A 57,671-nucleotide genomic window follows, 5' to 3' on the forward strand; every position below is an offset into this window, starting at 1 on the left:
GTTCATTGTAAGGAAATATTATGAAAGCGTTAATCACCTTAGCATGCTATATGCTAGTTGCGTTTACCGCTACAGCAGGGCCCCGTGAAACAATCCATAGAGATGCAACTCTGTATTCCGATTCGTTCGCTTCCAAACAAGAAGCAATCGATGCCGGTTTTAACATGTATGAGGCACTAGAAACGGCAAGCGATAGCGATTTACGATGGAAACTAAATACGACCGGAGATACTGTAATCGGTGGCACTATGGTAGTTGAAAGTGCACAAGTCAAAATTGAGGAGTTCCCTGCAAGCAGAGACACCATGCAATATCGTGCGATTGTAGAAGTTGATTACAACTACAAAGCAATTTCAGATAATTAATTTTTTATCTCAACTCTGTTTAATACAGAGAATATAGTTAACATCTATATCGAAGAGTAAGTTATGGTTAAGCATGAGTTGTTTGATTGCTATGCTGAAATAAAAGGTGATTGTAGTTAATCACCTTTTCAGTATTTATTGTGGGTAATTTTATCGATATACATTAACGATAAACAAAATTCTCTTGTTTGTCGTTTTTTATTGCAGATTTAAACTGGTCAGAAATTCTATCCAGCTCTAATAAAGCATAACTGTGTTCACTGTAGTTAAATACATTTAGTGATAAAGCAAGTTTATATACACATAGTGCTCTTTTAATATCACCATTAGCCATGTAGCTTTTACCTAAATAAAAGTAAGCTTCGGTGAATTTTTGAGCCATTACTGTATTGTTCACGGTGCTGTTGACGATATAGTTTGAGATATCCTCTTCATTTACCTGATTTAATATAACGCCTACCAGCATCCATTCCCATTGGTCAGTTTTATTTTCATAAGTCGATTTTAGTCGGGTAAGAGCGGCGTTTTTATCTGACTCAGATTCAATAATATAGAGCCACAATGCGCTGAAAGGATCACTAGGATTACTTTCGTAGTAAGTTCTCATGTCTTCTAACGCGAGATCTGGTCTTTTACCGTAGTACTGAGCAACAGCTCGGTTAAATACGGCGCTTAAATTTGAAGGGTCAAGTTCGATGGTTGAATCGAAAGCTTGATAGGCCGTATCAAACTTACCGATTTGCGTGTAGTACATACCAAGTAAGTTATAAACATCAGCTTGTCTTGGATTAATTTCTAATGACTTAAAATAATCCATTCTGGCAAGGTCTCGTAGGCCCATACTGTCGTAAGAACGACCACGATCTAGGTATATCTGGGCTTTATCGGCAGCCTTAACTTTGTCTCCAGACAGGAGTTGGGTCAGCTCTGCGATATTGTTTTCTGCCAATGCATTCGGCTGTAAAGGGACTGCCATTGCAGGATAGCTCTCTTGCTGGGCAGTACTTGTTGTATTAACAGGTGTATCGACTGAACTGACCGGATTACACCCAGCAATAGCAACAATACTTACACACAAAAAGCCGAACTGTTTAAACATAAATCTACTCCTTCTTACTTCCGCATACCCGTTGGAAGCAACTTCGGCACCTTTATAGCACAAAAAGTAACCAGATAGTCAACTGTTGAGTGTTTAATCATTAGTGCAATCACAGTTCCTAGGTTTCTGAACTTAAAAGGACACCTAACAATATGAAATTAAAGAAAATATTTTAAGTGACTGATATCGCTAGATATTGTGCAGATTGCTAAAAGTGTAGGGTAGATTCATTGTCGTTAGCACAGTCGTTTAGGTGGCTTATCTGTCCACCTAAACGTTCCTTAACGGTCACTTTTTGCTAAGCAGCGACAGCGACCAGTAATGAGACATTAAAAGACGTGTATATGTGCAGAGTAGTTAATCTGCCAAATTTCGATTGTTTTGCTCGATGGAACTTACTCAAACTCTAAACTTCGACACTTGGTTGTTCAGCTCAATGTATACACTATTGAGATCGTTAAACTGTTGGCGAATCTCTTTGGATGCTCGGTCAACTCCGTCAGTTTGGTCTTTCATTGAGATTAGATTTTGATTGATCTCATTGGAGACGCTGGACTGTTCTTGAGTAGCCAGAGCGGTCTGTTCGGACAAATCTCGTACTGAACTGAGAGAACTGTTCAGCGCATCGAATACCTGAATAACGCTGTCAAAATTGCTCACTGCGCTGTTGGCGTTGTCTTTACTGAGCTTGATTGCGGTAAACGCGTCAGAAACACTGTCGGTCAACTGGCTAATCATTTTCTCAATCTGATTGGTACTTTCACCTGTCTGAGTTGCAAGTTTACGAACTTCATCGGCAACAACCGCAAAGCCTCGACCAAATTCTCCTGCACGTGCAGCTTCAATTGCAGCATTCAAGGCGAGTAGGTTGGTTTGTTCGGCAATCCCACGTATGACTTCGAGAACAGATGAGATGGCCTCTGAGTTTTTCTCTAGCTCTTCGGCTTTGGTCATCGTCACATCAATATTGTCGACAAGTGAATCAATACTGGCGTGGGATGATGTCACTACATCTCGGCCTCGGTCAATGTGCTCGGCTGCGGATGTGGATTCATCAGACGTATTGGCTGCAACATCTGCCATCTGAGCGTTCGCCATCGACATTTCGCTGGCAGCACTAACGATGGAATCGCTCGATTCCACTAACTTTTGCGTGATATTGCTGACTGAGTTAGCCACAGCCTCCAAGCGATGTGTTGAGTCACCCAATGCTGAACTTTTTGATTGGATAGTCTTCATTATCGTTTGCAGATTTCCAACGAAGGTATCGAACTCTTGTGCCAAATCGCCCAACTCATCTTTTGCGCTAGAGTTGATTCGTGCTGTCAAATCACCATCACCTTCCGAGATTTCGCGAATTCGCTGCGAGATGTTGTTTACATTTTGCGTAATGTTTTTCGGTATGTAGTAGCTGATCAAGAACGCTATCAGAAAACCAACTGCCACTATACCAATGGTAATTTGTTGATAACGTTGAATCTCCTGAGCCGTCTCTTGTTCTTTTATCCGACCTTGGTTCTTTACTGCTTCTCCGGCTTTATCGAGTACGTCTCTAATACGCTCAAACTTCTCGTCGGTAGAGGACAACACGTCTTTCTGACTGCCAGCGATTTTTATTTCATCAGAATCCATGAGATCTGAACTCTCTTTAAACCAGCCTGAAAAAAGGCCGTCAAATTGTTCATAGGGAGTAACAAACTCAGGTTCGGCAGACATCAAGGTTCTGTAAGATTGAAAACGGTTGTTTGCTTGTAGAGCGTTTTCTTGGAAATCGTTGAGGTTTTTCTCTGCATCACCAATACCAGTGACAAACTTTTGCTGAGCTAAACGTGCTTGATATAAATCGCGGTCAGCATTAAGCACTTCTGCTAACGCATCCAGATAGCGTTTAAGTATCTGACGGTCAGTATTATCTTCACTCCAGTCTGACGCATGGACACGAAGTTTCGCCTCAGCCTGATCGAGCAAATTACGCATAGTAAAGAAGTCTTTATCGATATCAGTCAAACGATCATTCACGAACTGGCTTGCAACATAGATAGAAGAAACATTTTTGCTGCTTTGGAGCCAATCATCGTAAAGTGCGTCAAAGTTATTAAAAGGTGCTACTAATTTTGGTTCATCAACCAGATACTTGCGGAAACTTTGGAAGCGATCATAGACTTGTTGTGCGTTCTCATCGAAGTCTTTTTGTTGTTGTTGTTTGTCTCCGTAGTCAGAGAGCATTTCTGCCTGGGCTAAACGTGCTTGATAGATATCACGATCCGCATTGAGCACGACTGCTATGGCTTCGAAGTAGGACTTGGTTTGTTTCTCCATCGCCCGATCTTCTATCTTGATGATGACCTGCATAAAGACAAAAATTGAAATCACTAGCACAGTGAGCAAAATAATGGGCAACATCATTTTTAATCGAATCGAATGAAGTCTCATACTAACCTCTTAAAGAAATAAATGTTGACCACACTAAAGTGGCACTTTCCGTTAAGATTTAGTGTAGTTCACCGTTGCATATGCGCAAATTTGATCAGCTTTGTGAAAACAGGAATAGGGTATAGATGCTGTGGTGATTTCTGCATTTTCAGAAGGGATGTAAAACCACCAGCATTGTGCTGGTGGTTTTTCGGTTACTCGCTGGCGTTGAGTATTTTATTCAGCTCTTGGCGTTCATCGTCGGTCATTTCTGTTTTATTGAGGAACGGCATATCGCCACTGACGACAGCGCGGGCAATGATACGGGATTTCCAACGTTCCACATCTTGCCATGTATCAAATATCGCACCACTTGGTGCCACTTTAAACACATCATCTGTAGGTGTTGAACTGTGGCACTGGCCGCAGCGAGCTTCAATAATGCCTAACGCTGAGTGTTGTTGTTCTGTGAGTTGAGGCTCAGCTTCTACAGAAGCGGTTGCCACTGATTCTGTCAATGCAGACTCAGAACCTTGCGCCGCAACCACTTTTGGCGCGTGTAGTTGTGATGTTGCTTGCCAACTAATTGCAACTGCCAGAGCAAACATAGCGCCAGCACCAACATACATCACGCTCGGTTTTGACTGACCAGAGTGCTTGAGGTTGAAGTAATGGCGAATGTAAGCACTAATAAGCATAATTAAAAGCCCAATTAACCAGCTTTGTGCGTGCTGGTAAACCATCGGATAGTGGTTACTGATCATCAAAAAGATGATAGGCAGCGTGAAGTAGTTGTTGTGGATTGAACGACGTTTGCCTTCTAAGCCCGGAGCTGGGTCTACAGGTTCACCGGCTGCCACTTGTTTTACCATCTTCCGTTGACCTGGGATGATCTTATGGAAAACGTTGTTCACCATTATCGAACCGATCAGCGCACCCATGTGAATGAAAGCACCACGGCCACTGAACATATGGGCGAAAGCGTAGAAGAATAGCGCGCCGAATAGCACTATCACTGCAATAAACAGAGGTGTTGAACGGTTCAATGGAGAACGCATTAATCCTTCGTACACAACCACGCCAAGGAAGATAGTCCCTATACCTAAACTCACAGCTTGAAGCGTGCTCAGTTCCATAACACGAGGGTCAATAAGGTAAGCTTGCGCGTTGAAGTAGTACATCCAAATTAACAACGCAGTACCTGTCAGCCAAGTAGAGTAGGCTTCCCATTTAAACCAGTGCAGCTTTTCAGGCATTTGTTCTGGACCAACTTGGTATTTGGCGACTTCATAGAAGCCACCACCGTGGATCGCCCAAAGATCGCCTTTGATTCCTTTGTCCTGTTTCCACTTTGGCGGCGTTTCTAAAGAGTTATCTAACCAAGTGAAATAGAAACTTGCGCCAATCCATGCAACACCGCAGATTACATGGAACCATTTGATAAATAGCGCAATCCATTCGTAGAGTTGTGGCCACATAACATCACATCCTTTTGATAAACTAATTTTCCATGAACATAGGTTTTCTCGATCACTCGCTCGTCACCCAGTGTGACCAAAGCGAAAAGTTGCTCTGACAATTCCTGACAACGCAAAATGCGCTGTTTGAGCATCGGAAATGCTGTGAGATCGAGTTCTACGAAATCGGCTTCTGTGCCGACATTAAAATTGCCGATGAGGTGGTCGAGCCCCATAGCTGCCGCAGCTCCCTGAGTGCAGAGATAGAGAGATTCAAACGCATCTAAGCTCACGCCTTGTAACTGACATACTTTGTAAGCATCACTTTGGTTGCGCAGCAGACTCAAACTGGTGCCAGCACCGACATCACTGGCGATAGCGATTGGAATTCCTGCCTCTTTTGCTTTTTGATAGTCAAACAAACCACTACCTAAAAACAGATTCGATGAAGGGCAGAAGGCAATAGAAGCGCCGTTTGCCGCTAAAGACTTAAACTCACGGTCATTAAGATGCAGAGCATGTCCAAACAGGGCGCGGTCGCGCACAAGGTTGTAGCGCTCATACACAGCTAGGTAATCGTCGTCTTCAGGGAAAAGATCTTTTACCCACGCCATTTCACCGTGGTTTTCACTCAAATGGGTTTGAATGAAAGTGTCCGGATGTTCTTTGGCAAGTTGTCCGGTTTTGGCAAGTTGTTCAGGTGTGCTGGTTGGTGCAAAGCGAGGGGTAATCGCGTATAGTGCACGCCCATTTTTGTGCCAGCGTTCAATCAGCTCTTTGCTGTCACGATAGCCGGATTCCGGCGTATCTTGCAGCTCGTCAGGACAGAAACGATCCATCATGATTTTGCCGCAAATCATCCGCGCATCATGTCGTTGCGCTGCGGTAAAAAACGCGTTAACCGACTGCGGATGAACGGTGGCAAATACGCTGGCTGTGGTTGTGCCATGAGCAAAAAGTTGCTTGATGAAGAACTCTGCCTGAGCATTGCAGTAGTCTTGATTAGCGAACATTAGCTCTGTTGGAAAAGTATATGTGTTTAACCAATCCAACAGTTGTTTACCATAGCTGGCAATCATCTCTATTTGAGGGAAATGCACATGGGCATCAATCATCCCCGGAATAAGCAGTCCGTGATGCTGAGTCACATGTCCTTGAATCAACAACGCTTTATTAGCTGAGATTGAAAAGAATTCTTTGGCATCTCCTACATGGGTAATACGCCCATTTTCCACCACGAGCACACCGTCATTCCAATACTGATAGTTCTCAGACGGTGACGATGTCACTTTTGGGAAGTGGAGTAAGCTTCCTCTATGTACCTTTAACGTCATACTAACTACCTCGATAGCTGGAGTATGAGTAAGGCGAAAGAAGTAGCGGTATGTGGTAGTTTCTATCGTCGCTCACGGTGAAATGCACATCGATCATTGGGAAGAAAGACGCTCCGAATTGTTCTTCACAGTAAGGCTGAACGAGAAAGCGCAAAGTAAAGTTATGTTTATCAAGCGTAATGCCTTCAAAAACGGCACGACCATCTTCGTTTGTGGTTTCCTCAGCAAGGCAATCGAAACTGCCCAAGCGATAAAGTTTTACAACGATATTTGCAGCGGGATGACCGTTAGCGGTGTCCAGTACATGGCAACTGAGTTTGTTCATAAATAAGCTTCCATTCTTATCTGACTGATTTTTTGTTGTTCTATTGCGGCTTGTTGCAACTCTTGTTCTCGAGTGCAGTTAATGCGCGCTTTTAACATGCTGAGCATTTCATCTGCGCTTTTGTTGGTAGCACATACGATGAAGATAAAACCGAATTTCTCTGCGTATTCTTTGTTCAGTGAAAGCAGTTGCTGCAAGGTTTCATCGGAGGCGCCTTTTACGCCACCTTGCTCTTTTTCACTTAACGATTTTCCCTGTGCGTATTTCTTTTGCAGAGTAGAGATATCACCAATCATTGGGTGACCAGCGAACGCCTCCAGCCAATCTTGTTCTTCAAGTTCTGCAAACGCTTCCTCTGCCGCGTTTTTGAGCTCTGAAGGACTTTTAAAAGGCATTTGTGCTTTCACCAACGATACCCATTTCTGACTGGTGCAGATTTTGTTCAGTGCTTGATCGTCGAGTTCCAAGCTCGTTCGTACTGCTGTCATTGCTTTTCTTCCTTTAAAACCTTACGAGCTTCATTTGCCTGCTTCCATTGCACTTCTTCGCTGTTGCTTTCACGGTTAATGGTGTTGGCTTCTTGTTCACTGAATAAGCCAATCAGCTGAGCCGCTACCGAAACAGCGACCTGCATTGGCAATTTGCCTTTCACATCCGGATGACCAATCGGGGAGGTGAGGTTATGAATGAGATCAGCATCGGTGAGTTGCTCTTTCAAACGGTATTCAAAGCGCTGTTTTTTACCTTGTGAGCCGATAAGACCGACAAACGCGAAGCGGTTTTCTTCCAGTGCCAAACGCGTAATTTCAAAGTCGAGCCCATGATCTTGAGTCATCACAATGACATACGCGTTGTTAGGTAGTTGGCCCAACGCTTCAATCGGATTTTCCAGCAGTTCAACCTTGATACCTTTGTCCTGTAGAGGCGCAAGCCATTCGTGGCGGCTATCAACCACTGTCAATTGACAAGGCAACTCATTTAACACTGTGGTTAATGCTTGGCATACGTGACCAGCGCCAAAGATAACTACCTGAGGTGTCTGAGTATGGAAATACTCAAACATCACCTGAACCGCGCCACCGCAACATTGACCGAGATCCGCCGAAAGGGAGAAACGTTCAATGGCGACTTGGCTTTGATGAGACGCTAATCCTTCACGAGCCTGAGCAATAACTTGAAACTCAAGGTTACCACCGCCCAGCGTGTCGAACTGGCACGCTTGAGTAATCACCATTTTTGCACCGCTTGATCTCGGTACCGAGCCAACGTAGGCAACCACAGTTGCGATGCAATAAGCTTCGCCTTGATGTTCAAGCATCTGGCACGCTTTCAACCAGTGCATGCCTGGGTTGTTGAGCAGTCCATTCTTATTGAACTGATCAACATTGAACTGCTCAAAACCTTGAGGATTATGGTGTGACGGCATCTTCGGTCTCCTTCACAACATGGTGTTCAAGCCATTGAAGCTGCTCTTCACACGCTCTCAAAATGGTTTCGCCGGTAGCAGGGGCATGCAACTGCGGCGCATGTTTGTGACCACTGATAGAAGCCACTGCATCATAGGTTGCACACCAAACGCTGATTGCATGCATAAAAGGCGGTTCGCCCACCGCTTTCGAGCGATAAATGCTGTGCTCTGGGTTGGCTTTTTCATACAAATCAATGTGCATCTGTTTTGGATAGTCACCAATGGTCGGGATCTTGTAGTTCATTGGACTGTTACTGAGCAGGCGACCGTCTTCATGCCACACAAGTTCTTCAGTGGTCAGCCATCCCAAACCTTGCACAAACGCGCCTTCAATCTGACCTCGGTCAATGGCTGGGTTTAAGCTGTTGCCCACATCGTGCAGAATATCCACGCGATCAACACGCATCTCTCCGGTTAGTGTGTCGATGGTAACTTCGGAACAGGACGCGCCTAATGAGAAGTAGAAGAAAGGATGTCCAGTCGCGGTTTTTCTGTCGTAACCAATTTTTGGTGTTTGGTAAAAGCCGGTTGCAGAAAGAGATACACGTGCCATATAAGCTTTTTGTACCAACTGAGCCCAAGTGACGGTTTCATTCACACCTATTAGCTCGCCGTTAACGATATCGACGTCTTCAACCTTGTAATGACTTCGAGCGAACTCCAACAGACGCTGTTTAATCTCTAATGCTGCTATATGCGCTGCCATGCCATTCAAGTCGGCACCAGAAGATGCGGCGGTTGGAGAGGTGTTGGGCACTTTGTCGGTACGGGTAGAGGTAACCAGCACCTTGTCTAAGCTCACGCCAAAAGTTTGCGCCACGATTTGTGCAATCTTGGTATGCAGACCTTGACCCATTTCGGTACCACCATGAGAAACCTGCATTGTGCCGTCTGTGTAGACGTGGATAAGCGCACCCGCTTGGTTAAGGTGTGTTGCGGTAAATGAAATACCGAATTTAATCGGTGTTAACGACAAGCCTTTTTTCAATACTGAATGGATTTTGTTCCATTGATTTACCTGTTCACGACGAGCACGATAATCACTGCTTTGCTCAAGCTGCTTCATGATTTCGAGCATGGCGTCGTATTGATCTACCTGCATTCCATAAGGCGTTACATTTTTACCAGCGCGGTAGAGATTTTTAAGGCGAATATCGAGTGGGTCTTGTCTGACAGTTAGCGCCAGCTCTTCCATCGCTTTTTCGATCACTATCATCCCTTGAGGACCACCGAATCCACGATAAGCTGTATGAGAAACCATGTCGGTTTTTAAGCGGTTGCCTTCAATACACGCATTTCCTAGAAAATAAGCGTTATCGGCATGGAACATCGCGCGGTCGACAATCGCATCAGACAAGTCAGGTGAGTGACCACAAATACCGTTCACTTGGATATCGGCCGCGATGATTTCACCTTGTTTGTTCGCCGCGATTTGGTAGCGGTTGTAGAACGGGTGACGTTTGCCTGTCGCCGTCATATCAATACCGCGAGGCAGGCGCATTTTAACGGCTCGTTTTGTGTGATAAGCCCCTAATGAGGCTAAACATGCCCATTGTGCCGCTTGGCTTTCTTTACCTCCAAAGCCACCCCCCATGCGTCGCATATCAACGGTAACTCGGTTGAAATCAACATGCAGAACTTCAGCAATCAGTTTTTGAATTTCAGAAGGGTTTTGAGTTGATGAACGTACAAAAATTCCGCCATCTTCGGTGATTTCTGCAAGGCTCACTTGTCCTTCCAGATAAAAATGCTCTTGACCGCCGACGTGCATATCGCTGTCTATGGCGATATCCGCATTATCAAACACGTTCTGTTCAATGTGTTTGCCCATTTGGTGCGAAGGGAGCAGCTCACTGGCGTTTTCGTGGCTTAGCACAACTTCATCTTGTTGGTATTCAACAGAAGCTAAACGCGCGGCTTTCCACGCTTGGTCGTGAGTGGTTGCCAATACTAGCGCGATAGGCTGACCGAAATAGCGAATTTCATTGTCCAAAGCCAGCAGTGGATCGCCTTTGAAAATAGTACCAATGTCTTTCTCACCGGGAATCGCATCCGCAGTAAAAACCTTAACCACACCTTCGGCATTCTCAACAGAAGAAAGATCCAAGTTAGTAATTTTGCCTTTGGCAATGGATGAGATGACAACCGCAGCATGAAGGCAGTTTCTTGGAGTTACATAATCGTCAACAAACAGGGCTTCGCCACTCACTTGTTTATCCGCACTTTCATGTTTGTGCGGTTTGCCGACAACCTCAGTGACAGGTTGTTGAGCAGGAGTTTGAGTATTAACAGCAGTTTGTTTAAAAACGGAAGTTAATTTACGCATGTTGCACCAACCTTGTTTCAACTTGCTGTGATTCTAGGTAAAAGCGTTGCAGCAGGTTTTGTACCAGTTTTACGCGATACTCCGCAGAGCCGCGAACGTCACTTAACGGATGAATCACCTGAGTAACCTTTTGACGTGCTTTGTTCACGATAGGTTGGGTGAGTGAATGACCGACAAAGACTTCTTCCAGTTCAAATAAACGTACAGATTTAGCGGCCACACCGCCTGCTGAAATAATGCAGCTCTTGACGCGTTTGTCTGAACCGATTGTCATGTTGATAGCCAGAGTCACGGTAGCAATGTCGTCCTCGTAACGCTTACTGACTTTGTAGATGGCATGAAGCTGGTTTGGTGCTAAACGCGGTAGGTGAATCGCACTGATCCACTGGTTCGGTTTGATTAAGGTCTCGCGATAGCCAGTGATGTAATCTTCTGGTGCATAAAGGGTTTTGTTTATGCCATCATCCAGTTCAATTTTGCCCTGAAGGCTCATCAGCAGTGGTGCAATATCACCAATAGGTGAGGCGTGACCAAGGCTTCCTCCCAGTGTTGCTCGGTGGCGAATGGTCAAACTGCCCAAACGTTCAATCACTTCATCCGTGGTTGGGAAGTGTTTCTTCATAAATTCATGAACAATGTTCATTGGAACCGCTGCGCCGACACGCCAGCCTGAAGTGGTTTCGGTAATACCAAGCAGGTCATCAACGTGTGAAATATCAATCAGTTCGGGAATGGATTTCAGTTGTTGCGTGACTTCCAGCGACAAATCAGTACCGCCAGCAATCAGTTTTGCATTCGGATGTTCAGCGCGTGCTTTTGCCAGAGCTTGACGAGTGGTTGGCTTAATATACTGAGCACTTTCTAATGGCTGAACAGATTTCATCCATGCTTTAACGCTTTCGATTTCAGCGCTGAGTGGATCTTCAATCGCAGTGGTTGCAATGGTGTTGGCGGCTTCAATGAGCGGACCGTAACCCGTACAACGGCATAAGTTACCTGCTAAGAAATCGGCAGGGTGTTGTGGTTTTTCGGTTTGTTTGGAAAGTGCGTATAACGACATCACAAAACCCGGTGTGCAGAAGCCACATTGGGTGCCGTGTTTATCTACCACTATTTGTTGAACAGGGTGGAGTTGGTTGCCCTGTTTCAGGTGTTCAACGGTAATGACCTGTTTGCCATGCAGTGAGTGAATTGGCGTGATACAGGCGTTTATTTGGCGATAATTGACGTTATCACCCTCTAAGCTGACTAAAACGACAGTACAAGCTCCGCAGTCGCCGCTTGCGCATCCTTCTTTAGAGCCCGTCATCTGCTTTTGTTCGCGCAGGTAGTTCAGCAGCATGGTATCTGCTTTGGCAGACGCCACTTTGACGACCTCGCTATTAATCATTAGCTCTAACATAACTTCCTCTCTCCCTTTCTAATTGTAGCTTTAGCCTTACTTTCTGCGCTTCCTTGCTTCAATGAGTACGGGTTTTTGTTATTAAACTTGTCCAACTGGTCAACTATTTGGTTAAAAAAAGACTCGTCTGCTGTGAGCTAGCAGACGAGTCGCGACGTGATTAATTAGGAATTTTTGCGTCGATACCTTCAACGTACCAGTTCACTGCTGCTAGCTCTTTGTCTGTTAAAGAGTGACCTGCTGGTATAACTTCCTTGCCTTGGTTGTCTTTCATAGGCCCCGTAAATGGAACGATTTCGCCTGAAATGATCTTCGCTTCTGTGTCAGAAATTGCAGTTTTGATCTCTTCAGGAAGGCTAGGGTTGATAGCAACAATTTGTAGCAACTCATCTTTTAGACCACCCCAGTAGTCTTCTGGTTTCCAATTACCGTCCATAACCGCTTGCACAGTTTTGATGTAGTGTGGTGCCCAATGGTCACGTACAGAGAACATGTGAGCTTTCGGTGCAAAGTGGCTCATATCAGAGGCTTGACCAATAGCCATCATGCCGCGTTTTTCTGCTGCAATAAGTGGTGCTGGGCTGTCAGTGTGTTGAAGAATAATGTCTGCGCCTTGATCCATAAGCGCGTTCGCAGCATCCGATTCTTTACCTGGGTCGTACCAAGTGTTCACCCAAACGATTTTTAGTTTGATATCTGGGTTTATGCTTTTCGCGCCAAGATAAACGGCGTTGATATCACGAATAACTTCAGGGATTGGGAAAGTTGCAATGTAGCCAAGCGTGTTTGATTTTGTAGCCATACCCGCTGCAACGCCAGATACATAACGACCTTCGTAAGTACGAAGTACGTAAGTACCTAGGTTTTTATCCATTTTGTAACCCGTCGCGTGTTCAAACGTTACTTTAGGGAAGCGTTTGGCTGCTTTCGCTGTTGGGTTCATAAAGCCGAATGACGTCGTGAAGATAACTTCATTGCCTGACTTAGCGAGCTGAGTGATAACACGTTCAGCATCCGCGCCTTCCGGTACGTTTTCCACGAATGTAGTTTGCACTTTGCCGTTGAAGTGTTTTTCCATTTCCAGACGGCCTTGGTCGTGCTCATAGCTCCAACCGTGATCGCCAACAGGACCCACGTATACAAAACCGACTTTCATCGGATCTTCCGCAAGGGTAGAAGTTGAAAACACTGCAGACACTGAAAGTGCTGCAACCGTCATCCACTGATTTATTTTCATGAAATTCTCCATTTCAAAGATATCGCTATTTTAAGATAGCTATTTGGTTGTCCATTTTTGCTCGCAAAAGTGTATTGATAGGGAGTTGCTTGCAAAAAATTCGTGATACGAGATTGTTAGCAAAAAGTTGACCAACTGGTCGTGTTTTGAATAATTATTTTCGAATGGGCTTGTAAGCATTGTGCACAAAGGGGTTAGATATATTGTATACAGTCAGTATAGACACTGATGGGAAATTAACTTTAAGTGGATGTTTTACAATGGTGCTTACATGTATACAAAATGCACCATTTTGATGCGCAAGTGTGGACTGAAAAGTTTGGGGAAATACAGCTAAATAGAGAAGCCTTTTCGAATAAATGCAGCGACATAGCAAACAGAAAGCCCGCAAAAGCGGGCTGATTTGTATCTGTTGTTATTGACGTTTAGGGTCGAACGGTTTGCCTAAACTCATTGGCGTTGCCAGTTTCTGACGCAACTCATTCGAGCTCAGTAACACCATGACAACGACCGTTGCTACATAAGGGGTCATCGCGAGCAGGTTAGGAGAGATGTCGATTCCTGCCCCCTGCATCATCAAATGCATGATGGAAGTAAAACCGAATAAGTATGCACCCAACACCAGATAACCAATGCGCCATGAAGCAAACACAACCAGTGCTAACGCGATCCATCCGCGACCCGCGGTCATGTTTTCCATCCACATCGGTGTATACGATAACGACATGTAAGCCCCTGCAAGACCTGCTAATGCTCCGCCAAGTAATGTGACCGCGTAACGAACTTTAATCACTTTGATACCTAATGCGTTCGCTGAGTGCGGGTTTTCACCCACAGCGCGAATAACAAGACCAATACGTGTCTTGTGCAGCGTCCACCAAGCTGTGCCGACAAGAATAAAACTCGCGTACACCAAGATGTCATGGTTAAACAGCAACGGACCAAAGAATGGAATATCACTGAGTAAGGGAATCGCGATTGGCTTAAACCCTTGAATGGTGCTACCGACTAAGCTTCCGCCTAAGAACGCACTAAGTCCTGTGCCAAAGATGGTAAGTGCTAAACCAGTAGCCACCTGATTTGAGCTAAGTGTGAGCGTTAATACGCCAAATAACCAAGCCATCATCATGCCTGCGAACATGGCAACCAAGACGCCAACGAGCAAGCTGCCCGAAACCATAGCGCCAGCAAAACCGGCCATTGCGCCCATCAACATCATGCCTTCCTGACCAAGGTTAAGTACCCCTGTCTTCTCACAAATTAACTCGCCCAAAGCGATGATAAGCAAAGGGGTACCTGTTTTTAGTGCCGCGATAAACAGCGACTGAATTAGAATTGCATCCATTATGCGGCTCCTTTCTCATTAACCAGTGAACTAGCGGTTTTCTTACTTAAAGAACGATTCGGCACGAATCGGTAGTAGATTAAAAAATCACACGCTAATAAGAAGAAGAGCAAAGTGCCTTGGAACAAACCCGTGACGGCTGTTGGCAGGTTAAGTTCAATTTGTGCAAGGTCACTTCCCATGTAAAGAGCGCCCATAAACAGGGCAGCGATAATCACGCCTATTGGATTCAAACGGCCAAGATAAGCGACAATAATCGCAGCATAGCCATAACCGGGAGACACAGAAGGAACAAGCTGACCAATTGGTCCCATCACTTCAGCAGCGCCGGCAAGTCCTGCCATTGCACCCGCGAATAACATTACGCCCCAAACCAATTTATTTTCGGAAAAGCCCGCGTATTTCGCTGCTGCACGCTCTGAACCCATGACACGCAACTTAAACCCGGGCAATGTTTTGAACAGCATTAATCCAGCTGCTATTGCGACGATCACCGCAATCACAATTGACATGGTTGCTCGTCCAGATTCCGTCAGAGGTGACATCATGACCGCATCAACGAACATGGCAGATTCAGGAAAACCAAAGCCAGAAGGATCACGGAGCGGACCATGCACCGCCCAAAGCAGTATATACAAACCAATGTAGTTAAGCATGATAGTGGTAAGAATAATGTTGGTGTGAAAGCGACGGTTTAACCAAGTAGGAATACCTGCCCATAAAGCACCTGCGATAACACCTGCGCCAACGGTCAGCAGGAAAGTACCAAAGCCGGAATCGTCAGTAGCAGTTACCGCTACCGCACTACTGGCTACGGCACCAATTAATAATTGACCTTCAGCACCAATGTTCCACATGTTTGCGCGGTAACACAGTGCCAAACCAATCGCACACAACATCAGTGGTGCGGATTTCACCAACAGTTCGCCCAAGTTGTAGCTGTCTGAAAATGGCATCAGAACAAACACTTGAAAGGCTTTGAGCGGGTCAACATCTAACCAGACAAACATCAGACTGGAGACAACCATAGTGAGTGCTACAGCGATGAATGGAGAAAGCCAAGACATCATCTTAGAGCTTTCTAAACGAGGTTGAACCTTAAGCATTTGCGACCTCCACATGAGAAACGAAACCACCGGCTATCCATTCCCCAATTTGATCGATAGAGGTATTGCTGGTTTTGACTGCATCTGACACTTGGCCTTCATAAATTGCGGCTAGGCGGTCACACAGAATAAACAGTTCGTCGATATCTTCAGAGACAACAAGAACCGCTGTGCCAGCATCGCGCAATGCGATGAGCTGACGGTGAATGGCACTCGCAGCACCGATGTCCACGCCCCATGTTGGATGTGCACAAATAATAACTTTGGGTTGCTGAGCGACTTCACGTCCCATAATAAACTTCTGTAAATTACCGCCTGAAAGGCTCTTCGCTTGAGAGTTTTCATTGCGGCATTTCACTTGGTTGTTGCTGATAAGCTGCTTGGCAAGTTGTTTGAGCTTAGGAAAATTAATGACACCACGAGAGCTTAGTGCACGAGAGTGAGTGAGCAGGGTGTTTTCTTCCAAACTCATTTCGGGAACGGCTCCCTGACCAAGGCGGTTCGCTGGCACGTAGGCAAGGCCAAGCTCGCGTCGTTTACCTGCGTCCCAATCGCCAATATTGATCTGTTGCCATTGAATGCTGTCTGCGTTGCTACGAGTGTCTTCACCACTGAGTACCGCAAGCAAATCTTCCTGACCGTTACCAGCAACACCTGCGAGACCGAAAATTTCGCCAGCGCGAAGTTGCAGATTTACTTTCTCTAGACCACAACCGAAAGGGTGAGAAGGAGAGAGTGTCAGATTGTTTGTTTGCAGAATGACATCGCTGGTTTCAGTTTTTGGGTAGCTTTCCGATAGCTGGGTTTCATCACCCACCATCATTCGTGCAATCGAGTTTGGTGTCTCTTGGCTCGGGTCACATTCACCCGTAACTTTTCCGCCACGCAAAATCACTGCGCGATGGCATAAAGAGGTGACTTCCTTAAGCTTGTGGCTGATGAACAAAATGGCGCAACCTTCGCTCGAAAGTTGGTTAAGCACTTCAAACAAGCCTTCGATTTCTTGAGGCGCAAGCACGGATGTAGGCTCATCGAGGATTAAAAGCTTAACGTCCTGAATCAAACAACGAAGTATTTCAACACGCTGCCTCTCTCCGATACTCAGACTGTGTACATATCTGTCTGGATCTACATGCAGTTTGTATTGTTCACTTTTGGCGATGATGAGTTTGCGTAAATCCGAAACTGAGTCGAGAAACTCCTTGTCCAAACCCAGTTGAATGTTTTCCAGTACGGTGAGCGTTTCAAAAACGGAAAAGTGTTGAAACACCATGCCGATACCCATTGCTCTTGCTTGGTTTGGCGAGCTGATAGTGACTTCGTGGTTATTCCACATAATCGCCCCTTCACTTGGGCTATTAACGCCATATATCATTTTTACTAGCGTTGATTTTCCTGCGCCGTTTTCCCCTAACAGAGCTAGGATCTCTCCTTGATGGAGTTTTAAATTTACTTTGTCATTGGCCACGACGCCGGGGAAGAACTTACTGATGTTCCACAGCTCGAGTAGTGGTGTGTCCATGTTGAGCAGATTCCTTTCCAATTATTTTTATGGCTATTTTGGTTTAATTATTTGTTCTTCTATTGAATTTATAAAAGCCAAATGCAAAAACCTGACCAAGTGTTCAACATCAACAAGCGTAAGGCTTAGCATTGAGAGTTCACCTTTACGTCGCTTTATATTGGTGCAGAGTGTTGAAAATGGTGCAAAAAATAGATACTTGACAACAACAGGCTATCCATTGATTACTTTAAATATAAGCCTAAATCGAAAGGAGTTCTTTTGGATACTGAACTTGCGCATCACAAGCGTTCTATTTCTGGAGAAATACGCAGGCGTAACGAAACGCTAATCCTGCAAGCGGCGGCTGATGAATTTGTAAAACATGGATATAAAGGAACGTCGGTTCAAGCGATAGCGGACAGAATCAACTTACCCAAAGCGAACATTCTGTACTACTTCAAATCGAAAGCAGGGCTTTATAAAGCTCTGCTGAGAGACATTTTAAATTTATGGAATGAAGGTTTTTCTGAAGATGCGGCCAATATGCCGCCAGAGGCGGTTTTACGGAATTATATTGTTGGCAAAATGCGCTATAGCCGTACACATCCGCAGGAATCGAAGATCTTTGCTCAGGAGATCATTCAAGGAGCGCCGAATATTCGAGATGAAATCCAGTTCCCAGTGGTGGAGTGGACCGCGGGTAAATCATCAGTAATTCAGACATGGGTGGATAAAGGATTGATTCGGCCAGTCGAGCCTTTGTATCTGCTGTTTTTGATTTGGAGTTCTACCCAATTCTATGCAGATTTTGATACTGAGATTCAGTTGATCAAAGGATCGTCTATGTCAGAAAGTGAATTTGAAGACGCAGAAAATTTCTTGGTCAACATTATCATCCGCGGTATCGCGCTAACAATATCATAAGGAAGTGAGGGAAAACTTGAGTCAGCCAATGTTTGAAATACCTATCTTTGGTATTGGAATAGCAGGAAATTTTGCAGGACATCTGCAACAAACAGGTGAAGAAAAGGGTTTACATGGAAGCGTTGATACACAAAGCCCACAGGCGCTATTCCCGTTTTATGTTGCCGGTGCAAGCGATGCTTACCTCAACGTTAATCCGTACTCATTTGACGTTCTGATGTTACCTACTAATCCCTCAGCTAAAGTGCAAATGGAACCTGAGATTGCTCTGATTGCCAAGGTAAAATATTTGGGAACGTCAGTGCTTGGTTTTGAAGCTGAAGGGATGACCTTGTTTAATGATGCAACTCACCGCAACGCAGTGGTAGATAAGTTGGCTCAGAAGAAGAACTGGGGTGCAGCGTCTAAAGGTATTGCAAGTAAAGTCATTCCACTTGCAGACTTCAGCAAAAATTCTGACTTGGATAAGTATCGCTTTTGCAGCTTTCTTGGCAGAAATGAACAGTGGAACCTGTGCTGTAATGATGTTTCATTGGGTGATTACAGCTACAGTTACGAGCAGTTAATCGCGTGGCTAGTCAGTCAGAGCAATGGACAGAAAAACGAAGGAGCTTTGCATTCTATCCAAGAATTATTAGGGCAGGCGGGCTATCCCGACCACATTTTGATCTCTCTTGGCTCTTCTCGCTACACACCATTTGGTGAATGTCATCAACTTGGTGCAAAAGACAAAGTTTGCGCTGTGTTGTATGACTCTACACGTATTGATCTTGATGAGATTCAGTCGTTTGTTGATCGCGGAGAAGTGCAGAAGTTGAAAGGTAATCACGTGGTGCTGTGGCAAGAGTGCCAATAAAGTAGTTCACTTGGTCAAAGTGAATATTTAGAACGGCTTATCTGATGCAGGTAAGCCGCTTTTCTATGAGGGTTAAATGCTCGTTTTAGAAAACGCATTAGCGTTTTTGTTGAGATACATAGCGTGGTCAGCTTTAGTGATCAGCGTTTCAATATCGATGTTTTTATCGTTATAAATCGCGTAACCGATACTTAAGCTTGGCTTGATTTCTTTGTTGTTGTGGAAAAATGATTCACTTTCGATTTTGTTTTTAATCGATTGGGTAACGCTGTTGACCTTCTCTGGAAGGTAGATGTTGTTCAAAATAACAAGGAACTCATCACCACCAATTCTTGCTACTGTATCTGTACTGCGAACATTTTCTTGGAACTTTATGCTGATGAATTGCAAGAATCTATCGCCTACATCATGACCATAATTGTCGTTTACTAACTTAAAGTCGTTAACATCAACGCTTAACAGGGTAAAAAAGCTATTGCCCTCTTTTTTGGTGGACATTTTCTTGAGCAATTTCTTAATGTAACGTCGGTTTGGAAGATGAGTTAACTCATCCTGCATCGCAGCTTTATGAATGGTTTTATAGTTCTTATAAATTAAGAAAAATAACGCATAGATAAGACTCACCGAGATAAGGGCCATTGATAGAATTGTTCTTTCAATGAATGTCAGATGAGCACTGTCACTGAGTTTATATTTAGCCGCTAATTGCCAACGTCCATAAGGTAAGTTGATGAAATGCTGAATGTCTGGGTTATCAAAGATTTCGATATCACCATAGAGCACTTTTGGGGTGTTTGTGATGTTTCTAATTGCAACTTCAGCATCAAAAATGTCGTAAATACCGCTGTACGTCATTAACTTGTTGTAATCAATAACCACACTTACGGTGCCCCAATAGGCTTTGTTGTATGGGAAATCTGAATAAATCGGATAGCGAGCAATCAGGCCTTGTCCACCTTGTACTAGATTGACTGGACCATCGATATAAATGTGTTGTTTTTGCTTTGCTAATTGGATGGCTTTGTACTGTTCAGGTATACGTGATAGGTCAACACCTAACGCTGACTCGTTACCTTCGAGTGGATAGATATAGGTAATGATATTGTTCGGTGAAGCGGTCACATTTCGTACGTGTTGAGATTTGCTCAGAAGCTGGCTTGCGACAACATCCCATTTTTTAAATGCGGCATCCGGATCAATGGTGATTAAGGTTGCCAAACTATCAGCAAGAAAAGTATCCATAAAAATGGACGCTTCAAAGTTGGAACGCACAAGAGAGATGTTGTTTGCAACAACCATTTCCACTTTTTTCGACTCCAAACTGACATAATGATTTTTTATCGCTATTGAAATTGGAGTGGCAATCGCAAAAAAAGCAATGGAAATTAGGGCAAAAATGAAATCTGTTTTCTTGTTATATGACACGTAGTTATGTATCCAGAGTATTGAAAAGCTGTGTAACTTATCTTCTAGGCATACGTCTTCGAAACGAAAACTACCAATTAGCAAAATATATTTTTGGCTACAAATATATTTATAGTTCTATTTATATAAATGCATCAATTGATGGCTAAAAAATATTTTTGCTGTGAATGAAATATACAGTTTGAGCAAATATTTGTGAAGTAACTCGTAAAAAAATTGTGGATTACCTTAGCTTCTTATAAGCATCAGGATTCGTAATTTAGATAGAACAACCGAGATTGTTTTTGGCATTTTTATAACGGTTCAAGAACAGAAAATCTGTATTGTTATTGTTTTTAAATGATATCCGACCAGTTCATTCGTGAGATTTGCAACTATAACAGTATCTTCTCATAGACTTTTTTCATTAGGCGTGGTGATATCTAGTGAGTAAAGTATTATTAAATTCGATGTAATTAACGTTACTAGACAAGGAAGTAAAACGTTAAATGATCTCTCCCCAATATTCTTCTACCCGTCGCTTTATTATTTTCATTATTTTGGGAGTGCTTGCGCCTGTCTTTGCTTGGGCAAAAGCGAGCCTTATGACGCCCAACTCACTCTCTGATTACTACGTTGATACTTGGACATCTACAGAAGGTTTACCTCATAACAGCATTAATGCGATTGCTCAAACTCAGGATGGGTATCTTTGGTTTGCTACATGGGAAGGTGTTGCAAGATACAACGGTTTAGAGTTTAGACTTTTCGACCGTGGTCCCATCACACATATGCTAGATTCGGGTACCCGCGCCTTGGTTTCCGACCAAAACAATTCGTTATGGGTGGGAGGTGCGAGAGGAAGCTTAAGTTTAAGATCAGGGTTTACCTGGCATCCTCAGGAAGCTGCGCCAAGCATGGTCAACCATGTGCTGATTGATCACTCTGGCAATCAATGGCTGGCGATAGAAGGACAGGGCGTTGTACGCAGGCAAAAAAATGCGGACGGTTCCTATGTAGAGAGTGTCTGGATATTAGAAAATATTAGTGCTTACAGACTGATCAAAAACAGTGCGAATGAGATATTTGTCGGTACTGAGAGCGGCTTATATCAACTTTCGGAGCACTCCTCTGCGAGAATTGAAACTACCCAATTTGATAAAGTTTACTACCTTTCTCTGTCCCATAATGGCGATCTTCTTTTAGGTACAAACCGTGGAGCATGGCGCTATGATGGAAAAGAGTTATCCCTGATTGACCCGAGAATAAATAACACGGTTGTGACGGTTGTCGAGCAGGATTCGGCTGGAAACATCTGGTTGGGTACCATCAATAAAGGATTAGCGCGTTTAACGGAAAATACTCTTGAGTTTTTGGATGCCAGTAAAGGCTTACCGAATAATCGCGTGCTTTCTTGGTATCAGGATATTGAAAGTAGTATCTGGGTTGGGACTAATGGCGGTTTGATTCGCCTTCGTAATGCGCCTTTTATGTCTATTACTCAAGATAAAGGCTTAGTTGGCAATTATGTCCGCACGGTTTTGTCTATTGACGACGAGACGCTTTTAGTGGGTACAAGTAATGGCTTAAGTATTATCAAACAGAGCTGTCCAGAACCTGCTTTAAATGATGATATTTCCTTATCGATATTGAGCTTGGCCAACGCGTCAGATGGTGGTGCTTGGGTGGGTACTTATCAAAATGGCTTGATGAAATGGAATAACAGGTCGATTGAACCGATTCTAACCGATAAAGAAGGTTTGCCGACTAACGAAGTTCGAGCGATTTTAGAAGACAGTCAACGCAATCTTTGGATAGGAACTCCGTTTGGTGTGGTGAAGAAGCAGCCTGACGGAACAATGCAACACTTTACTCAGCAGAATGGCCTTAGTGACGATTATGTCATGGCACTGGCTGAAGATGAGTTGGGGCATATTTGGGTTGGTACAGGAGTGGGCGTTGGCTATTGGGATAACGACAAGTTCGAAAATTTGGAGTTAGACCAACTAGAACAGGCTCAATATGCTTTTGGATTCTATATTGAACCCGGATATGTGTGGATTGCGACAGACAGGGGTATCGTCCGCTATCGATTGTCTGACCAATCTTCTGCACTTGTCGGGCGTCCTCAGGGATTGCCAATCGATAAGTTTTTCCAGATTCAAAAGGATGATGATGGCTACTTCTGGCTGTCGAGTAACCGTGGTATCTGGAAGATCAATGCAGACAGAGCTCATGATGTCGCCGACGGAAAAGAATCAAGCGTTGTGTTTGAGCACTTTGATGAAACTGACGGTATGGCAAGTAGCCAAGCGAATGGCGGTTCGAACCCTGCTTCTGCAAAACTCAGCAGTGGTTCAATTTATATCGCAACAGCGAAAGGTGTGGCATCTATTCATCCCAATAAACTTCATACTTTAAGCAGTAATCCACTGCCTCTTGTATTGCAGTCTGTTCGTTTTGATTCGAATTACATTAACCCAGAAGCGATGCCTATAGTGCCTGCCGGAACGAGCAGAGTATCCATTAACTATGTTGGATTGGGTTATGTGATGTCTGAACGAATAGAGTATCGTACCAAGTTGGAAGGATTTGATAACACATGGTCCGAACGCAGAAATACTCGCAGCGCAGAGTTCACTAATTTACGTCCCGGTCACTACAAGTTTCTGGTCAGCGCCCGTTATCCTTATGGTAACTGGACTGAAGCCAAAGTGCTTTATGAGTTTGACGTCGAACCTCTATTTTGGCAGAGAAAAGAAGTCATCGTTTTTATCATTCTTTCGTTACTGGCGCTGATTGGTTCCGGCGTTTTCTGGCGCATTCAGAGCTTGAAGCGAAGTGAGCTGCGCTTGAAGCAACAAGTCGCTCTTCAAACGCACGAGCTACGCTCTCAGGCGACCATGTTTGAAAAGTTGTCTCATGAAGATGAATTAACAGGTTTAGCCAACCGAAGAGCATTTGACTCAAAGCTTAAAGAGCTATTCGATAAGGCGAGAGAAAGTGGAGAGGTATTGCAACTGGCGGTACTCGATATCGACCACTTTAAACGTATCAATGACAAATATTCACATTTAGTGGGTGATCACGCCATTGTGGAAGTGGTCGATGTTCTGAAACGTCATATTGAGTCGGATACATTGCTGGCCAGATGGGGCGGAGAAGAGTTTACTCTTTTGTTTGTCAGTGATACTCATCAATCAGACGACTATTTAGAACGTTTACGTTCGGCAATAGAAGCACACAGCTTTGACGATGTAGCTTCGCAGTTAAAAATCACTGTAAGTATTGGTGTTTCAAGTAGTGAATATCTTTCAGATTACGAAGACCTGCTGAAACTCGCAGACCATGCATTACTGAAGGCGAAACGTAATGGCCGAAATAGAGTTGAAAGAATAAGCGTTTAAAGAAATAAAAAACGGTCGCAATTAGCGACCGTTTTACATGGAGTCTTATATGTTTCCCTTTATCAGAAAACCTTACACGCAAACCCTTTAAGATAGAAACCTTCTGGATACGCGGTATCTGTTGGGTGGTCTGCGGCTTGTTCAAAACGCTCTACGAACTTCACGTCACGACCAGCATCCAAAGCGGCATCTGCAATGATCTTCTGGAACAGAGCTTGATCCATTAAACCTGAGCATGAGTAAGTCAGCAGCGTACCGCCTGGTTTTAAAATTTGCATCGCTAGCATGTTGATGTCTTTATAGCCACGGCATGCACCGTTCAGTTGAGCTTTTGACTCCGCAAACTTTGGTGGGTCCATAATAACCACATCAAACTGGGTACCTTGATCGCGATATTCACGAAGTAGTTTGAATACGTCTGCGTTGAGGAATACAGCACGTTTTTTCGAGATATCAAATTCATTGAGCTCTGCGTTGAATTTGGCCGTATCAAGAGCAGGTTGAGAAACGTCAGCGTTGATCACGCGTTTTGCTCCGCCTTTCAGTGCGTATAAGCCAAATCCACCGGTGTAAGAGAAGCAGTTAAGAACTTCTTTATCTTTCACATACTTGATTGACTGGAAACGGCTGTCTCGTTGGTCAAGGTAGAAACCAGTCTTATGGCCGTTAACGATATCAACATTAATTTTGATACCGTTTTCTTCGATCACAACAGACTTAGGTGGCAATTCACCATGAAGAACACCAACACGTTCTTCCAATCCTTCTTTTTTGCGTACAGCAACGTCAGAACGCTCGTAAATATGGCATTCAGGGAAACAGGTATTAAGGGCTTTAATTAACGTTTCTTTCTGGTACTCAGCACCAGCACTTAAAAGTTGGCATACAAGGTAGTTATCGTATTTGTCGATAGTAATACCCGGCAGACCATCAGATTCCGCTGCAATCAAACGATAGCCAGTTAAGCCATCACGTTCGATGAAATCGTCACGAAGCATTTGGGCTTGTTGAATTCGTTTGATGAAAAATGCGCTATCAATCTCTTCTTTCTCGAAGCTCCAAACACGAGCACGAATTTGCGAATGCGGAGAGTAGGCGGCTTTTGCTAACCACTGACCGTCGTTTGAATAAACATCGACGGTTTCACCTAAACTTGGTTCACCTTCGATGCGTTGAATACCACGGGAGAAAACCCATGGGTGTTTACGACGTAATGATTTATCGCGGCCTTTGACCAAATAGATTGCAGAAGTCATTGCTCTACTCTGAAGAATGATAGAAAAGGTCGGGTATTGTCGTGGAACTGAGCTTGAAAAGCAACTCGACTTAATGATGTTCGTTCTCGAGTGAGCGGCGTCTAATTTCAAATGAACTTGGTTTCGAAAATAAGATCATTATCCAATAGTGAGTGCTAGGTAAAACAATGAGCTAACTATTGGCTATCCTTAAAGGAAGTCTATAAATAGGGAAGATTTCGAATGGCGACAAAGTGCGACAAATTTATTGTTTCCGGTGTGGTTCAGGGGGTAGGGTTTCGCTATCACACTTCTCATCAGGGATTAAAGCTTGGGTTAACGGGTTACGCCAAAAATCTGAACAATGGGGATGTTGAGGTAATCGCGTGTGGCCCAGTTGAGCAGGTTGATGAATTTTACGAATGGTTAAAAGAGGGGCCAAGAACGGCGTCAGTCGATAAAATCGTACGCACAACCTGTACGATTGAGAAAAGTTACCGCGGATTTGAAATTCTGTAGGCCTATATTTGCCTAGTCTAATAAGCAAGACCTACAGAAAGAGATACTCAATGAAAGATTAAAGGCACTTAGCCGGTTTTGGTAAACCTGCTATTTTTGTCGCCTGTTTTGCCGGACCTTTAGGGAACAGTTTAAATAGATACTTACTGTTGCCTTTTTCAGGGCCGTGTTCTTTTTCCATCGCTTTTACCAGCATGCGAATCGCTGGAGAAGTATTAAACTCCTCGTAGAATTTGCGAACAAAAAGTACCACTTCAATATGTGCATCAGTCAGTTGAATGCCTTCTTGCTCAGCTAAAATGTCCATCATGCCTTCAACCCATTCCGTTGAATTAAGCAGATAGCCCTGAGCGTCAGTTTCGATTGTGTTTCCGTTGTATTCAAACATTGCGTTTAACAGTGAGTTGTTTAACTAATTGCGCATAGGGTAGCGAAGGGAGTGGCTTTGCTCAAGAAGAAAAAAGCCCGAGATAATCTCGGGCTCTTGTATTCAATCAGTTTGAAGACTTATTAGTCGTCGTTCATGATGCCAAGGATGCTTAGCAGGCTGATGAACAAGTTGTAGATAGAAACATATAGCGTGATGGTTGCTGAGATGTAATTTGTTTCACCACCGCGAACAATTTGCTGAGTAGTTAGCAAGATTGCGCCTGTTGAAAACAGAACAAATAGGCCGCTCATCGCCATGTGTAGCATTGGCATTTGTAGGAAGATATTTGCAACCATACCGACTAGTAGTACAACAAAACCAGCCAACAGCATGCCGTTTAGGAATGATAGGTCACGTTTAGTGGTCAGTGCGTATGCAGATGCACCCATGAACGCCAGCGCAGTACCGCCTAATGCAGTTAGGACCACATCACCCATACCAGCGCCAATATACATATTAAGAATTGGACCGATGGTGTAGCCAAGGAAACCTGTAAATAGGAATGTAAATACAAGGCCCATGCTGTTGTTACGGTTCTTCTCTGTTAAGAATAGCAAGCCGTAGAAGCCAACCAGCATGATGATGATACCTGGACGAGGTAGATTCATCGCCATAGAAACACCAGCAACCACAGCCGACCATAGAAGCGTCATAGAAAGCAGCGCATAAGTGTTTCTTAGCACTTTGTTGGTTTGTAGAGCACTGTCATAAGACGATGTGCGAGAATACATTGGAGTGTTCATACTTTTACTCTTCCTCATTGAAAGGTGTTTCTTGTTTATATAGACATTAATGAGGCTAATAGTTCCGTTTTTCAAGCCTCTGCCTTGTACTAACATTAAAAATAATAAACAAAAATCGTCGAAATAAGCGTGACAAGTTGTAACACAATATTTCCGTACATCTAAGTTTATAGCAGGATTAATACTAACACTAAATGATGAACTTTTTTGTAAGTTATTGTTGAAATAAACCATTAGTTACAAAAGAAAAAGAGGCGATGATATCGCCTCTTTAAATATGCATGATTCACACTGATTGTTGGTGAAGCATTAGTGGTGAAGAATCTGCGCTAAGAAGTTTTGTGTGCGATCAGATTGCGGATTTTCAAAGAAATCTTTTGGATTGTTTTCCTCAATGATTTCACCTGCGTCCATAAATATCACTCGGTCAGCAACTTCTTTTGCAAAACCCATTTCGTGAGTTACACAAAGCATCGTCATACCTTCACCAGCAAGTTCAACCATTACGTCTAGTACTTCGCGAACCATTTCTGGGTCAAGTGCTGATGTTGGTTCATCGAACAACATCACTTGTGGGTTCATACATAGAGAACGCGCAATAGCAACACGTTGTTGTTGACCACCAGAAAGCTGACCTGGGTATTTGTCTGCTTGGTCTGGGATCTTAACGCGCTTCAAATACTTCATTGCAATCGCTTCAGCTTCGTCTTTAGGCATTTTCTTTACCCAAATAGGAGCTAGCGTACAGTTCTCTAAAACCGTTAGGTGAGGGAAGAGGTTAAAGTGCTGGAAACACATACCGACTTCACGGCGCACCGCTTCGATGTTTTTTAAGTCTTCAGTAAGTTCTGTGCCTGCCACTAGAATCTGACCTTTTTGGTGTTCTTCTAAGTGGTTGATACAACGAATCATGGTTGATTTGCCAGAACCTGAAGGGCCACAAATAACGATCTTTTCGCCTTTTTTAACATCCAGGTTGATGTTTTTTAGTACGTGAAACTCACCGTACCATTTGTTCATGTCCTTAATTTGAATCATGAAATCTTCTGCAGTTTGTTGCCTCATAATACGTTCCCTGAATTATTGTTTATCGTTTGTGACCGGTATGGAGTTTGTTTTCTAGCCAAATCGAGTATCTCGACATGCTGAAACAGAACACCCAGAACACTAACGCGACAAATACGTAACTTTCTGTAGCAAAACCTAACCATTCAGGGTCGGTGTTTGCTGATTGACCAATACCAAGTACGTCGAACATACCGATAATCAGAACCAGACTGGTATCTTTAAACAGGCCAATAAATGTGTTTACGATAGATGGAATAGTAATTTTCAGTGCTTGCGGAAGAATGATTAAACCCATTTTCTTCCAGTACGACAGACCGAGTGCGTCAGCTGCTTCATACTGACCCTTAGGTATCGCCTGCAAACCACCACGAATAACTTCTGCCATGTAGGCTGAACTGAACATCACCACACCGATAAGAGCACGGATGAGTTTGTCCGTTTCAGAACCTTCAGATAAGAACAGAGGTAGCATAACGGAAGCCATGAACAGAACAGTGATTAGCGGAACACCACGCCAAACTTCAATATATACCGTACATAGGCTGCGGATGATTGGCATATTAGAACGACGTCCCAAAGCCAGAACCACACCGATTGGCAGAGATACAACAATACCTACTAACGCAATGATAAGAGTAACTAACAAGCCACCCCATTTGTGTGTCTCTACGACTTCTAAACCAAACACGCCGCCGTATAACAAACCAGCGATTAGGAATGGATAGATGTTAACGAAAAACAGCCAGATCCAAGTTCTTTTTGGTGTTTTATCGTAAGCAATTGCAGCGACGAACATGGCTAAGGTAATAAAGAATAGGCGAGGGCGCCAAAGTTCAGCTTCAGGGTAGAAGCCGTACATGTATTGTTGCCAACGTACACTAATAAATACCCAACATGCCCCTTCACGGCTACAAGCATCACGAGTGGCACCCACCCAGTCAGCGTTTATAAACGCCCAATCGATAACGTTCCAAAGTCCCATAAAGGCAAAATACGCCAGAATGACAGTGACAATGGAGTTTGCCGGACTGTTAAACAGGTTCTTTCTAAACCAGCCAACGACACCAGTGGTATTTTCTGGCGGCGGGAGACTTGGTTGAAATTGATGTACTTTCATCTTATCTCTCCACCAATGCTACTTTGTGGTTGTAAATGTTCATAAATAGTGATGTGAGCAAGCTAAGTGTTAAGTAAACGCCCATGGTCATTGCAATGATTTCAATTGCTTGACCAGTCTGGTTCAACGTTGTACCAGCAAACACAGAAACTAAGTCTGGATAACCAATCGCCATTGCAAGTGAAGAGTTCTTGGTTAAGTTCAAGAATTGACTGGTTAAAGGCGGAATGATGATTCGCAATGCTTGCGGAATAACCACCAGTTTCAAAGTCTTAGAGCGTGGTAGGCCCAAAGACATCGCCGCTTCAGTTTGGCCATGGCTAACTGCATTGATACCAGAACGAACAATTTCAGCAATAAAGGAAGCTGTATAGATACTGAGAGCTAACAGCAATGCTGCGAGTTCAGGAATAATACTGATACCGCCTTTGAAGTTGAATCCTTTCAATACTGGGTATTCCGCAGAAATCGGCATGCCCATGATGAAATGAACAACCAGTGGTAAACCAACACACAAGCCTAACCCGATACGGAACATAGGTGTTTGTTGACCAGTCAAACGCTGTTTATTTTTGGCCCAGATACCCACACTGATTGTCGCAATGACACCAACAATGAAGCAGGCAACAACAATGCCGCTTCCAGCTTCAAAAACTGGCGCTGGGAAATAAAGACCGCGAACGTTCAGAAATATAGCTTCGCCCAAGCTCATACTTTCTCTGGCAGACGGTAGCGCTTGAAGCACGGCCACATACCAGAAAAATATTTGTAGAAGTAGGGGGATATTTCGAAAGGTCTCAATGTAAACGGCGGCTAAACGACTCACTAGCCAGTTTGAAGAGAGTCGGGCGATACCCAAAACAAAACCAATAACGGTTGCTAAGATAATACCCAAGAATGAAACAAGAGCTGTGTTAAGCAAACCCACCACAAACGTACGACCGTACGAAAAGGTTTCGTTGTACTCAATTAGGCTCAAACCAATCCCAAAACCTGCAGGTTGGCTCAGAAAATCAAAACCAGTTGCAATACCTCGCGCGCTAAGGTTATTCAGTGCATTGTTTATTATCGTATAAAAGAATAAAGCGAGAGCAGCCAGTGCTATGAACTGAAAAACGACAGAGCGAAAAGTGGGATTATAAAGAAGATTTGTGCTTTTAGCCGGAGCTGATTCCGACATTTGCACTGAATTATTTGTAGGCTTCATACAGCGATAACCTCTTTATCCATTTAGACAAAGGGCGGCCTAGACCGCCCATTTCAATTAGATATCTATTAACGGATAGGTGGAGCGTACATAAAGCCACCCGCATTCCATAATGCGTTTACACCACGTGCAATTTGGAGTGGAGAGCCTTTACCTACAGTACGTTCAAAGCTTTCACCGTAGTTACCAACTTGTTTAACAACTTGGTAGCTCCAGTCATCACGAATGCCTAGACCAGAACCTTTTGGACCGTCAACACCAAGAATACGTTTGATTTCTGGGTTGTCAGACTTCAGCATTTCGTCTGCATTTTTAGATGTGATGCCATACTCTTCTGCGTTGATCATCGCATTTAGAGTCCATTTCGCAATGTTGAACCATTTGTCGTCGTCTTGACGAACAACTGGACCTAGAGGCTCTTTAGAGATGATTTCTGGAAGTACTACTGCTGAATCTGGATTTGTTAAGTTCAGACGTAGTGCGTATAGACCTGATTGGTCTGTAGTTAGAACGTCACAACGACCAGAGTCGAAACCTTTAGAGGTTTGTGCCGCTGTATCAAATACCACTGGTTTGTAGCTCATACCGCTTGCACGGAAGTAGTCAGCTAGGTTTAGCTCAGTTGTTGTACCTGATTGTACACATACTGACGCACCGTCAAGTTCTTTAGCGCTTGAAATACCTAGGTCTTTTTTAACCATGAAGCCTTGACCATCGTAGTAGTTCACACCAACGAAGTTCAAACCAAGTGCTGTATCACGTTGTAGCGTCCATGTTGTGTTGCGAGATAAAACATCTATCTCACCAGATTGTAGAGCTGTAAAACGTTCTTTAGCAGTAAGTGGTACGTATTTAACTTTAGTTTTGTCGCCAAGAACCGCTGCAGCAACTGCTTGACAGTATTCTACGTCAATCCCTTCCCATTCGCCTTTAGAGTTAGGGTTAGAAAAGCCAGGTAGACCTGTACTTACACCACAAGACAAAACACCAGCAGCCATAACTTTATCTAAAGTACTTTCTGCTGCTGAAGCTGAAGTCGCTGCAAAGGCAGAAGATGCCGCTACAACTGTGGCAAGAAGTGTGAGTTTATTCGCCATTTGTATCCTTCCTGTATGATCCATGTTTGACCAGGTGACACCTGATACAAGCTTTATATATGTTGTGTTTTATAGTTAGTTTCCTAATGGGTTGCACTTTTAAGGTGCTTCTCATCAGTTATTTAAAAGCGTAGATATAAATTCTGGATTTCTCAAATACATAATTTAAATAGACTTTCGAGGGAAATCACATACCTAAGCTTGGTTTAGAATGGCTAAATGTTGTGCCAATGTAAATAGTGCAACTAGGCTCACCCTTGGTGCAACAGGATGTCTTCGGGATAATTGACTGAATGTTTGATACATTAACATGCTGTTAACGAATGAAACTTATATGATCATCTAATAATGGATTAAAATTTAGTCATTAATTATTTGATGAGTATTGGCTAGTGATTTTATTGCACCTTTTTTGTTAGCATTACCGAATAGTTATTTACATTGTGATGAAATTTAAATGCAATATTTTCCTCTGTTCCTGGATCTCTCAAATAAAGCTGTTTTAGTCGTTGGTGGAGGCGAGGTTGCATGCCGTAAAATTGATGCACTTTTACGCGCAGGTGCTCGTGTTACTATCGTTTCCCCTCAGATCGAACAGTATCTGTATGCGCTTGTAGAACAAGGGAAATGCGAGTGGATACAGAACTTCTACTCACCCAGTGTTTTAAGCAATCGCTTCGTGCAGGTATGGGCGACTACGGATAACCCAGATCTCAACCATCAAGTGCATAAAGATGCAAAAAATATTGGTGTTTTAGTCAATGTGGTGGACGATTTACCCTATTGTGATTTCATTACCCCTTCGATGATAGATAGAGGCCGAATTCAGATAGCGATTTCAAGCGGAGGCGCGTCCCCCGTGCTTGTGCGCAATGTTCGTGAAACTTTAGAGTCGGTATTGCCGCAAAATTTAGGTCTACTCGCAGAGTTTGGTGCTTCTAAACGAACTTCGATTAAAGAGCGCCTGCCAACAGTTGATCTACGTCGCAAGTTTTGGGAAATGTTTTTTGCCATTAGAGAAGTTAAAGAAGCAACTTCGCGAGAACAGTTGGAAGTTCTATACCGCGCAACTCTAGAAAAAGATATCGAAAACCTCGGTGAAGTCACATGGATAGAATACGGTTCCGACGTTGAACTTCTGCCAATGAAAGCCATGCGTTATATGCAACAAGCTGAATTGGTGTTGTTTGAAAAAGGTTGTTCATATGATGTGATTGATCTTTGTCGCCGAGATGCAGAAAGAGAAGAGTTCTTAAGCTCTGCTCAATTGGGCGAGCGTTTAAAACAGGCGAAAAAGGATAGACAACGAATTTGTGTCTTAGTCTCTCAGCTAACTCAAGAGTTTTCTTTGTTACACAGTCAACAAAGAGTGATAAAGCCGGGCAGTGAAAAGAAATAGCCGAGTAGGCATGGATAAGCTGTTTTAATTCAAAGTCATTATCAATGAAAAGGGCTGACTTCATATATTGAAATCAGCCCTTTTTGAGCTTGTGGCGGATGTTACCAGAAATGACTACAGAACAAATTTCTCGATAGCAGCCGCTACGCCATCTTCATCGTTACTGAGCGTGATGTAATCTGCGATGCGTTTGGTTTCTTCCATCGCATTAGCCATCGCAATACCCATTCCTGCGTACTCAATCATATGGTGATCATTCTCAGCATCACCCATACACATCACTTGGCTCGCTGCCACACCAAGGTGGTCTGCAATCGCTTTAACACCCACACCTTTATTACTTTGTGTGTTCAAAAACTCTAGAAAGTGTGGGGCACTTTGCACCACAGTAAATTGTTGATGCAAATGCGCAGGGATTTTCTTGATCGCTTCAGAGAGCAGGCTTGGTTCAGCGACAATCATGGTTTTGATGATAGGGTGATCGTCTTCTAGCTCAGAAAAGTCCATCTCAGTGATCTTTAAGCCGTCGTTGATTTTCGACTCAAGTTCTGTGAATTCGCTGATACGAGGAGTTATAAGCCCGTGAACTTGGCTGAATGCATGCGTATTTACACCTAGCTCATCGGCCAATTTGGCGATGGTTTTCGCGGCTTTGCCGTCAATGATTTGCTTGTAGATAACTTCACCAGTCGCGACGTTTTGCACCATTGAGCCATTGTAGTGAAGGACATAATCTTGATCTGAGGTTAATTCCAGCTCTTCAAGTTTGCTACGCATACCATCAATTGGGCGACCTGAAGCAAGAACTACTCGTACACCTTGCTCTTTTGCCAGAGCAATAGCTTGTTTTGTGCGTGGCGTAATTTGTTTTTGGCTATTAAGAAGAGTGCCATCCATATCAAGGGCGATGATTTTGTACATGTGATACCTAGAATGCTTAAATTAATTCGGAAAAGAATATCTATAATTTATGACAGTTTGCTCGTTTGTGATGCAAAGAGCAAAACAAATTGCATGATTAGTTTGAGCCGGAATGCGGATAATTCATTTAGTTCAATGATGATTTTTGTGATTCAGGCGAGGTTTTAAATTGACCTGAAGCAGACCTTCTATTAAGGTCTGCGGCTGCGATTTTTCGGAAATTTGAATTAGGCAAAATACTTTGTACAAAGTTAACGAAATGTTTGAAACGATACAGGGTGAGGGCGTATTTACAGGCGTTCCTGCCGTTTTCGTTCGTTTACAAGAATGCCCGGTGGGTTGTGCTTGGTGTGATACTAAGCAGACGTGGGAAGCCAATGAGCAAGACCAGCAGTCTTTCGATCAGATTATTGTAAAGACTGGCGACTCGCCAAACTGGTGCTCTGCTTCCGCACAACAGATCATTGCGATGTATCAGTCGCAAGGATACACAGCGAAGCATATTGTTATTACTGGTGGTGAGCCTTGTATCTATGATTTAGTTCCTCTTACTCAGGCGTTTGAAGGGATTGGCTGCCAATGCCAGATCGAAACCAGCGGAACCTTTGAAGTTAGAGCAACTAAAGATACGTGGGTGACAGTGTCACCAAAAGTAGCAATGAAAGGTAAGCTACCGGTTATCGAATCGGCATTGTTGCGTGCGAACGAGATTAAACATCCAGTTGCGACAGACAAAGATATTGAGAACTTGGATCAGTTGCTCCAGTCTGCCAATGTTCCCGAATCAACCGTGATTGCTCTGCAGCCTATTAGTCAGAAGCCGAGAGCAACACAATTGTGTATAGATACTTGCGTGGCGCGTAACTGGCGTCTGTCTATTCAAACACATAAGTACCTCAGTATTGCCTAAAGGATTTACCCATGAAAAAAGCGGTTGTTGTATTTAGTGGTGGTCAGGATTCAACGACATGTTTGGTCCAAGCCCTAAAAGAGTTTGATGAAGTTCATGCCATTACCTTCGATTATGGGCAAAGACACAAACTTGAAATAGAAGTGGCTCAAGCGTTAACCAAGAAGTTAGGCGTAACTGCACACAAAGTGTTGGATGTTGGCTTGCTTAATGAACTCGCCATCAGTTCACTGACTCGCGACGATATTCCTGTTTCTCATGAACTTCAGGAAAACGGCCTTCCAAACTCATTTGTACCTGGTCGAAACATTCTGTTTTTAACGCTAGCGGGTATTTACGCATACCAGATTGGCGCGCAAACGGTCATTACGGGTGTATGTGAAACCGACTTTTCAGGTTATCCCGATTGCCGAAACGATTTCATCAAAGCGATGAACAGTGCCCTTGTAAAAGGGATGGATCGTGAGCTAGAAATCCGCACTCCGCTGATGTGGTTAAATAAAGCTGAAACGTGGGCATTGGCTGATCAATACCAATCGCTTGATCTTGTGCGCAATGATACACTGACGTGTTACAACGGCATTATCGGTGACGGATGTGGTGATTGTCCTGCCTGTCATTTACGTAAGGCAGGGCTGAACGATTACTTGGATAACCGCGCCGCTGTTATTGAGTCTTTAAAGCAAAAGAACAATCAATAGAATCGCTGCAAGCATCGAAAATACAGTTTTGTCCTTTTTGTTTGGTTTTGAATAACGCCTGATCTAAGACGGAATAAAGCTGATTGAAGTCGCTGATTTGTCCTGCCGTTGCCATAAATGCAAAGCTGGTGGACAAATACAGCGGCTTTTTACTACCTGCTTCATTAATGTGATACCAATAAGGCCTAGAGGTTAGTGCCTTATGTAACGATTCAACTCGCTGCTGCACTTCGTACTGATCTACATTGGTTAATACAGTAATAAACTCATCGCCACCCAAACGCCCCCAGAAATCGTCTTTCTTTAAACACTTTTTCATCATATTTGAGATTGTCCTTAGAGCTTTGTTGCCAACTCCGTACCCGTATCTGTCATTAATCAATTTAAGATTGTCGATATCAAAGAGTATCACCACGTTTCTGGTTTCCAATGTTTGAGGCTTTTCGACTGTTTTCAAATGATTAATGAAGACTGTTCGATGAAGGGCATCAGTAAGGCCGTCCATTTTCTGGTTACTTTTTAAATGCACCGATTTGTGAACAAGATATGCGATGGATAGCAGCAGCAATACAATAAGCAACAGCAAGTAACGTCGTTCCTGCTTCATTAACTCGACATGGTTGTTTAGCTGTTCATTCTGCGTTAGCAGTTCTGATCTTAAGTTTTTTTGTTGGAGTGAAGATGTCGATTGATCTAAAGCTTCCAAAGCTTTGAAGTGTTCTTGGTCGCGAATAGTAATCTCATTTTCAACGTATTCGCGGTAATACGACAGCGCCAACTCGTACTTTCCACTCTTGTCTGCAATCTTTGCTAACTGACGCAATGCTTGTGTTAGCGTGCGGGCGTTTTGTGATTCTTCAGCAAGAGTTTTCGCTTTTAACCCGTAATATTCGGCTTGTCTGTAATACTTTTTCTGAACATAGGAGTTAGACAGGGCAAGTACGATGTCGCTTTTTAAACCGATATCTTTGTATTGAATAGCGTAGTCTAGCCCTTTAAGTAGCTCATTGATGCCTTCGTGAAATGCACCTAATTCATTATGTGATTTACCCAAACCGAGATGAACATAAGCCAACCCTCTGAGATCGTTCTTCTTCAGGTGAATCAAACGGGCTTTATTAAAGTGGGCAATACTTTGGTGCAGTTCCCCTTTGTGATGATATACCTCACCCAAGCTGTGTTCTGTTTGTGCAATGCCATCGTCGTTATGGTTTTCTATGTGAAGGGTCAGAGCACGGTAGAGATATTCTAGCGCTTGTTGATATTGTCCCAAAGTACAAAGTAACAGGCCGATATCATTGAATATTTCAGCGGTGTCCGTTCCTTCTGGAATTTCGTCTAACAAACGTTTGTAGTAGTCCAGAGCGCCTTTGTAGTCACCGATAAGTTCGAGATTCTTAGCTATAACAATGAAAGCACGATATCGAGGTAGAACAGGGTTGCTGCTGTGCTCGAGTGAATGCTGAAGCTGGTCGCAGAAGTTTTGGCTGTGTAAATAGTTCCCTTGCAGGTTTAGCAAGCGGCACAGATGGTACTCAAACAAGAAAATGCCATCACTATCTTGTCGTTGTTTCATTCGTGAATACAGCTCTTGGTAAATTTCACCGGCTTCAAAGAATTGCTTGTTTTCCTCTTTATTGAGCGCTTCTATAAATTGTTTCTCTTCTTTGCTGTAAGCAAGCTGAGTGGTGTTGTCACTGCCGAAATAATGCAGTCCATGCCTTGTCATATAATCGTGGATACGGCTAGCTATGTAGAGCTTTTCTGAACTCGGTGGGAGTGAGGTATACCTGTCCTTGAGAAGTTGAAGCACAGAGTTGGGATTGCGACTCAGGGTTTTGTTAACCACCGCTTCCCATTCAGCTCTTTCACTCGCTTGGCTGATAGGGTTGAAGAAAAAGAATGAGAAGAAAAGAATGGCAGTGTAAATATTAAGCATTTCAAGCACTGTAAGCTGAGGAACCTGACAACTATATGCTTGTGGAAAGAGGCTCTCAATTCGTTATTTTTGCCAGATGATAATCTGTGAAATGCGCCGAAGTTCACTCCAAATAAGTTGCATTTTCAGGACAAAATCAGTTTCAAACAGTTAACTTAAACACAAGAAAAAAGGGTGGGTTCGAAATTACTAACACTATTTGAAAACTAAGTAGATAATGCCGCGCACAATATCAGGTCAATAGATCTTAAATGTCTCAATTTTTTGTTTTCGAGAGGAAATACCTTGAACGCAGCTGAAATCATGACTCAGTTTAACTGCTATGAGCGTATGCATATTGAAATACCCGGTTGGGAGGTTTATTCGGACACAACGCTTGTCAGAGTGGTCTCTCCTGATGAAGATGGGAGCTTTATTGCCTATTTCAATTTAGATAGCTCAAAGGCGTCTGAAGTCATTGATCAGCAAATGGAGTATTTCTACCGCTTAGGTAAAAACTTTGAGTGGAAAGTCTATGATTTCGACAAGCCAAGCGATATCGACAGGACGCTTCTCAACAAAGGCTTTTACGAACAAGATCCAGAGTACTTCATGGTTTTGGATCTCCGTGTCTATGATTCAGTCCCGGAACATCAGACTCAGTGCATTGAGGTGTTTGATGAACGTGGAATCCGTGATGCCATTGCAGTCAAGCAATCTCAAACAGGTGAAGATTGCAGTGGTTATTTTTTGCATCTGTTGAACCTCAAACAAACTCGTCCTGAGAACATCCGTATTTATGTTATCTATGATGGTAACCAGCCAGTTTCTTCTGCGTGGGTGATCTTCAACAGTGACACGTCACCATTTGCTGGGATTTGGGGTGGAAGTACGGTTCAAACTCACCGTGGGCGAGGGCATTATCAAGCATTGCTCAAGCAGCGCATCAGAGACTCAATCCTCGCGGGTAAGCAATACCTGTATATTGACGCTTCTGAGATGAGTCGACCTATTGTTGAGCGATACGGTTTTAAAGTTATCGCTAAAACCACACCGTATTTCTATCGACACCCAGATCTTAACTAATCTATTTAAAACAAATGTTTACTACATGAATAATTAAGGATCCTTAAAGATCATGAAGTAAGAACTAAAGCACAATTACTGTGTTAATAACCAGTGTTTTATTGACAATTGTGTAACCTTATCTATACTGTACACATAAACAGTGCTAGAGGAGGTAACTTATGTTGTTAGAAACATTAGAACGCATTAACCGCCTACGCCAAGAGGCGATGTCTAACCCTGAGTTTATAGAAATGGCTAAGGAACACGAAGCCACACTCAAACATGTCGAGCAAGAATTTGAACCGAAACGGTCTCGACGTCATGCCACAAAGCACAAAAACAAATCCCTTGCCGATATCTATCAACAATCTGATTTCGGCTCCAATCCATCTGGCGTTCAACACTGATCAAACAAAAGCTTGAACGTATAATCAGTTAAAAATATTTAAGGCTCATGTGAATTCACATGAGCCTTAAATATTTTTAGGGCTAAGCTTTGTTTACCGATAAACAAGAGCTAAAAATCGGCTTTCTTTACAAAGTATGGATTAGAGTATTTGCGCTCTGGCCCAAACTGAGAGATCACCAGCTTGTTCCATAGATTCTTATCAAACTCTGCTTTAGGGATAGAAGGGTAAAGAGTCTCTACTTCCTCCCAAGCGTGAACCATTAACTCTTTTTTCTTTATCTTATTGTATTTGTTGACGATATCGTTGTACTTACGCATCCATTCTATTTTGTACTGGCGTAAAGCTGGCTCTGCCTGCTCAAGAGGTACACGAGACAAATAAACACGTTTGTACGAAACTTTCTTGTCAATCATGGTGAGCATAGTTGTTTGAATGTATTTGCCATGATGAGTGATAGAAATATCGTCTTCAGAGAAAGGTGTCAGGCACCAGCCTCTGGGTAGAAAATCTGGTTTTTGGAATTGCTTGTTTCGAACAATGAGCGCATCGTGCAAAACAATATCCGAGGTGCCACGAAATGTCGCTTGCCATTTGGCAATACGAACCTGAATAGAACCCGGCAGACGATAAACGTTAGTAAACTTATCTTGATTCATTGGCTTTCACGATCTTTAAGTAATGCTGTAAGAAGTTAATACGAAAGTTATTGCCATTTCGAATATAAGGTATCGAAAACGATTTACACCTTGGGTTGAACTCATTTGAGTGTAAATCAACTTATACTCTTCTCAACTGAATCTGCAATAAGGTTGATGGTATTCACTTAGGCAAATCACATTCGCTAAGTAATTTAATTCAGCAACGTCTCTATGGTTTGCAAATTCAAATCGAGTAGAGAATTTCTCGCCGCTTACAGTGAGTTAGCCACTCGGGCTGCGAGGGCGCACATTCTACAATGGTTCATAGCTCAAATGCGAGTCTAAAAATGCGCATTTTTTCGTCTAATTGAAAGAAAATATATATAGAAATGAACGATGAAAGAGAGTTTAAGTAAGGCTTGTTTAAACAAAGGTGGGATTTTGAGAAAAACTGAAGCCGCTTAACGAGACGTTTAAGACGACTTCAGTTTAGATTTTCTTAGTGAGAAATGAGCGTTAAACCATGGGGTAAGGCATCACCAAAAATACGTTTAGACTCTGTTTCACTCAGTTCACTGACATTTTCGACCAACTGTATCCAAGCTTCAGGCGCTCGGCTTTGCTTGAGTTTCTCAAGAACCAAAGTTCTAAAATCGTCTGAGATATCCAGCGTTCTATCGCCAGTTTTACGGCAAATCATCACTGCTGCAAACGCGATCATTGGTTCTTTCAGCCAGTCTTTCTGTAGCAGTTTTGGTAACCATTGCTGAACTTGTTCACGAGCAACGACATTATGTGCACTGCCATACAGAGGCGTACGAGACAACAGACGACCGACAGCCCACCAATGAGCTTGCTCAAACTGAGTTTGATTAAGGGCTTTATTGATAAACCAAGTTGCCAGTAGAACTTTATCTTCCACATCCAGATGCTCTAACGAAGCAGCTAAGCGAACCATGGCTTCGTAACCTTTATCTTGCGCTTCTTGCTGAGATTTCGGATTTCGTGAAGCACCGGGGTGCAGATACTTAGCAATATCCGCCAGCAGTGTCTCTTGTTGCTCTTGGTTTAACCCGCCCGCGATACGACGCCAGAATACCCACCAGTTGCTCCAGCCTTGGTGGTTTTGGAACTGAATGCCTTGTTGGTATAAGCCCCAAATCTGTTCGATTCGCCAACTGTCTGTGGCATCACCAAAACCTGGGCGCAATGCAAAACCCGCTAATCGTAACCAGTTCTTTTCATGTTGTTCAGAGCGACGACGACGTTTTCTTCCCTGTGCCAAAGTATCAAATAGGGAACGCAAAACGGCAAAGTCCCACTCGTCGCGTTTACCAAGCAACTTCTCCAGATCTTTGTTCAAGGTTTTCACGGCTTTGCTATCAGCGCTGTTTTTATTACCGCTGTATATTTGCGTCACCAGTGTTTTCGCCTGTTCAAGTTTTGGATTCGGCTTTTCTGATTCTTCATTGCTCTGAGCTTGGCTGCTGTTACGTACTTCAAACTCCATCAGCCAGCGTTTGTTCTCATCGCTGGTGGATACACACTCCATTTTCAAAGTGCCGACTTCGGTCAACTGGCAAGCAATAAATACCTCTTCGCGTTGCTTTTGGTTTGCCTGTAATTGAATGTTGTCGTCACCCTGTAACGTAGTGATGTAAAGTGGCAAAGGCTGGAACTTATCTGCATCAATCTCAACGAGTACACCATTTTGTATTCTGGTGTTGTCAGCGATTTGATCGTGCGTTGAGGTAAGCAGGTTAAAACGAACGGGCATACCTAGCGTTAACGAGAAACGACGGCTGCTTAGACGAATTTCTTGACCTTCTTCCGTTCCTTTCGCCAATAGGCATAGCGCTTTGCCCATGTTGTTTTTTTCTTGCAAATGAAGGAAATAAGAACGTGCAGAGCCACCACCGATTTTCAGTTGTGCACCACGGCGTGCTTTGGCAAAAGCCACCGCGCCCAAAGCAACCGACCAGTCTGGATGAGGGTTGTCCAGTTGGGTAATGGCTTCACCACGCCAGTGACCCAGCAGACTCAACATGCGTTCTGTGATTAAGTCACTGTTAAAAACACCACCGTTTAGCAACAGACCAACAGGGATTGAAGGGGAGCTAAGCTCCGTTTCGTTTAGTGCCGCTTTGGACACTTGCTGATGCTGAGTAAGAAACTCTGCTACGTGTTTACTGACAGCAGGGTCGGCGACATAAGGCAGACCAAACTCCATCATCGCGCTACGACGTTTGTTTGGCAGTTCGGAGAAATCAGACACAGGGAAGAAACCATCTAATGCAATCTGGTGAACTTCTTGTTTGGTTAAGCTGACGCTCTTTGTACCGCCAAGCAGTTTTGAGCCGCTGCCCAACATGGTGATTTTCACGGTCTCTGGTGCGTTACTGGAGAGCAAGTTTTCTTTCGCTTGTCGGGTTTGCTGAATAAGCTTTGTTAATCCCGCCGCAGTGAGCTTCTTACTTTGATTAAATCGGCTTTCTGCTAAATGAGCGAGCGCTAGGTCGAGGTTGTCACCGCCAAGCATTAGGTGTTCACCAACGCCAATACGGTTTAAAGCCAGCTCTCCGCTTTCAAACTTCGCTTCAATCAAACTTAAGTCGGTGGTGCCGCCGCCCACATCACAAACCAAAATTAGTGGAATTTCTGACAGCTGTTCATTAGAAGAATCTTTATGGCGTGAATACCAGTCATAGCAGACCGCTTGTGGCTCTTCTAACAGAATTATGTTGTTTAAACCAGCCAGCTTCGCCGCTTCTAAGGTCAGGTTTCGCGCGGTTTCATCAAATGAAGCCGGAACGGTGACGACCACTTCCTGAGCTTCCAGAGGATTACTTGGATGCCGGTAGTTCCACGCTTGGCGGATATGGTTGAGGTAACTGGCGCTTGCTACTACAGGGGAGACTTTTTCGACATCAGCTGCACCAGCCCAAGGAAGAATGGCTTCAGAGCGATCCACACTTGGATGAGACAACCAGCTTTTTGCACTGGAGACTTGTCGACCTTCGACCTTTGCTCCTAAATCTCTTGCCCACTGGCCAATAATAGCGAGTTCGGTGTCGCCTTCTACGGGGTGGTTATCCCAAGGCAAGGTTAAATCGCTTGCCGCAATTTGACCCGGTGCAGGGTGGTATCTAAATGAAGGTAACAGTGGTTTACGAACCCCTTCACCGGGACCTATTAACTGATCAATAGGAAAGAGTTCTACAGCGGCATGTTCGAGATCATCCATCAGTTCACAGAATGCGACCACTGTATTAGTGGTACCTAAATCGATCCCGACAAGAAAACGCGGTGCTGCCATAATAATAGAAACCTCGTTATATATTCAGATATACCCTTCCTACTTTAAGTTGCAGCGCTTTATGTTTTGGTATTGGGGCTACGCTCGTTCACCCCAATCACATAGTTATTTATGCTCATGGGGATTCACTCACTTGCCGCCTACCTGCAACTTCAGGTAGTTTGGGTATAGATAAACGGCATCGCTAGGGATGCCGTTTAAAGATTAATGTTGCTGCTGAGAATCTTCGCCTGATTCTCTTACATCGAATTCAACATGCCACTTTTGGCCGTTGTCCGCTGCAATCGCTTCTAGATAAAGAGTCCCCAACTCAGTCACTCGTGAAGCAAGAGTCACAGGAACCACTTCTCCTTCACGACGTCCTTCTGAAACAGGCAGTGTAACTTGAATTTCAGGCAATTCTTCCAGCTCCTCTGGTGCCCAGTAATCAAGGTGAGTACCTGCAATATCATCTCGGCGAGTGGTTGAACCAAAGAATTGGAAGTGAACCGGTTGACCAATCACAAGACCAAACTGTTGGCTTGGAACTTCAACATGTGAACCTTCTTCCATGCCAAATGGTGCAACGCAAAGAGCTTCCATTGGTGGAGCCATGCCTGGAATAGCAGGCATCGCACTTTCAATACCGACGTAATAAGCGGAAGCAATACCACCACGAATTCGAACACCTTGTCCACGACGCACGTTACCGTAGTATGCTGCGCCGCTTGCAACAGCGAGATCTAGGTCAAGACCAGTAAGACGTTTCGCCTGAGCAGCTTGTGCGCTGCTTAGCCATTGGTTAATGGTAGTGAACAGTCGGTTCGCTAACAGATCAGACTTAAGTACACCACCGTTAAACAAAACTGCGTTTGGCTTGATAAAATTTGCCACCAGTGCAGACATGCCCGGAATCCCCGCCATATTGAATGGCGCAGGCTCACCATAGCTCTGACCGCAGTTCTCACCGTTTGCTTGAGCATCGGCTTGCTTTGACAAGAAAGCGGCGATGTGACGAGTAATACCGGCATCTTGTGCATACGGCAGACCCATATGAGTCAAAGCGCCACGAGGTTTTTGCACAGGGTGATCTGTGACAGCGACTTGCGGGAAGAAACCATCAACCAGTGTTTGCTGTACTTCTTCTTTGGTTAATTCCGTTTTTAACGTCGCGCCCAATAGTTTAGAACCGCGACTTGGCACCACAATCGGTACAGATTGCAGTTCAGAATCTTTCAGAAGCGCTTCTTTAGCATCGCGACAAGCGTGCGTCATTGCCTGTACTTGCCACGGTTGGAGCTCTTTGCCTTCTTGAGCAAGCTTCATTTTCAGACGGTAGGCAAGCGCTAAATCCATGTTGTCGCCACCCAGCAAAATATGTTCGCCAACCGCAATACGGTTCAGTGAAAGATTGCCCTGATCTTCCGTGACTTCCACCAAAGATAAGTCAGTTGTACCGCCACCGATATCAACCACCAGAATAATTTCACCCACTGACACTTCATTGCGCCATGCATCACTGCTGTTGTTAATCCAGCTATAAAGCGCTGCTTGTGGCTCTTCTAACAGGGTTAAATGGGTGAACCCTACATTACGAGCCGCTTCAGCGGTAAGATCACGAGCTGCTGGGTTGAAAGATGCAGGTACAGTAATGGTGACATCTTGTTCTGAAATTGGATGAGTAGGGTGCTCATGATCCCAAGCTTGCTTAATGTGCTCTAAGTAAAGCTCAGTCGCACGCAGTGGCGAAACTTTCGCTACATCTTCAGGGCTACCTTGAGGTAGAAACGCATCGCGACGGTTCACGCCACCATGACACAACCAAGATTTCGCACTGGCAATCAGACGAATCGGCGTTTTCACACCAAGATTACGCGCAATTGCGCCAACCAAGGCTGGTGGTGTATCTGTCCAAGGAAGCTTTCTGGAAGCCTCAGACATTTCATGTTCATGAGGCTGGTATAAAAACGAACCGAGCTGTTCGCGAGTTTCAACAGTACCCGGTGCTGTCATCTGAGCGATGCCCATGACTTTAACCGCTGGGTTTTCCGCTTGCGTATCAACATAAGCGAGAACGCTGTGCGTGGTTCCTAGGTCAATACCAATACTGAATTTTGCGTTTTGTTCCATTACAGCTCAACCTCTGCCGGAGCAATAATTGAAGCATCGTAGTTTTCAGCAAGTTTTGGCAGCGTCATAGAGTCCGCTTTCCAACCTTTATGAATCAGCGTGCCTGTGAACGGCGCAGAGCCAGAAACATTGCCTACCAATCTAACTTGCTGAGCATTGAAGCCTTCTTCCAACGTGATACGACTTTCTTCGTCTTCACTGCGTACAGGAGAAAGAGAAACATACTCTTTCAACACTTTTTGACCACCAGCGTGGATTACACGAGCAGCGGCACCGACTTCTTCGTCAGAAAAACCAGCTACGTCTTCTTTTAGGAAATCAATTAGACGCGCTTCTTGTTGGAACAGAGAAAGCAATTGCATTGCAGAGTCTGTATTGGCTGTTGCCAGTTTTGATTCAACTTCGACAACTTTTTCCACTTCAACGATCTTTTCGACCGGTTTTTCCACTTCCACAATTTTTTCTACTGGTTTCTCAACCACTTTCTCGACCACTTTGGATTTACGAGATACGGCAATAAGTAGAAGCAGAACGCTAGACGCGGCTAAACCAGCATGAAGGATATCGAAAGTGGTTGGAATGGCGTTTAAATCGAAGTTCATGATGAATTCTCTATAGATGGATGAATGCAGAAAATGTTGAGCAAAATTACTGCACGACTAGATAAAAGTTAGCAAAAAAATAGGGGCGAATCTTACCATATTCAAGGATTAAGGCTTACAGAAATGCGGTTTTCTCACTATTAATCTCGTTCAATAGACTATCTTTTAAACACTGTTGAAGAATAAGTAGGCAAATGAGTTCACTGTGCGTGGCTTATTCAGGTTAAATTACGTTTGAGCATCGAGTTTTCACTTTTGTTCAGGTAACATAGCGGCTTTTCAGTTTTAGATTTTCAGCTTTAAAAGAAAGGGACCAGATTTACCAATGAACTATAACCGTGTTGTTTGCTTCGATTTGGAAATGTGCTGTTGGAATGAAAACGGAGTGGGCACGACTGGCGAGATCATTGAAATAGGGCTGGCTGAAATTGATTTATCGGCAGGAGAGATCGTAAAACGCGCTCAGTATTACGTTAAACCTGAACATGACGAAATTTCGCTGTTTTGTACCGAGCTAACGGGTATCACACCGAAAAAAATAGAGAAGCAAGGTCGCCCATTGGCTGAAGTGTTAAAGTCGATGGTGAAGAATTTTGGTGGTCCACATAAGATTTACGCGTCTTGGGGACGAGATGACCAAATCTTGATCAATGAGTGCCAACAAAAGGGGATTGATGTTCCGTTTAAAGAGTTCCTTAATCTCGCCACCCTATACCGCATTCAAAATCGCCTTAAAGATAAACGTATTGGCCATCGAACGGCTCAAGAAGGGAAAGGAATTGAGTGGGAAGGTCGCCAGCATTCAGGATACGTGGATGCTTATAACTTAGCGAAGCTCGCATTAACTATGCTTTAAAAATATGCTTTAAAAATATGCTTTGAAAATTGCTCATCAAAACAGTTGAGCATCAAAACCGCTGGTTATCAAAATAAAGGGCACTGAAGTGCCCTTTGTTGTATCTGTCGCGGTTTATTGCTTATTTGCCGTCATCAGTTTCGCGCGAATAAACTGGTGGTGGTCTACGTAAAGTAGCTCTGATGCTTTACGAATGACGGCATCTTCCAATGGGTCAATTTCGCCGTCAGCGTGGGCAACTTCCCACATCGCTTTTATCAGTTCAAAACGTGTTTCTTGTGAAAGCTCACGTAACTGAGAAGTGAAATCGTACAGTGAGGCAGACTGTTTAATTTGTTCTTCCGCTTTGATAATTAAAGATTCAGCCTCGGCTTCATTTAAACCTAATAAGCGTTGAACCAGATGCAGTTTGGCTTCCTGCTCCTTGCTATCTGTTTGGTAGTCAGCGCCCGCAACTTCACTCAATAAGCATGCGATCGCAAGATTTGGGCTCTGTTTTTGCTGGCTTAGGTCTTGGCCATCGAGCAACTGTTTGAACAAAGAGGTAATTGCGTTGAACATAATGAAATCTCACTCACTTATATATTTCATCTATTAATTTTAAAGACCGATTTTAAGCCAAACAGTTCAATCGGGTTTAGCTATATCAGCGAGAAAGGGATGACTAGTAATCATCATCGGAGACAAAAGGTTCAATCAATTCAATAAATTCTGAGCTGGTACGCTCATGAGCCATCACCAGTAAGGTCAGCAACATTTCTGCTTTGGTTTTAATGCCTTTGTCTTCTTCACGCAAAAGGCTTTCAATTTGGCTGCGAATCATCTCAATTTCATGTTCGACAAATCCTCGGCCTTCTTCTTCGCCTTGATCTTCTTCTGGTGCATTGTCGAATTCCAGAAACAAGAAATCGTCATTAAGATGCGTATTGATCAGGCGTTCTGGCAGCCAATCTTCACCCATCACGATATCTGGGTCGATGTCTTGTGGAAGTGAGTCTAATAACGCTTTAAGTTCTGATGCTTTCAAAATGTGGTCTTATTGGTATTCCAGTCTGCGTATATTAACGGCCAAACGTCATGAAAACTAAGTATTCTTAACCTCATTCTCTTAATAAATGTGGGGCGTGCCACTAAATTTGTCCAATTTAGGCAGTGCCAATAAAAAAGCAGCCCTTGATGGACTGCTTTGAATGCACTGAGTTATGGACTACTGGCTATGTTGTAGCTTTATCCCCTTCCTACTTGAAGCTGCAGCGGTGTTGGCTACGTTCGTTCACCCCAATCACATAGTTATCTATGCTCATGGGGATTCACTCGCTTGCCGCCTACCTGCAACTCCAAGTAGTTTGGGTATACAACGATTGGAGATTACAGTGCGATAGCTTCTAGTTGAGATTGTGCTGATTCAATCCCTTTAGCCGCTGGCTCATCGCCCATGTTTAGGGCTTCTGCGTATACAAACTCAACGTTTGTAATACCAACAAAACCTAGAATCGTTTTTAGGTAAGGCGTCACGTTGTCAGTTGCAGAATCTTTGTGGATACCACCGCGAGTGGTAATAACAACTGCTTTCTTGCCTTCGATTAGACCTTGAACGCCTGTTTCTGTGTACTTGAATGTCACGCCAGCGCGAGCAATCAAGTCAAACCAGTTTTTAAGCTGAGTTGGAATTGTGAAGTTGTACATAGGTGCTGCGATAACAAGTGTATCTGCCGCGTTGATTTCAGCGATTAGCGTGTCTGAAAGTTCAACAACTTCTTTTTGTTCTGCAGTCAGATCATCCGTAGCGCGAAGTGCTGTTGCTACTGATAAATCAAGTACTGGAAGAGGAGAAGCAGCCAGATCACGAACAACGAGTTTATCTTGATCGAATTTGGTTAGGTAAGCATCAATCAGTTTACTTGATTGAGAGTAATCACCAAGGATGCTGGATTTAAGTGCAAGTACTTGAGACATAATTTTTCCTTTACTGGAGGTATCACATTGATGGTTACATCATAATGAGAGCTATGACACATAAGAAGCAGGAATATTTGCATGACTCATTCAAAAAAATTGAATAAGAGGAATTGCTAATCCTGACCGCACTCTGTGATACAATCCGCGAAGTTTTGTTAATTAAAAGAATAGGTAAACGCTTTGACTCAGTCACAGCCAAATACAGAAACGAATAACTCAGCAAAAGCGAACAGTGCAGAATCTCTGAAGAAAGCACTGAAGCAATGTTTGCTGAAAGATCGCTTTCGATTAAGCAAGCGTATTTCGGGCGCAAGTAAAATCAAAAAAGATGCAGCTCGTCATGCCGTGTTTGATGAAATCGCTTTAGATATCGCGCAATCCATGATGGTTGTGCAGCAGCGAATCAACCAGAAAGTCACTATCGAATACCCAGAGCTTTTGCCAGTCAGTCAAAAGCGCGACGACATTGCGAAAGCGATTCAAGAGAACCAAGTGGTGATCGTTGCTGGTGAAACAGGTTCAGGTAAAACTACTCAGCTACCGAAGATCTGTGCTGAGCTTGGTCGAGGTAAATATGGCCTGATTGGCCATACTCAGCCGCGTCGTCTTGCTGCTCGTTCAGTCGCAACCCGTATTGCTGAAGAGATGGAAACCGAACTGGGCAATTTTGTCGGTTATAAAGTTCGATTCAACGACCAAATTTCTGATCAAACACAAATCAAGTTGATGACAGACGGTATTTTACTGGCCGAAATTCAGCATGACCGTTTTCTCAATCAATATGACACCATCATTATCGATGAAGCGCACGAGCGCAGCTTAAATATCGACTTTATCCTCGGTTATTTGAAACAGTTGTTGCCGCGTCGTCCTGATCTGAAAGTCATCATTACTTCGGCAACGATCGACCCTGAACGTTTCTCAAACCACTTTAACAATGCTCCTATCATTGAAGTGTCTGGACGTACCTATCCGGTGGATACTCGTTACCGCCCATTGTCGAGCGACGAAGATAGCGAACGTGATCAGCTTGAAGGCATTTTTGAAGCAGTAGACGAGCTTTGCGATGAAGGCTTAGGCGATATTCTGATCTTTATGAACGGTGAGCGCGAAATTCGCGATACGGCGGATGCGCTGTCGAAACGTAACCTTCGTGATACTGAAATCGTTCCTTTGTATGCTCGCCTTTCAGCCGGTGAACAAAACAAGATTTTCCAACCGCATGCTGGTCGTCGAATTGTATTGGCGACCAACGTGGCGGAAACATCGCTTACCGTACCTGGTATCAAATATGTGATCGACCCAGGTACAGCGCGTATCAGTCGTTACAGCTACCGAACTAAAGTTCAGCGTCTTCCTATTGAACCTATTTCTCAGGCGAGCGCCAACCAGCGTAAAGGCCGATGTGGTCGTGTGGAAGAGGGTATCTGTATCCGCCTTTACTCCGAGGAAGATTTTAACTCGCGTCCGGAGTTCACCGATCCTGAAATTCTACGTACCAACTTAGCGTCGGTTATTCTGCAAATGACGGCACTTGGTCTGGGTGATATTGAAGCCTTCCCATTTGTCGAAGCGCCAGATAAACGCAACATTCAAGACGGTGTGCGTTTGCTTGAAGAGCTCGGAGCGGTTAAAGAAGAATCGAAAAACAGCAATAAACAACTTACCGAAGTGGGGCGTAAACTGGCTCGTTTGCCAATTGACCCTCGTTTAGCTCGTATGGTGTTGGAAGCGCCACGCATGGGTTGTTTAAAAGAAGTGATGATCATTGCTTCTGCGCTCTCTATTCAAGATCCGCGTGAGAGACCAAGTGATAAGCAGCAGTCTTCGGATGAAAAACATCGTCGTTTCCATCATGAAGAGTCTGACTTCCTAACGTTTGTGAACTTATGGGAATACATCAAGCAACAACAGAAAGCGCTCACGGGTAACCAGTTCCGCCGTCAATGTAAGCAAGATTACCTCAACTATTTGCGCATTCGCGAGTGGCAGGATGTTTACTTCCAATTGCATCAGTCAATGCGTGAAATGGATTATAAGCTCAACGACGAACCGGGCAGCTATGAAGGTGTTCATACCGCTATTCTTGTTGGTTTGTTATCGCACATTGGTATCAAAGACCCAGAGAAGAACGAGTATCAAGGTGCTCGCAACGCTCGCTTCAATATTTTCCCAGCCTCTGGCTTGTTTAAAAAGCAACCTAAGTGGGTGATGTCTGCTGAGTTAGTTGAAACATCCAAACTCTGGGCGCGTATCGTGGCGAAAATCCAGCCTGAATGGATTGAACCGCTGGCGAAACACTTAATCAAACGCAGCTACAGTGAACCGCATTGGTCGAAGAAACGTGCGGCGGTAATGGCGTACGAGAAGGTGATGATCTACGGCATCGCGATTGTACCTAAGCGCCTAGTGAACTACGGCAATATTGATCCGGTGTTGAGCCGTGAAATCTTTATTCGTAGCGCGCTTGTAGAAGGTGAATGGGAAACCAAACACAGCTTCTTCAAACTCAATCGCTCGCTACTGCAAGAAGTGGAAGAGCTGGAGCACAAGTCACGTCGTCGCGACATCTTGGTTGATGATGAAGACTTGTTCCAATTCTATGACCAGCGTGTTGGTACAGAAGTTGTTTCTGGTCGTCATTTTGACACTTGGTGGAAAGCAACCAGCAAGACATCTCCAGAGTTGCTTAACTTTGAAAAAGAGATGCTGTTCAAAGGTGATGCCAGCCATATTACCGATTTAGATTACCCGAACTTCTGGTATCAAAATGGCCTCAAGCTAAAACTCAGTTATCAGTTTGAACCGGGGGAGGATAGTGACGGTGTCACTGTTCATATTCCTCTGCCGATCTTAAACCAAGTTGAACCACAAGGTTTCGAATGGCAGATACCGGGTTTACGGCATGAACTTGTCGTCAGCTTGATTAAGTCTCTACCGAAAACCTTGCGTAAGAATTTCGTACCCGCACCTAACTATGCAGATGCATTCTTGGCGCGAGTAAATGCGATGGAACTGCCTCTGCTTGACGCTTTAGAGAAAGAATTGCGTCGCATGACGGGCGTTACAGTATCGCGTGATGACTGGAATTTGTCGCAGGTGGCGGATCACTTGAAAGTCACCTTTAGAGCGGTAGACCACCGAAACCGTAAGCTTAAAGAGAACAAAGATCTCTACGAGCTGAAAGAGAGCTTAAAAGAGAAAGTACAAGAAACCCTTTCACAGGTTGCTGATGACGACATTGAGCAATCAGGTTTACACACTTGGTCGTTTGGTGAACTGCCAAAAGTGTATCAGCAGAAACGTGGTGGTTTTGACGTTAAGGCTTACCCTGCGCTGGTAGACAAAAAAGACAGCGTTGAAATTAAGCTGTTTGAAACTGAGCAAGAGCAAATCAGTGCGATGCGCGAAGGTCAACGTCGTTTGATTTTACTGAACGTGCCTTCACCGATTAAATATCTGCACACCAACTTGCCGAACAAGTCTAAACTTGGATTATATTTCAACCCGTTCGGTAAAGTGATGGACTTAATTGATGACTGCATTGCATGTGGTATCGACAAGTTACTTGAAGAGCGTGGTGGACTAGCGTGGACGCCAGAAGAGTTTGAGTCTCTGAAAGAGTTTGTAAGAGCCGAACTGGGTGACACCGTGGTTGATATTGCGAAGCAAGTTGAAGCGATACTGACAATGGCATTCAATATCAATAAACGATTGAAAGGTAAGGTTGACTTCACGATGGCATTTGCATTATCCGATGTGAAAGCGCAAATCGAAGGCTTGATATTTAAGGGCTTTGCAACGGAATGTGGCTGGAAACGACTACCGGATATCTTGCGATACATGAAGGCAATAGAACGCCGCTTAGAGAAATTGCCGATCGATCCGAATAAAGATCGTCTGCATATGCTTAAGGTGGAATCGATTCGCAATGATTACAAAGAGCTGTTAAACAAAGTTCCGAAGGGAATGGCATTGCCGGAAAATATCAAAGAAGTTCGCTGGATGATTGAGGAACTTCGAGTAAGTTTCTTCGCGCAACAACTCGGCACGCCTTATCCTGTCTCGGATAAGCGAGTTAAGAACGCTATTGATGCATGTTCGGTATAAGATTTGCATAGCTGAATGAAATCACTATAATTTGGCGCCACGTGGCAACGGATCGCCGAATTTGGGACTGTTGCCTCACGTTATAAAAGAAGGTTTATTATGAAAAAGACTCTATTAGCAATTGCTCTTATCGGAGCTTCAACAACAGCGTTCGCTGATTCATGGATTTACGGTGGTGCAACTGTTGGTCAGTCTGACTTTAAAGGCAAAACGGGTACTTCTTACAACGTACACGCTGGCACAGGCATTCTGCCATTTATCGGTGTAGAAGCAGGTTATACAAAGCACGGTGATTTCGATTTCGGTGTTGGCAATGATCAAACAGCGAGCTCAGTTTACTTTGCATTAAAACCAAGCATTGATTTTGGTCCTCTACACGTTTACGCGAAAGGTGGCCTACATTCTTGGGACCTAGACCAAAACGGTACGAAGATCGATGATGGCGTAGATATCATGTACGGCGTAGGTGCTGAATACTTCATCATGGGTCCATTCTCTGTTGGTGCCAGTTACAACAGCTATACTTTAGATAACGAAGATATCAACTCATTCTCACTAAACGCGACTTTCCACTTCCTATAAGTCTTATAGTTTTAAAAAGTCTGATAGTGCAGATGCGCAAAAGCCAGCCTAGTAAGGCTGGCTTTTTTACGTCTGCGGTTAAAAACTTAACCTAAGTAACGTGAAGTCAGGTGTTTCTTAAAGTGTTCCGCATTCAGTGTTTCACCAGTGGCTTGTGTTACCAACTCGTCAGTAGTGAATAAGCTGCCTTTACTCCAGATATTATCTGACAACCAAGTGAAGATTGGTGTTAAGTCACCGCTGCGTATAACGCTGTCTACATCTACGGTTTTCTTCATAGCAGCCATAAATTGAGCAGCATACATTGCGCCCAATGTGTAACTCGGGAAATACCCGAAGCTTCCATCTGTCCAGTGGATATCTTGCATGCAGCCATTTCTGTAGTTGTCTTTGGTGCTTAGACCTATGTAGGCTTGCATTTTTGTATCCCAAAGCTCTGGCACATCAGTGTGTTTGATCTTGCCATTCATTAAATCGCGTTCAATTTCATAACGCAAAATGACATGGCTAGGATAGGTGAGTTCGTCAGCATCAACGCGAATAAAATCTCTTTTCACGCGGGTGTAGAGCTTTTTCATGTTCTCCACTTCAAGAACGTGTTTATCACTATCCTTAAAATGAGTCGCAGCTAAGCCCGCTAGATGGTGAATAAAGTTTTCGTTTCGTCCAACCTGCATTTCAAAAAATAGCGATTGAGATTCATGAATACCCATTGAGCGTGCTTCACCAACAGGGTTTCCCGCTAGTGATTTCGGTAGTCCTTGTTCATATCGCGCGTGTCCGGTTTCGTGCACTATACCCATAAGCGACTGTACAAACTCTTCTTCGCTGTAGCGAGTGGTAATGCGAACGTCACTTGGTACACCACCACAGAAAGGGTGAACACTTTCGTCGAGTCTGCCGTGGTTGAAGTCAAACTGAAGTAACTTCATTACATCTAAACCGAGAGCTTTTTGTGTCTCAGTCGCATAGTGACCATTAGGCATAATGATCTGTTCAGATTTCTGCTTTTCTATCGCGGCATCAATTAAGGCTGGTAGCCAGCTTTTAACATCATTAAATACTACGTCCAAAGATTGTGTGGTTGTGCCCGGCTCATAGATATCCAGCATCGCATCGTATGGCGTTAGGCCTGTAGCGTCTGCTCGGATTGCGGCTTCTTCTTGTGACAACTTAACGACTTCTGCCCAATTCTTTTCAAAACCAACCCAGTCGTTCTCTTTACGTTGAGTCCGCCAAGCGTGTTCACATTTAGAACCCGCAAGGGATTTCGCCTGAACTAAGCTTTCCGGAAGCACATTTGCTTGCTGCCATTGGCGTTTCATCTCTCTTAATGTAGATAGCTGTTGATGATTAAGAGATTCAGAAGCGGCAGACGCAAACCATTCTTCAAGCTGTGGTTTAGTCATAAGACTGTGGATATGAACAGAGAGTTCAGCCATCGCTTCAGAGCGAGCCTGAGCGCCGCCGTTTGGCATCATTGAAGCTTGGTCCCAACCACAGATCGCAGATAGGTGGCTGAAATGAGAAATGGTTTTAAAGTGTTGAACTAAGGTGTTGAATGCACTCATAGAAAGTGTTCCTTTATCCTTAAAGAAATTTGCAGAAAGTGTATCAAGGGAAAAACTAATCACCAAATTAAGTTGTTGTAATCTTGTTGCTCATTGAGCAGAAAGTTACTTATTTTTAGGCAGAATATTGCTTTTTATCTCAATGGTTTAATTTAACTTATTGATTTATTGATGATAATTATTTGGCATTTGACTTGCTCTTTATTCAACGACTTAGCGCATAACGCGATATTTATACCGATAAAGAGGAATGTAAAATGCCAACTCCATGTTATATCTCGATAGAAGGTCAAACACAGGGCTTGATTACGTCTGGAGCATGCACTTCAGATTCAATTGGCGATTCATTTGTTGAAGGCCATGAAGATGAAATGCTGGTGCAGCAATTTGACCACAGTGTGACTGTCCCAACGGATCCACAGTCGGGTCAACCTTCAGGGCAACGTGTTCATAAACCGTTTAAATTCACTGTAGCGTTAAACAAAGCTGTACCTCTGTTGTACAACGCTTTGGCGTCAGGTGAGAAAATGAAGTCTGTTGAGTTGAAATGGTACCGTACGTCAATTGAAGGCAAACAAGAGAACTTCTTCGTCACCAAGCTAGAGAACGCTTCGATCGTTGATATTCATTGTGAAATGCCTCACTGCCAAGATCCGGCAAAATCAGATTTCACTCAAAATCTAACGGTTTCGATGTCTTACCGAAAAATCACTTGGGACCACGTCAATGCAGGTACGTCAGGTTCAGACGATTGGCGAAAACCCGTTGAAGCGTAAGCCTAAAGTTAAACCAACAAAAAAGTCGCCTAGTTTGGCGACTTTCTTATCTGTATACACTCAATCAATGATTAGGCTTTACGCAGAGCAATTCGTTGTCCAAACACGTTGAACAAAGCGCCGACAACAATAAGAGCACCACCGATATAGGTAGACACAGCTGGAATTTCTTCGAAATACACCAGTCCGATAACAATCGAGAATACGATCTGAACGTAAGAGAACGCTGAGGCTTTACCCGCTTCTTGCGTTTTCATCGCTTTGGTTAAGCCATATTGTCCAATCTGTGTAAACACACCAATCATAATCAACATAAAGGTCAAATGAAGATCCGGCCATATAAAATCATTCCATACCAGCAGAATCGAAATGGGAGTAGCAATCATTGGGAAGTATAAAATGATGACTGAACTGTCTTCCGTTTGGCTTAGCTTACGAACAATGACATAAGCGATAGAGCTACCAAAAGCGCCAATGAGGGCAACTATCACGCTGAATGCGGGTAGGTTGACTTCAGTGGAACCATCAAGTTCTGGCAATAGGATGCAGTATAGACCTAGTATGCATAGCACAATACAGATCAAGGTTGCTGGTTGAATTCGTTCTTTCAAAAAGAACACGGCTAGCAACGCGGTGAAAATAGGGTGCGTGTATTGAAGAATCGTTGCTTCTGCTAGCGGTAGTGACGTTACTGAATAGTAGACACAGATAAGTGAAAACGTACCTACAGCGCCTCTAAGTAATAGCAATGGGCGATTGTTACCCCAAACCGAAATGCGTTTACGTTTTACATCAGCGTAACTAATGACAAAAGAGACAAGAGCCCTTGCCGCGACTATTTCAAAGACAGGAATGCCATATTCATGAACCGCTTTTACGCTGGCTGTCATCAAGGAGAAGCCGAGCGCAGAAAGAAACATAAAACGTACGCCGACAGGAATTGCCAGCAAAGGGTTGGTTTGCATAGTAAAAGGTGACTTAGTTTAAAGCAGAATTAGAGCGATACTTTATCGTTACACGTCGTCGTTGTCGCGCATTTTCTGAAGTGTTTTTCATTCTCATTACTATCACAGAACAGTAAACGGTAAGAATGTTCCTAAAAACAAGTTTATTGGTTATTGTGTTTATGCCTAAAAGGAAAATGCTAGTTGGAAAGAAGCAAGGATTCTCTTAGGTTTAAATACATAGGGCCAAGTTCATTGGAAATTCATTAACGATAAAACCGTTGTCCTAGATAAGTGTTGGAACTGCTTACGGCGACAAATAAAGTCCGTTTCCCCTGAAATGGTTGAAACGGCTAAGGATATTTATGAATGCAAACTATCTGGATTAAAAATCCTCTCGCGATTTATACAGGGAATACCAAAGATGCTCGTGGTGGTGTGGTAATTCGCGGAAACAAAATTATCGAACTGGTTGCGTTAAACGCTTCACCTTCAATATCTTATGACTACGCTGTTGATGCTTCGCATCACGTCGTCACTCCCGGGCTCATCAATGCTCACCATCATTTTTATCAAACATTAACTCGCGCTTATCCAACCGCTTTGAATAAAGAGCTTTTTCATTGGCTCAAGAGTCTCTATCCGGTATGGGCGAATCTTGACGATGAAATGCACAGTGTTGCGACCGAGCTGGCGCTGGTGGAATTGATGCGTTCAGGCTGTACAACCGCATCAGACCACCATTATTTGCTGCCATCAGGACTTGAACACGCCATTGATATACAGGTTGAAACGGCACGTAAACTCGGCGTGCGTACTATCTTCACTCGTGGATCAATGAGTTTAGGCGAGGATGAAGGTGGTCTTCCGCCAAGGCAGACCATACAAAAAGAACAAACCATCATTGATGATAGCGAACGATTAATCCGTGATTATCATCAGACTCAAGATGGAGCAATGACGCAAATCGCGTTAGCACCGTGTTCACCGTTCTCGGTCACTACAGACTTAATGAAGGAAACCGCTCGTATTGCAGAGCGCGACGGTGTTATGACTCATACACACTTGTGTGAAACCATCGATGAAGAGAATTTTTGCATTCAACGCTTTGGCATGAGGCCGGTAGATTATTTGGAAGATGTAGGTTGGCTTAATGACAGAACTTGGCTGGCGCACGGCATCCATTTCAATTCAGAAGAAATTATCAGGCTCGGTAAAGCAGGGGTGGGTATTTCACATTGCCCGACCTCGAACATGATGCTGGCTTCAGGAATGTGTAAGAACTTAGAACTGGAATCTGCTGGCGTGAAAGTAGGGCTAGGTGTTGATGGTTCGGCTTCCAATGACGGTTCAAATATGATTGCCGAAGTTCGTATGGCGATGTATTTGCAGCGGCTTCAATACGGTTCCGCTAAAGTGACCCATTTCGATGCATTACGTTGGGCGACGAAAGGTTCGGCAGCAGCAATGGGGCGCAGTGATATTGGCGAGTTA

Annotated in this window: 47 protein-coding genes (1 of these 47 only partly in view); 15 read left to right on the plus strand and 32 right to left on the minus strand. The window is 43.8% G+C overall.

Annotation, left to right across the window (positions count from 1 at the left end; all coding sequences use genetic code 11):
- Positions 1-20: 20 nt before the first annotated feature.
- Positions 21-365 (plus strand): DUF3316 domain-containing protein, encoded by a 345-nt coding sequence (locus AAGA51_RS07110; protein ID WP_042482615.1) that lies wholly within the window; start codon positions 21-23, stop codon positions 363-365.
- 163 nt (positions 366-528) lie between these two features.
- Here AAGA51_RS07110 and nlpI read toward each other — a convergent pair whose 3' ends face one another.
- The 13 genes from nlpI to AAGA51_RS07175 all read right to left on the minus strand — a co-directional run bounded on the left by nlpI (position 529) and on the right by AAGA51_RS07175 (position 17,398).
- Entirely contained in the window at positions 529-1,464 is a 936-nt protein-coding gene (nlpI, locus tag AAGA51_RS07115; RefSeq protein ID WP_102964308.1) for a lipoprotein NlpI, read from the minus strand.
- A gap of 399 nt (positions 1,465-1,863) precedes the next feature.
- Complete coding sequence (locus tag AAGA51_RS07120) at positions 1,864-3,897, minus strand: methyl-accepting chemotaxis protein (protein WP_255209367.1); 2,034 nt, start codon at positions 3,895-3,897, stop codon at positions 1,864-1,866.
- A gap of 194 nt (positions 3,898-4,091) precedes the next feature.
- The gene (locus AAGA51_RS07125) at positions 4,092-5,354 is read right to left on the minus strand and encodes a urate hydroxylase PuuD (protein ID WP_042482612.1); all 1,263 of its coding nucleotides are present in this window, start codon (positions 5,352-5,354) and stop codon (positions 4,092-4,094) included.
- Entirely contained in the window at positions 5,300-6,667 is a 1,368-nt protein-coding gene (guaD, locus tag AAGA51_RS07130) for a guanine deaminase (protein ID WP_042482610.1), read from the minus strand. The genes AAGA51_RS07125 and guaD overlap by 55 nt, the downstream gene beginning before the upstream one ends.
- 1 nt (position 6,668) lies before the next feature.
- A complete protein-coding gene (gene uraH, locus AAGA51_RS07135) occupies positions 6,669-6,992 on the minus strand; it encodes a hydroxyisourate hydrolase (protein ID WP_042482607.1) in 324 nt (107 codons plus the stop codon).
- Positions 6,989-7,480 carry a 2-oxo-4-hydroxy-4-carboxy-5-ureidoimidazoline decarboxylase gene (uraD, locus tag AAGA51_RS07140; protein ID WP_042482605.1) on the minus strand — a complete coding sequence of 164 codons (492 nt, stop codon included), beginning with the start codon at positions 7,478-7,480 and terminating at the stop codon, positions 6,989-6,991. Before uraD ends, uraH begins: the two co-directional genes overlap by 4 nt.
- A complete protein-coding gene (xdhC, locus tag AAGA51_RS07145; protein WP_052404564.1) occupies positions 7,477-8,418 on the minus strand; it encodes a xanthine dehydrogenase accessory protein XdhC in 942 nt (313 codons plus the stop codon). Before xdhC ends, uraD begins: the two co-directional genes overlap by 4 nt.
- On the minus strand, positions 8,402-10,786 hold the full coding sequence (gene xdhB, locus AAGA51_RS07150; RefSeq protein WP_042482603.1) for a xanthine dehydrogenase molybdopterin binding subunit: 2,385 nt from the start codon (positions 10,784-10,786) through the stop codon (positions 8,402-8,404). Before xdhB ends, xdhC begins: the two co-directional genes overlap by 17 nt.
- Positions 10,779-12,188, minus strand: coding sequence for a xanthine dehydrogenase small subunit (gene xdhA / locus AAGA51_RS07155; RefSeq protein ID WP_042482600.1), 1,410 nt, complete (start codon positions 12,186-12,188; stop codon positions 10,779-10,781). The genes xdhB and xdhA overlap by 8 nt, the downstream gene beginning before the upstream one ends.
- A gap of 160 nt (positions 12,189-12,348) precedes the next feature.
- Positions 12,349-13,425, minus strand: a complete 1,077-nt coding sequence (locus AAGA51_RS07160) for a BMP family ABC transporter substrate-binding protein (protein WP_042482598.1) — start codon at positions 13,423-13,425, stop codon at positions 12,349-12,351.
- Positions 13,426-13,840: 415 nt separating this feature from the next.
- Positions 13,841-14,770, minus strand: a complete 930-nt coding sequence (locus tag AAGA51_RS07165) for an ABC transporter permease (RefSeq protein ID WP_042482596.1) — start codon at positions 14,768-14,770, stop codon at positions 13,841-13,843.
- Positions 14,770-15,876, minus strand: a complete 1,107-nt coding sequence (locus AAGA51_RS07170; RefSeq protein ID WP_042482593.1) for an ABC transporter permease — start codon at positions 15,874-15,876, stop codon at positions 14,770-14,772. Before AAGA51_RS07170 ends, AAGA51_RS07165 begins: the two co-directional genes overlap by 1 nt.
- Positions 15,869-17,398, minus strand: coding sequence for an ABC transporter ATP-binding protein (locus AAGA51_RS07175; protein ID WP_042482592.1), 1,530 nt, complete (start codon positions 17,396-17,398; stop codon positions 15,869-15,871). Before AAGA51_RS07175 ends, AAGA51_RS07170 begins: the two co-directional genes overlap by 8 nt.
- A gap of 261 nt (positions 17,399-17,659) precedes the next feature.
- Between AAGA51_RS07175 and AAGA51_RS07180 the strand changes: the two genes are divergently transcribed.
- A complete protein-coding gene (locus tag AAGA51_RS07180; protein WP_042482590.1) occupies positions 17,660-18,304 on the plus strand; it encodes a TetR/AcrR family transcriptional regulator in 645 nt (214 codons plus the stop codon).
- A gap of 28 nt (positions 18,305-18,332) precedes the next feature.
- Complete coding sequence (locus tag AAGA51_RS07185) at positions 18,333-19,160, plus strand: DUF5718 family protein (protein WP_042482588.1); 828 nt, start codon at positions 18,333-18,335, stop codon at positions 19,158-19,160.
- A 72-nt stretch (positions 19,161-19,232) separates the two neighbouring features.
- On the opposite strand, the gene AAGA51_RS07190 is transcribed toward AAGA51_RS07185, so the two are convergent.
- Complete coding sequence (locus AAGA51_RS07190; RefSeq protein WP_042482795.1) at positions 19,233-20,459, minus strand: diguanylate cyclase domain-containing protein; 1,227 nt, start codon at positions 20,457-20,459, stop codon at positions 19,233-19,235.
- Positions 20,460-21,073: 614 nt separating this feature from the next.
- Between AAGA51_RS07190 and AAGA51_RS07195 the strand changes: the two genes are divergently transcribed.
- The gene (locus AAGA51_RS07195; protein WP_255209366.1) at positions 21,074-23,971 is read left to right on the plus strand and encodes a ligand-binding sensor domain-containing protein; all 2,898 of its coding nucleotides are present in this window, start codon (positions 21,074-21,076) and stop codon (positions 23,969-23,971) included.
- Positions 23,972-24,033: 62 nt separating this feature from the next.
- Here AAGA51_RS07195 and AAGA51_RS07200 read toward each other — a convergent pair whose 3' ends face one another.
- On the minus strand, positions 24,034-25,227 hold the full coding sequence (locus AAGA51_RS07200; RefSeq protein ID WP_042482586.1) for a class I SAM-dependent methyltransferase: 1,194 nt from the start codon (positions 25,225-25,227) through the stop codon (positions 24,034-24,036).
- A gap of 222 nt (positions 25,228-25,449) precedes the next feature.
- Between AAGA51_RS07200 and yccX the strand changes: the two genes are divergently transcribed.
- Positions 25,450-25,725, plus strand: a complete 276-nt coding sequence (yccX, locus tag AAGA51_RS07205; protein ID WP_042482584.1) for an acylphosphatase — start codon at positions 25,450-25,452, stop codon at positions 25,723-25,725.
- A gap of 58 nt (positions 25,726-25,783) precedes the next feature.
- Here the strand turns inward: yccX and AAGA51_RS07210 are convergent, their stop codons facing one another.
- From AAGA51_RS07210 to AAGA51_RS07235, 6 genes are all read right to left on the minus strand, one after another.
- Entirely contained in the window at positions 25,784-26,113 is a 330-nt protein-coding gene (locus tag AAGA51_RS07210; protein ID WP_042482581.1) for a TusE/DsrC/DsvC family sulfur relay protein, read from the minus strand.
- Positions 26,114-26,235: 122 nt separating this feature from the next.
- Complete coding sequence (locus AAGA51_RS07215) at positions 26,236-26,898, minus strand: Bax inhibitor-1/YccA family protein (RefSeq protein ID WP_042482578.1); 663 nt, start codon at positions 26,896-26,898, stop codon at positions 26,236-26,238.
- A gap of 309 nt (positions 26,899-27,207) precedes the next feature.
- Positions 27,208-27,963: an amino acid ABC transporter ATP-binding protein gene (locus tag AAGA51_RS07220; RefSeq protein WP_042482575.1), complete on the minus strand. Its 756-nt coding sequence runs from the start codon at positions 27,961-27,963 to the stop codon at positions 27,208-27,210.
- Positions 27,964-27,985: 22 nt separating this feature from the next.
- Positions 27,986-29,083 (minus strand): amino acid ABC transporter permease, encoded by a 1,098-nt coding sequence (locus tag AAGA51_RS07225; protein WP_042482572.1) that lies wholly within the window; start codon positions 29,081-29,083, stop codon positions 27,986-27,988.
- Position 29,084: 1 nt separating this feature from the next.
- The gene (locus tag AAGA51_RS07230) at positions 29,085-30,290 is read right to left on the minus strand and encodes an amino acid ABC transporter permease (protein ID WP_042482570.1); all 1,206 of its coding nucleotides are present in this window, start codon (positions 30,288-30,290) and stop codon (positions 29,085-29,087) included.
- 68 nt (positions 30,291-30,358) lie between these two features.
- A complete protein-coding gene (locus AAGA51_RS07235; RefSeq protein ID WP_042482566.1) occupies positions 30,359-31,387 on the minus strand; it encodes an amino acid ABC transporter substrate-binding protein in 1,029 nt (342 codons plus the stop codon).
- Positions 31,388-31,844: 457 nt separating this feature from the next.
- Here AAGA51_RS07235 and AAGA51_RS07240 point away from each other — a divergent pair, with 457 nt between their 5' ends.
- Positions 31,845-32,786 carry a precorrin-2 dehydrogenase/sirohydrochlorin ferrochelatase family protein gene (locus AAGA51_RS07240; RefSeq protein WP_042482564.1) on the plus strand — a complete coding sequence of 314 codons (942 nt, stop codon included), beginning with the start codon at positions 31,845-31,847 and terminating at the stop codon, positions 32,784-32,786.
- 114 nt (positions 32,787-32,900) lie between these two features.
- Here AAGA51_RS07240 and yidA read toward each other — a convergent pair whose 3' ends face one another.
- The gene (gene yidA, locus AAGA51_RS07245; protein WP_042482561.1) at positions 32,901-33,707 is read right to left on the minus strand and encodes a sugar-phosphatase; all 807 of its coding nucleotides are present in this window, start codon (positions 33,705-33,707) and stop codon (positions 32,901-32,903) included.
- 241 nt (positions 33,708-33,948) lie between these two features.
- On the opposite strand from yidA, the gene queE reads away from it, so the two are divergent.
- Positions 33,949-34,617 (plus strand): 7-carboxy-7-deazaguanine synthase QueE, encoded by a 669-nt coding sequence (queE, locus tag AAGA51_RS07250; RefSeq protein ID WP_255209365.1) that lies wholly within the window; start codon positions 33,949-33,951, stop codon positions 34,615-34,617.
- Between the two features lie 11 nt (positions 34,618-34,628).
- Positions 34,629-35,318, plus strand: a complete 690-nt coding sequence (gene queC / locus AAGA51_RS07255; protein WP_042482558.1) for a 7-cyano-7-deazaguanine synthase QueC — start codon at positions 34,629-34,631, stop codon at positions 35,316-35,318.
- Here the strand turns inward: queC and AAGA51_RS07260 are convergent.
- The gene (locus tag AAGA51_RS07260; protein ID WP_042482554.1) at positions 35,284-37,257 is read right to left on the minus strand and encodes a tetratricopeptide repeat-containing diguanylate cyclase; all 1,974 of its coding nucleotides are present in this window, start codon (positions 37,255-37,257) and stop codon (positions 35,284-35,286) included. The two genes, queC and AAGA51_RS07260, sit on opposite strands and share 35 nt — an antisense overlap.
- Before the next feature lie 285 nt (positions 37,258-37,542).
- Here AAGA51_RS07260 and AAGA51_RS07265 point away from each other — a divergent pair, with 285 nt between their 5' ends.
- On the plus strand, positions 37,543-38,322 hold the full coding sequence (locus AAGA51_RS07265; RefSeq protein ID WP_042482551.1) for a GNAT family N-acetyltransferase: 780 nt from the start codon (positions 37,543-37,545) through the stop codon (positions 38,320-38,322).
- 161 nt (positions 38,323-38,483) lie between these two features.
- A complete protein-coding gene (locus tag AAGA51_RS07270) occupies positions 38,484-38,711 on the plus strand; it encodes a hypothetical protein (RefSeq protein WP_042482548.1) in 228 nt (75 codons plus the stop codon).
- A gap of 110 nt (positions 38,712-38,821) precedes the next feature.
- Here AAGA51_RS07270 and AAGA51_RS07275 read toward each other — a convergent pair whose 3' ends face one another.
- The 4 genes from AAGA51_RS07275 to AAGA51_RS07290 form a co-directional block, all read right to left on the minus strand.
- The gene (locus AAGA51_RS07275) at positions 38,822-39,370 is read right to left on the minus strand and encodes a hypothetical protein (RefSeq protein ID WP_042482545.1); all 549 of its coding nucleotides are present in this window, start codon (positions 39,368-39,370) and stop codon (positions 38,822-38,824) included.
- Between the two features lie 481 nt (positions 39,371-39,851).
- The gene (locus AAGA51_RS07280; RefSeq protein WP_042482542.1) at positions 39,852-42,668 is read right to left on the minus strand and encodes an Hsp70 family protein; all 2,817 of its coding nucleotides are present in this window, start codon (positions 42,666-42,668) and stop codon (positions 39,852-39,854) included.
- 204 nt (positions 42,669-42,872) lie between these two features.
- On the minus strand, positions 42,873-44,777 hold the full coding sequence (locus AAGA51_RS07285) for an Hsp70 family protein (protein ID WP_042482540.1): 1,905 nt from the start codon (positions 44,775-44,777) through the stop codon (positions 42,873-42,875).
- On the minus strand, positions 44,777-45,379 hold the full coding sequence (locus AAGA51_RS07290; RefSeq protein WP_042482537.1) for a DUF2760 domain-containing protein: 603 nt from the start codon (positions 45,377-45,379) through the stop codon (positions 44,777-44,779). The genes AAGA51_RS07285 and AAGA51_RS07290 overlap by 1 nt, the downstream gene beginning before the upstream one ends.
- Before the next feature lie 325 nt (positions 45,380-45,704).
- Between AAGA51_RS07290 and AAGA51_RS07295 the strand changes: the two genes are divergently transcribed.
- Positions 45,705-46,235, plus strand: a complete 531-nt coding sequence (locus tag AAGA51_RS07295; protein WP_042482535.1) for a 3'-5' exonuclease — start codon at positions 45,705-45,707, stop codon at positions 46,233-46,235.
- A gap of 114 nt (positions 46,236-46,349) precedes the next feature.
- On the opposite strand, the gene AAGA51_RS07300 is transcribed toward AAGA51_RS07295, so the two are convergent.
- The 3 genes from AAGA51_RS07300 to AAGA51_RS07310 all read right to left on the minus strand — a co-directional run bounded on the left by AAGA51_RS07300 (position 46,350) and on the right by AAGA51_RS07310 (position 48,191).
- Positions 46,350-46,796 (minus strand): TerB family tellurite resistance protein, encoded by a 447-nt coding sequence (locus AAGA51_RS07300; protein WP_042482532.1) that lies wholly within the window; start codon positions 46,794-46,796, stop codon positions 46,350-46,352.
- A gap of 103 nt (positions 46,797-46,899) precedes the next feature.
- Positions 46,900-47,262, minus strand: coding sequence for a hypothetical protein (locus tag AAGA51_RS07305; RefSeq protein ID WP_042482528.1), 363 nt, complete (start codon positions 47,260-47,262; stop codon positions 46,900-46,902).
- A gap of 341 nt (positions 47,263-47,603) precedes the next feature.
- The gene (locus AAGA51_RS07310; RefSeq protein WP_042482526.1) at positions 47,604-48,191 is read right to left on the minus strand and encodes an FMN-dependent NADH-azoreductase; all 588 of its coding nucleotides are present in this window, start codon (positions 48,189-48,191) and stop codon (positions 47,604-47,606) included.
- Between the two features lie 183 nt (positions 48,192-48,374).
- Here AAGA51_RS07310 and hrpA point away from each other — a divergent pair, with 183 nt between their 5' ends.
- Positions 48,375-52,304 (plus strand): ATP-dependent RNA helicase HrpA, encoded by a 3,930-nt coding sequence (hrpA, locus tag AAGA51_RS07315; RefSeq protein ID WP_042482524.1) that lies wholly within the window; start codon positions 48,375-48,377, stop codon positions 52,302-52,304.
- A 99-nt stretch (positions 52,305-52,403) separates the two neighbouring features.
- Positions 52,404-52,886, plus strand: a complete 483-nt coding sequence (locus AAGA51_RS07320; RefSeq protein ID WP_042482521.1) for a porin — start codon at positions 52,404-52,406, stop codon at positions 52,884-52,886.
- A gap of 86 nt (positions 52,887-52,972) precedes the next feature.
- Here the strand turns inward: AAGA51_RS07320 and AAGA51_RS07325 are convergent, their stop codons facing one another.
- Complete coding sequence (locus tag AAGA51_RS07325; protein WP_042482518.1) at positions 52,973-54,457, minus strand: carboxypeptidase M32; 1,485 nt, start codon at positions 54,455-54,457, stop codon at positions 52,973-52,975.
- 257 nt (positions 54,458-54,714) lie between these two features.
- Between AAGA51_RS07325 and hcp-2 the strand changes: the two genes are divergently transcribed.
- Positions 54,715-55,233 carry a type VI secretion system effector Hcp-2 gene (gene hcp-2 / locus AAGA51_RS07330; protein ID WP_042482515.1) on the plus strand — a complete coding sequence of 173 codons (519 nt, stop codon included), beginning with the start codon at positions 54,715-54,717 and terminating at the stop codon, positions 55,231-55,233.
- A gap of 71 nt (positions 55,234-55,304) precedes the next feature.
- On the opposite strand, the gene AAGA51_RS07335 is transcribed toward hcp-2, so the two are convergent.
- Entirely contained in the window at positions 55,305-56,198 is an 894-nt protein-coding gene (locus tag AAGA51_RS07335; RefSeq protein WP_042482512.1) for a DMT family transporter, read from the minus strand.
- 348 nt (positions 56,199-56,546) lie between these two features.
- On the opposite strand from AAGA51_RS07335, the gene AAGA51_RS07340 reads away from it, so the two are divergent.
- Positions 56,547-57,671, plus strand: the 5' portion of a protein-coding gene (locus AAGA51_RS07340) for an 8-oxoguanine deaminase (protein WP_042482508.1). The gene runs 231 nt beyond the window's last position; 1,125 of the gene's 1,356 nt are visible here — the first part of the coding sequence; its start codon is at positions 56,547-56,549; its stop codon lies beyond the right edge, outside the window.

The sequence above is a fragment of the Vibrio diazotrophicus genome, from assembly GCF_038452265.1.
Taxonomy (GTDB): domain Bacteria; phylum Pseudomonadota; class Gammaproteobacteria; order Enterobacterales; family Vibrionaceae; genus Vibrio; species Vibrio diazotrophicus.

What these genes read in the sequence shown, in the direction of transcription:
- nlpI (WP_102964308.1), bottom strand. Translation starts at nt 1,464, where the DNA reads ATGTTTAAACAGTTCGGCTTTTTGTGTGTAAGTATTGTTGCTATTGCT.
- AAGA51_RS07110 (WP_042482615.1), top strand. Translation starts at nt 21, where the DNA reads ATGAAAGCGTTAATCACCTTAGCATGCTATATGCTAGTTGCGTTTACC.
- AAGA51_RS07300 (WP_042482532.1), bottom strand. Translation starts at nt 46,796, where the DNA reads ATGTTCAACGCAATTACCTCTTTGTTCAAACAGTTGCTCGATGGCCAA.
- AAGA51_RS07185 (WP_042482588.1), top strand. Translation starts at nt 18,333, where the DNA reads ATGTTTGAAATACCTATCTTTGGTATTGGAATAGCAGGAAATTTTGCA.
- AAGA51_RS07160 (WP_042482598.1), bottom strand. Translation starts at nt 13,425, where the DNA reads ATGAAAATAAATCAGTGGATGACGGTTGCAGCACTTTCAGTGTCTGCA.
- AAGA51_RS07325 (WP_042482518.1), bottom strand. Translation starts at nt 54,457, where the DNA reads ATGAGTGCATTCAACACCTTAGTTCAACACTTTAAAACCATTTCTCAT.
- AAGA51_RS07335 (WP_042482512.1), bottom strand. Translation starts at nt 56,198, where the DNA reads ATGCAAACCAACCCTTTGCTGGCAATTCCTGTCGGCGTACGTTTTATG.
- yccX (WP_042482584.1), top strand. Translation starts at nt 25,450, where the DNA reads ATGGCGACAAAGTGCGACAAATTTATTGTTTCCGGTGTGGTTCAGGGG.
- uraH (WP_042482607.1), bottom strand. Translation starts at nt 6,992, where the DNA reads ATGAACAAACTCAGTTGCCATGTACTGGACACCGCTAACGGTCATCCC.
- AAGA51_RS07175 (WP_042482592.1), bottom strand. Translation starts at nt 17,398, where the DNA reads ATGGACACACCACTACTCGAGCTGTGGAACATCAGTAAGTTCTTCCCC.
- AAGA51_RS07170 (WP_042482593.1), bottom strand. Translation starts at nt 15,876, where the DNA reads ATGCTTAAGGTTCAACCTCGTTTAGAAAGCTCTAAGATGATGTCTTGG.
- hcp-2 (WP_042482515.1), top strand. Translation starts at nt 54,715, where the DNA reads ATGCCAACTCCATGTTATATCTCGATAGAAGGTCAAACACAGGGCTTG.
- AAGA51_RS07290 (WP_042482537.1), bottom strand. Translation starts at nt 45,379, where the DNA reads ATGAACTTCGATTTAAACGCCATTCCAACCACTTTCGATATCCTTCAT.
- AAGA51_RS07310 (WP_042482526.1), bottom strand. Translation starts at nt 48,191, where the DNA reads ATGTCTCAAGTACTTGCACTTAAATCCAGCATCCTTGGTGATTACTCT.
- xdhA (WP_042482600.1), bottom strand. Translation starts at nt 12,188, where the DNA reads ATGTTAGAGCTAATGATTAATAGCGAGGTCGTCAAAGTGGCGTCTGCC.
- AAGA51_RS07200 (WP_042482586.1), bottom strand. Translation starts at nt 25,227, where the DNA reads ATGACTTCTGCAATCTATTTGGTCAAAGGCCGCGATAAATCATTACGT.
- AAGA51_RS07220 (WP_042482575.1), bottom strand. Translation starts at nt 27,963, where the DNA reads ATGAGGCAACAAACTGCAGAAGATTTCATGATTCAAATTAAGGACATG.
- AAGA51_RS07260 (WP_042482554.1), bottom strand. Translation starts at nt 37,257, where the DNA reads ATGCTTAATATTTACACTGCCATTCTTTTCTTCTCATTCTTTTTCTTC.
- AAGA51_RS07320 (WP_042482521.1), top strand. Translation starts at nt 52,404, where the DNA reads ATGAAAAAGACTCTATTAGCAATTGCTCTTATCGGAGCTTCAACAACA.
- AAGA51_RS07275 (WP_042482545.1), bottom strand. Translation starts at nt 39,370, where the DNA reads ATGAATCAAGATAAGTTTACTAACGTTTATCGTCTGCCGGGTTCTATT.
- xdhC (WP_052404564.1), bottom strand. Translation starts at nt 8,418, where the DNA reads ATGCCGTCACACCATAATCCTCAAGGTTTTGAGCAGTTCAATGTTGAT.
- AAGA51_RS07190 (WP_042482795.1), bottom strand. Translation starts at nt 20,459, where the DNA reads ATGGTTGTTGCAAACAACATCTCTCTTGTGCGTTCCAACTTTGAAGCG.
- AAGA51_RS07240 (WP_042482564.1), top strand. Translation starts at nt 31,845, where the DNA reads ATGCAATATTTTCCTCTGTTCCTGGATCTCTCAAATAAAGCTGTTTTA.
- yidA (WP_042482561.1), bottom strand. Translation starts at nt 33,707, where the DNA reads ATGTACAAAATCATCGCCCTTGATATGGATGGCACTCTTCTTAATAGC.
- AAGA51_RS07210 (WP_042482581.1), bottom strand. Translation starts at nt 26,113, where the DNA reads ATGTTTGAATACAACGGAAACACAATCGAAACTGACGCTCAGGGCTAT.
- AAGA51_RS07120 (WP_255209367.1), bottom strand. Translation starts at nt 3,897, where the DNA reads ATGAGACTTCATTCGATTCGATTAAAAATGATGTTGCCCATTATTTTG.
- AAGA51_RS07215 (WP_042482578.1), bottom strand. Translation starts at nt 26,898, where the DNA reads ATGAACACTCCAATGTATTCTCGCACATCGTCTTATGACAGTGCTCTA.
- uraD (WP_042482605.1), bottom strand. Translation starts at nt 7,480, where the DNA reads ATGACAGCAGTACGAACGAGCTTGGAACTCGACGATCAAGCACTGAAC.
- xdhB (WP_042482603.1), bottom strand. Translation starts at nt 10,786, where the DNA reads ATGCGTAAATTAACTTCCGTTTTTAAACAAACTGCTGTTAATACTCAA.
- AAGA51_RS07280 (WP_042482542.1), bottom strand. Translation starts at nt 42,668, where the DNA reads ATGGCAGCACCGCGTTTTCTTGTCGGGATCGATTTAGGTACCACTAAT.
- AAGA51_RS07295 (WP_042482535.1), top strand. Translation starts at nt 45,705, where the DNA reads ATGAACTATAACCGTGTTGTTTGCTTCGATTTGGAAATGTGCTGTTGG.
- AAGA51_RS07230 (WP_042482570.1), bottom strand. Translation starts at nt 30,290, where the DNA reads ATGAAGCCTACAAATAATTCAGTGCAAATGTCGGAATCAGCTCCGGCT.
- AAGA51_RS07235 (WP_042482566.1), bottom strand. Translation starts at nt 31,387, where the DNA reads ATGGCGAATAAACTCACACTTCTTGCCACAGTTGTAGCGGCATCTTCT.
- AAGA51_RS07285 (WP_042482540.1), bottom strand. Translation starts at nt 44,777, where the DNA reads ATGGAACAAAACGCAAAATTCAGTATTGGTATTGACCTAGGAACCACG.
- AAGA51_RS07165 (WP_042482596.1), bottom strand. Translation starts at nt 14,770, where the DNA reads ATGGATGCAATTCTAATTCAGTCGCTGTTTATCGCGGCACTAAAAACA.
- queC (WP_042482558.1), top strand. Translation starts at nt 34,629, where the DNA reads ATGAAAAAAGCGGTTGTTGTATTTAGTGGTGGTCAGGATTCAACGACA.
- AAGA51_RS07125 (WP_042482612.1), bottom strand. Translation starts at nt 5,354, where the DNA reads ATGTGGCCACAACTCTACGAATGGATTGCGCTATTTATCAAATGGTTC.
- AAGA51_RS07270 (WP_042482548.1), top strand. Translation starts at nt 38,484, where the DNA reads ATGTTGTTAGAAACATTAGAACGCATTAACCGCCTACGCCAAGAGGCG.
- AAGA51_RS07195 (WP_255209366.1), top strand. Translation starts at nt 21,074, where the DNA reads ATGATCTCTCCCCAATATTCTTCTACCCGTCGCTTTATTATTTTCATT.
- AAGA51_RS07225 (WP_042482572.1), bottom strand. Translation starts at nt 29,083, where the DNA reads ATGAAAGTACATCAATTTCAACCAAGTCTCCCGCCGCCAGAAAATACC.
- guaD (WP_042482610.1), bottom strand. Translation starts at nt 6,667, where the DNA reads ATGACGTTAAAGGTACATAGAGGAAGCTTACTCCACTTCCCAAAAGTG.